The following is a 57671-nucleotide window of genomic DNA, read 5'->3' as shown; positions in this document are numbered from 1 at the left end:
AGAAGAAGTGATTTATGTGGAGAGTCACTTGAGTAACACTTCAACTAATCACTATGGCGAGATGACAGAGCTATTGCTCAACCACCGTGATTATCCTGGCTCTAACAACGGTAGTGGGTTGTTTCAGGTACTAGTTGGTCTCAAGATGCGAGCTACGTATGAGAAGCTAACTGCGGCTAAGAAAGTGCCCGCAGGTTCAGTTGCTTAGAGAGGCCACCAGAAAGTTGCGTGTCGAAAGAGCTGTATTAAAAGTGCTGTATTGAAGGAATAGTCTTGAGGTGATCAGATGGTCACCTCTTTTTTGGTTGACATCTGTGTCAGCAAATAGCAGGTATTTGCGTCTTCACATGCCTAGCCCCAAAAGCGTTGTAAGGTATTGAATAAATAGACACCTTTGGTGCGTTATTTAAGTGGTTTTTTTGGCAAGCTATGGATATGGCTTGAATATATAATAGTGGTTGTCAAATGCATTTAGCGATGGCTACCCACTCAGTTCTATGTGCATCAACGGCTATATCTATCGCGACGAATGTGTAGAGCTAAGTGGCAATAGATTGATTTATTAAGTTGGCTCAGGCGATCGCTTTTTAGTTTACTCTGGTATCGATTATGTCTTCAAGTTCTCCGCTCACTAGCATCCTAATCATAGAAGATAGCCAAGGAAGGCGAGAGATCTGTTTAGACAGCTCAGTGTACTCGATTGGACGAGATCCTAAGTGCGATATTCGACTGGCTTCCCAGTTCGTGTCGCGACACCATGCCACACTAGTGCAGCTGCCTAAGGATGAGAAAAAGACGCTCTATCGAATCGTGGACGGCAACCTCAAAGGTAAGCCAAGTGCGAATGGCATGTTGATCAACGGCCGGAAAGTACAGTCTCATGACTTAGTTAATGAAGATGAAATTGTATTTGGTCCACAAGCTAGGGCAATCTTCTATCAGCTAGCCAGAGATACTTTTTCAGGAGTCGCACCGGATGAGTTTGATATCACCTTGATCAGCCCTAACATGGTGGACGAAGAAGAGGGATAGAGGATAGAACCGGCAGAAGATCTAGAAAGATAAAGGCAGAGCTCAAGGCTTAGAGCTAGCTTTGGGACTTGCTGGAAATAAGTAGAGTAGTCCTGATATCCAAGTAAGGACAACGGCTATCCAGAAAAGCAGAAGGGCGATGTTCTGCCAGAGATCGCCTAAAGGAGCTAAGAGAAGAGCGATCGCAGTAATCTGCACAACGGTTTTTACCTTTCCCCATATCCCAGCTCCCGGTACTTTGCCATCTTGAAAGACTGGGTTGACGCGCCAGCCAGAGATAGTCAGCTCTCTAGCCAAGATAAGAAATACGCCCCAAGCAGGAATCTCTCCCAAGCCAACTAAGGCGATCAAAGGCGCCATAACCAGTAGCTTGTCGACTAGCGGGTCTAGGAACTTGCCTAACTCGGTGACTTGGTTGAGCTTGCGAGCAAGGTAGCCATCTAACCAATCTGTCCCTGCAAAAACGACAAAAACGACGACGCTAATCCAACGGCGGAAGTCAGTAGGCTCTAAAAGTGCAAACAGGACAATCGGGACGCCGAGCAGTCTAGAGATAGTAATCCAAGTAGGTAGATTCATTCTGCGTTCTCATTCGGCTTTTTTAGAGCGTTTCGGTCGGGGCTCATGTTTGTGGTGCTTGTTTTTGCGATGCCCGGTGCCGTATGAAATTTCTGGCTCGACATAGCTATGGGGCTCAACATGGATAGTTACGCGGCTAGGTCCAAAGGCCTCAGCAATCAACTGCTCGATTTGTTCTGTGATGTTATGAGCGCTCAAGATATCTGTAGGCTCGACAACTAAGTGCATGTCGATAAAGATTTGGCGACCTAAAACACCCCTAGAAGCAATGCTATGGCAGTTAAGCACACCGGGGACTTGCATCACGATGTTGTGGATCGCTTCGGGTGCGATCGCCATCTCATCAACAAGCCAAGGTAGGTTTGCTGACAGGACAACCCAGCCGCTGCGAATAACCAAAACTGCCACTGGAAAAGCTAATGCGACATCCAGCCACTGAACTCCAAGCCAAACACCAATGAGCCCACCGAGAACAGTAATCGTAATCCAAATGTCGCTCATGGTGTGCTGAGCATCAGCAATCAGAATATTGCTGTTTAGCTTTCTGCCCACTCCTCGTTCATAGAAGGCAACGAAGATATTGACACCTAAAACTAAGATCATGATCCAAAGCGATATGGCATTCATAACGGTCGGATCGCTCGCGGTGAAAATCCGCGATATAGCTCCTTCTAGTATCTCGTAGCAGGCGATGCCTAGAAAAGCAGCAATACCGAGCGCGCCTACGGCCTCGAATTTTTGGTGCCCATAAGGATGCTCACGATCTGGCTCTGCTGAGGCGAGCTGATTAGTGACGAGCCCTAAGACGTTGTTAGCACTATCGGTGACGCTATGAAGTGCATCTGCCATTAGGCTAAGAGAACCAGTCCACCAGGCTACAATTGCCTTTAAAATAACGACAACAACGTTGAGGCCGAGTGTTAGCAGCAACACTCTTCTAACTTCGGCACGGTATGTGTAGAGGCCTTTGTGGGCACGAGCGCCATGATCGTGACCGCCATAACCGTGACCACGGCTATCAAACGGGCCATGGTCGTGAAGATTCTTAGCGCGATGGTTACGATCTGAAGGCTGCGAATCAATCTTATCCACGTCCTAGAGCCTCCTAATAAAATGCCGTTAGCATTGTTAGCCTATCGTGCCCCTAAAGGTTTGGGAATCAAAATTCGGTTCACTACTTCAGATTCACTCTTTAGACTTGCTTTAGGCCTAGGTCTCTTCTTTAGGTTTGGGTCTCTATAGCTAGACAAGGAGTTAGGCCAGTTAGACACTAACACCCCTGGCACTCACTTCCGAGATGGCTTGATTCACTTGATTGAAGATAGTGTGGCAGTGATTCTCTTGGCGAAGCGGCAGCTCTTCGTTTCTAACGATTAAATCGATTTTCGCTCCTTGAGATTGAACAGCAGGCGGGTTAAGCAATATCTCAACAGTTGCTAACTGCGCAAGAGAAACTTGTCCTGGTTTTTCTTTGGCGACAATGTAGACAGGATCTTGATAAACCAAATCAAGATCACAGTCCATCAAAGCTGTGACGAGCCCTTGATGGACTTCTTCCTTGGGGGCGCCAGTCATGAATAGATTAGTGTAACGGGCCATAGTAGTGGATTTAAAAAGTGGGTGGCAGCGCGGCTGTGACTGCCGTGCCTGGTATCCTATCGAAGACCAGTGACAGAATACCGCTAGTTTGTAGGGTTAGGAAATATGCGAGCTGAAAACGTGCCATAAGGCGGCGCTTGTGAGACTTGTGCAGATTGCTGAGATAGCGGTTAGGAGACTAGGTAAATGCGTGGAAAACTGATTGTATTCGAAGGAGGAGAAGGGTGTGGCAAAACGACTCAGCTTCAAAGATTATACGATTGGATAGTTCAAAACAAAAGCTGGCAACTTTTGTTGTCAAAAGGCCACGTCGCAGGCGTGAAGATGACCCGAGAGCCAGGAGGCACGGTGCTAGGTAAGCAACTGCGTCAGCTGCTGTTGAATGAATCGAAACTGAATGAACCGAGATCGGCAAACGACGCTTTGACGCCCGTTACCAACAAAGCTGAACTGTTGCTATATGCGGCAGACCGAGCTCAGCACGTGGAGGAAGTTTTATTGCCGTGGTTAGAAGCAGGCTACTGGGTGCTGTGCGATCGCTACATAGATTCGACTGTGGCATATCAGGGCTATGGTCGCCAACTAGATTTATCGCTAATCACGACGCTAAATCAGATCGCGACGGCAGGGCTTAGGGGCGATTTGACTCTGTGGTTGAACGTTCCTCCCGAAGTAGGGCTAGATAGAATGCGGGCGCGGGGCCAAGCAGATCGAATCGAGCAGGCAAGTATGGCCTTTCATCAGCGAGTACATGATGGGTTTGCCATGTTAGCAAAGGAGAATGCTACAACGGTGAGCGTAGCTGGCGATCGCACTGCTGATGAGGTAGCTATGAGCATTCAGCAAGTCTTGCAAAGGCGGTTGAAGCAGTGGTATCCAGAATGGGCAACTTCGCAATAGATATGATTGTAGATAAGAGTGTCGATCCTTTTGCGAGCCTAATCGGTCAAGAACAAGCAATAACGTTGCTGCGCCGAGTAGTGCAATTACAGCGGGTAGCCCCAGGCTATCTATTTGTTGGTCCAACGGGAACTGGGAAGTCCTTGGCGGCAACAGGATTTGCCCAACTATTGTTGTCTTCTAGGCTAGGTCAGAGTGCATCAGCTACAGCGATTTTAGCCAGAAGAATTCGTGATCGTAATCACCCGGATTTGCTGTGGATTGAGCCGACCTATCTACATCAGGGCAAGCTCTTAACGGCGGCTGAGGCGGCTGAGGCTGGGCTAAAGCGCAAAAGTCCACCGCGCATTCGCCTTCCTCAGATTAGAAGAATCGCTCGTTTTTTGAGTCGGCCACCCTTGGAATCAGATCGAGCTGTGGTCATAATTGAGCAAGCAGAGAAAATGGCTGAAGGGGCAGCTAATGCCCTTTTGAAAACGCTGGAAGAGCCTGGTCAAGCCACCTTAGTCTTACTCGCACCGGATCAGCAGGCTCTGCTATCGACACTTGTTTCTCGCTGTCAGTCAATTCCTTTTCGCCGGTTGAACAACGAGCAGATGGTGCAGGTACTGACCCAAACAGGGTCTGAAGAAATTGTGCAGTCAATGGAGATAATGGCGATCGCCCAGGGCTCTCCAGGACAGGCGATCGATAGTTGGCAGCAGATGCAAGCTTTACCCTCTGAACTTTTGGCAAGCTTAGAGAAGCCCCCTGTTCGTATACAAACTGCATTAGAGATTGCTAAAGAGATTAATCAAACCCTAGATACAGAAGCTCAGCTATGGCTATTGGACTATCTACAGCACCGCTATTGGCAGCAAGGGCAAAGCGAAATAGAAGAGCTTGAAGCGTTAGAAAAGGCAAGAGAGTATCTGCTGGCGTATGTGCAGCCAAGGCTGGTATGGGAAGTAACGCTCTCGACGCTAACAAAAAATAGGATGTTCAGTCTGTAACTTCGATGAACAGCGTCAACCTATACCAAGGCAATCTATACCAAGGCATCGACTATGATAAGCCACCGACTACAGCAAAGCACTAACCATTGCTATCGTTGGGCTATTGCTGGGCCATCACCGGGCATAAGATTGACATTTAATAGGCTAGTGGACTAGTGAGCAAGAAATCCCCATGTAGCTACCCCTGTAGCTAGCCCTAGCCCTAAAATGACTGGAGCCAGCCAAGCGGCCAGCTTGGTCGAGAACGGATGGATTTGACAAAGCCCGTTCTGGATCGTCATCACAGAATGGGAGAAAGACCAAAGCGTCGCTGCTAGCAGACCGATATGCGCTAGCCAAGGTCCGCGATCGCCCATCATCGTCATTGCTAGATCAGGAAGAACCGCATTGACAACACTTAGCAGTCCCAAAGGAACTATTGCCGTTCCAAGCACGAAGATATCAGCAGCCCACAATCCCCTTAACCTTAGCCAAACTTTAGCTAGTGAAACAGCTAGCACCATAGTCACAAAAGTTAATCCGCCAACAACCCATAGCCGAGAAGCAATCAGCCAGCTACTGACGGCAAGCCGTTCGCTAGTGCCAAAAACAAAGCAAAGGTTAGCGAGAATAGCTAAGCCGTAGCCCACTAAGCTAGTTTGGCGCGGACCGAGCTTCTCATAAAGCGAGACCAGCTCTCCGGCTGGGTTGCTGATCAGCCGAAGAATCGAAATAAACCCTAACGCATTGAGATCACGTCGGTTAATCCTTACTTCTGTTCTACGGACTTTTGTTCCACGGACTTCTGTTTTGCGGCGGCCCCGATGTTCGTTTTGACGATTGGAATTACTCAGAAAACGAACTGGTCTGATCAATTTAGCGAGAAGTGATCGCTTTGCCCGATCAGACGATGGTGGGAACTGCTCTTTTGAGACCTGCTGTAGATGGTGATAGCTCGCAAGGTCTCCCTGCTTGCGATAAAGCTGCGCTGAGTGTCTAATATCTCGTTGCGCTTCGGTATAGTCGTGAAGCTCTTGGTAGGCAATGCCGCGCTGATAGTAATAGCGAGCATCACCGCCATCTAGCTTAATGGCTTCAGAGAAGGCAGCGATCGCGCTTTCTACATACCCTAGACGAAAGCGGGCCATCCCCTGGTAGTAGTAGATTTGGCTGTCTACCCCATGACTTGTGCCATGTAGTGACACTGCCCGCTGACAGTCAACTAGCACACCAGAATCATCACCTAGTACGTAGCGAACTTCAGCGCGGCGGAGGTAGGCTTCTACAAACTGGTTGTTCAGCTCAATTGCCTGAGTATAGTCAGCGATCGCATCCTCATAGCGGTGAGCGATGGCAGAGCGAATGCCTCTAAGGTAAAACTCGTCTGCCGAGTGCTGGCCTAAAGGCGCATTGCTGCTATAGGCCCCTGATCTATAGGCTTGGGTTTTACCCTCTCTCTTATCAGGTCGCTGCTGACTCTGATCGTAGTGCTGCCTTTGAACACGGTCTCGAAGCACTTCATAGGCTTCTCGAATAGCATGAAACTTTGCGATAATTCCCGGCTGATTGGGATGAAGATCGGGGTGATACTGCCGTGCTAAACGCCTGAAAGCTGTTTTGACCTCTTGCTGGTTAGCATCTCTTGATATACGCAGACGACGGTAATAGTCATCAGGAGGAGTCATAATCAAAACAACAGAGTCAAAAGAACAGGTAAAGCAGGGGCAGATAGAAAGTCGGCAATAAAAGTTGTAAGAGCCGCTTTATTCTAACGACTTCTATAATGGCCATCCGTACAAATACATACTCTCTTGTACCAAAATATTCTAGACCGCTTCCTAGCATTCCTGCTGGCTTAATACACTTTGTACATAGATAAATATTCCGCGTATAAAGTTCTACCTCAGGATGATTACGACCCGCTTCCAGAAGGGGAAGCATTATGAGGAAGTTGGTTTTCCTGCTGTCTGAATAGGTGCTGCTAGGAGGACATCTAAAAAGACGAAGACAGCCCGAGGCAGCACGGCGTTTTCTAGAATAGCGACACCGATAACTCTTTCTAACGGCTCTGGCAAAGATTTGACTCGCACGCCGGGTGGAATCGGTTCTGCTTCTAGCCGAGCGAGGACAGCTGCGCCTAACCCTTTAGTCACTAAGCTCATGAGCGTGGAGTCTTCGCGGACAGCATAATCAATCGGCAGACGATAGCCGAACTGGGCTAGGTGTTCTTCGACCAGCCTATTGTTCTGTGTAGAGCGTTTATTCGCAGCGCGTGGATAGCTCACAAGCTCTTCCCAAGTCAAGGAGGCGTCAGCTTTAGCCGTTGCGTTTTGAGTTGGGGGGAGCAGGGCAACAAAGTCGTCACGCAGGATCTCCCAGTACTGAAAGTCTGTAGCGGTAGGCAGCAGAACAAAACCTATATCAGCCCTACCTTCTCTGAGCGCTTGCTCAACTTCTGCGTATCGATCATATTCATCAATCTCAACGGTAAGGGCGGGATGCGATCGCCGAAAGCGAGAAATCACATCCGGCAAAATGTGGGTGGCCACCGTCCGAAAAGCCGCTACTCTCACTCGCCCTGTCTGCAAACCTTTAGCCTGCTGCGCCGTGTGGCGAATGCTGTCTAGTTGAGTTAAGACAGCTCTGGCCTGCTGGCAAATCTGTAGGCCTAGTGGCGTCAACACCGCGCCATTGCGACCCCGAATCAAAAGGACAATGCCCAACTCTGTTTCTAGCGTGGCGATCGCATGGCTAATCGTAGACTGCGCTAGGTTCAAATGCAGTGCTGCTGTGCTAAAGCTACCGTGGTCTGCAACGGCAACCAGCGCTGCAAGCTGTGAGATCTTGAGTTGCCCTGGGTTCGCCATACATCTAGTGGTCAGAGATAGTGGTTAGAGAAGCCAAATAGTCTCCCTACTAGTAGACCTGAGTTTTGTTTGCTGGCGCCATCGTTTCTATCGATACAACCCATCACTTTTGCACTTGCTACAAAAGGCCAAAACTACCTACCCTTAAGCGAGGTCTAAACCAAAGTGGCCTTGTGAAGACAACTCCAATCAGCGGCGCCGCTAACAGCAACTATGATTCGGTCTAAAAATCTTGATTTAGCTGTTGTACTCTTTCTTTCTTTCTGTTTGCTAGTCGGTAGCGCTCTAGCTGGCATATTCATTGCTTATGCCCTATTTACTTCGCTATTGCTCTTTATTTACGTATTAAATCGCAGAGGGTTTGCGGTTTCTATTTTATTACGGATGGCCATAGGGGGCGCGCGCCAGTCTCTACCGGTAATTCAGGTGCTGTTGCTAATTGGAATGGTAACAGCAGTGTGGATGGCTGCCGGAACAGTACCAGCACTGGTCTATTACGGCACGCAGCTAATTTCGGCTCAGTTTTTTATCCTATGGGCTTTTCTACTCACAGGAGCAGTGTCTGTTCTAATCGGCACTTCGTTTGGCACAGTCGGCACGATTGGGATTGCGCTGATGGTGATCGCTAGAGGTAGCAGTGTAGATGTCAATCCGGTTGCAGGTGCGATTATCGCTGGTGCATTTGTCGGAGATCGATGTTCACCGATGTCTTCTAGTGCGCATCTAGTAGCCAGTGTGACCCATACAGATCTCTATAGGAACCTGCGGAATATGATAGCGAGCGGTATGTGGCCGCTAATACTGTCGATCGCATTTTATGCAGGACTTTCCTTATTGCATCCTGTGCAGCTTGTCGAAGCTTCGATTACAGCCGCGCTCCCAGAAGCATTTGATCTATCTGCTGTGGCACTGCTACCGGCGATTTCGGTTCTTTTATTAGCAGTGCTAAGAGTAGATGTGCGGTGGGCAATGGGGGTAAGTATTGGATTAGGATGTGCGATCGCTCACACTATTCAACACTATTCCTTCCTAACGCTAATCCAGTTCCTTTTGCTCGGCTTCCAGCTAGAACAAGACTCGCCGCTGCAGTCTATTCTACTAGGTGGCGGGTTGCTACCGATGGCCAAAGCGATGCTGGTTGTGCTACTTTCTACAGCGTTTGCGGGAATCTTTTCAGGCAGCAAAGTTCTCAGCTTTTTAGATCGGTGGCTCAACCGCATCCGCAGCAAACAGCATCTAGGCCAGGCAACTGTTTTAGTCAGCATCATCGCTAATCTGTTTGGCTGTACGCAAACCATTGCAATCTTGCTAACTGAGCAGATTATGCGGCCATACTATCAACCGCACTTCGTCGGAAAACGGAGTTCAGAACAGCTAGCACTATCTTTAGAAGATACAGCAGTCGTCATCGCGCCACTCATTCCTTGGAATATTGCTGGACTCGTTCCAGCGACTGCACTAGCTGTCGGACCAGGCTTTATTCCATACGCTCTGTATCTATTTCTATTTCCGTTACTTGTGATTAGCCGTAAACCCAAGCATCAGACAGTCGAACCTGTCTGTGAGCATCTCTCTCTTTAGATACTTTTTTTATACGGACGGGTCCCTTAGCGTTGAGTCGGCTATCAACGACTAGATAAAACATAGCAATATGACTACCCCCCAGAGCGTATCAGATTCCTTTGCTCAAGCCTTCTTCACAGCAGAGCAGCTGGGTGGTTTGGTCTCAGCTGTTGGGACCCAAATATTTAATAAGGTCTCTAAATCTGCACTCGAGACGACTTCTATTGTCAGTGAGGTTGCTACAGAATCGGCTCATTCTGCCTTAGAGCAAACAACCGAGAGCGTGGGTAAAACGCTAGAACCGATTGCCGAAAACTCGGCTGTGGACTACGTAGCAAAGGTACCTGGGTTTAAATGGCTAACCAGTGCCCTGGGCAGAGTAGATAAGGAGAAAGCCGTAGCAGATGTCGTGAAGCTAAAAGCGGAGCATCCATATGAGTCGGATGAAGAGATTGCGCACCGGATTGTTATAGACACGACCATTAAAGCGGGTGGGGTAGGCTTCGCGACAAACATTGTTCCGCCAGTGGCGCTAGGATTGTTCGCGATTGACGTAGCAGCAATCTCGGCCCTACAGTCAGAGATGCTTTATCGAGTGGCTGCCGCCTACGAGTTTGATGTGAACGCTCCGGCTAGAAAAGGTGAGGCGCTGACTATCTTCACGCTGTCGTTGGGTACCTCTAGCGCGGTGAAAACTGGATTGAGCGTAGTAGAGCTAATTCCCGTTGTGGGAGCGGCTGTCGGCGCAAGCAGCAACGCAGGTATTTTGTACAGCTTTGGGATAGCGGCCTCTCAGTTTTATAAGCGAAAGCAAGAGAGAATGCAGGGAAGAATAAAACAGGAACAACCGCATTAGAACGATGAACGGGTTTAAACCGGTAGAAGGCTAGCGATCGCTAACACAGTTTGCTGACACTCTTTAATTGCTCACACGCTTTTTCGGGTGCTACTTTTCGGAGATAGTAAGGATAAGGCTACACACTCTCTCTTTGTGACTAAACTCGCTATTAAATTAGTTACTAGAGTATCTATCTTTGCTAACTTAGTTTCTGGCCCTGAATAGAAAGATCCAGCAGCTCCATTGGATGCTTTAGCATTACTTTTTGTCCTTGTTTTTCTAAGGCTTGTTTGATCTGCAGAGAACAACCAGGATTGGAGGATGCAATCAGCGTCGCACCTGTTTTAACTAGGTTTGTTGCTTTCATCTGCCCTAACTCTTCAGCAATTTCTGGCTGTAGCATGTTATAAACGCCCGCGCTGCCGCAGCAAAGCGCTGCATCTAAGGGTTCTTTCAAGACGAGCCCAGGAATCTGTTGTAATAGCGTTCTAGGCTGGCGGCTAATCTTCTGACCGTGTAGTAGGTGGCAAGCGTCTTGGTAGACCGTGACCAGCGGATCTTTTTGTAAGGGGTGTAGCTCTGCGTTTAATCCAACCTCTGCTAAAAACTCTTGAACATCGCGGACTTTAGCGCTGAAGGCTTTGGCTCGATCTGCGTAGGCCGGATCGTCTGCCAGAATATGTCCGTATTCTTTAAGGGTATGACCACATCCAGCAGCATTGATAATGATGTATTCAACACCTGTTCCTTCGAAGCTATCAATCATTTGACGAGCTAGCGCTTGTGCCTGGGCTGTCTCACCTTGATGCTCAGGTAGCGCCGAGCAGCAACCTTGACTTCTAGGGACGACAATTTCGCAGCCGTTAGCACTCAACACTCTAGCAGTCGCTTGATTGACACCAGAAAAGAAGACTCTTTGAACACAGCCAAGGATCATACCCACTCGATATCGTTTGTCGGTAGTCGCTGGAATCTCTTCTGGGAGATTGTCTGAAAAGCAGCTAGCAGTGACGGGCGGTAGCAGGCTCTCCATAGCCGCTAGGTTGGGAGAAAGCTGCTTTAATAGCCCAGTTTTTTGTAGCAGTTTGGAGATGCCTAGCTTCTGATAGAGAATCAGGGGCGTTAGTAGTAGGCGAATGCGATCTGGATAGGGAAAAAGAGAGAAAATTAGCTGACGGACAGCCTTTTGTTTAATTGAACGAGGATGATTACGTTGGATTTGAGGACGAACGCTGGAGATGAGCTTGTCGTACTGTACGCCCGAAGGGCAAGCAGTAGTGCAGGCAAGACAGCCCAAACAGGTATCAAAGTGCTGAACAGAAGCAGGGGAAAGGGGGGCTTCTCCTTTGTTGATAGCGTCCATTAGATAGATGCGGCCCCGGGGAGAGTCGTTTTCTTTGCCAATGACGCGGTAGCTCGGGCAAGTGGGTAGACAAAATCCACAGTGGACACAAGCGTCGATCAGACTCTGCTCTGGAGGAGCGCTATTGTCGAAGCTAGGTAAATCAATGGGTGATTCATCGGGGATTGCTTTGTTTGTAGAGAGGCTGGTGTCTAGCTTTAGCGGACTGTCTGTAGTTTGCATGGCTCGCTTTCGCAATTCGTTTAGGTTCCCTGTTGTTTAGCTTAGCGCGTTTGCGGAATGCGATCGCCTATACCTGTAGCACCCTAAACCAGGGTCGCGAATAGCCGAGGACGCTTAAGGAAACACATCGAGGAACCCTTGAGCTTATCCGTTGCTAGATAGTGTTTTCAAGCCAAGTTTTATGACAGTGACTGCCAGTGCAGTAAAGCCAAAGCCAGGAGCGTTTAGCCGTAATGAACCAAGATTCTTTGAAGATCAGACCCAAAAGTCGTAGCTCGAATCATTTTGCTGTATTAATTCGTTTGCTGCGTGATCGCCGTACGTTTTTAGAAGAAGTCCGCAATGAAACCAAACTAGAAAGTAAGATCGGCTCTTTGCTGATCGCTAGTACCTTTTTCTTCGCGGTCTACGGTGGCATTTTGGGCTCGTACGGAGGTGGTTTACAGATTATTTCCTCTGCAATCAAGCTGCCAGCGCTGTACTTGCTCACGCTGCTGATCTGCGTGCCGACGCTATATTTTTTTGATATTCTGTTTGGCTCTCAGCTCAGCTTCAAGCAGTACGTCACTATGGCGCTTACAGCGGTCGCGGTAATTAGCGTTTTGCTCTTTAGCTTTGCGCCAGTCATTTTGTTTTTTCTCATTTCTGTTAGAGAGTATGATTTTTTCTTGCTACTCAACGTGTTGGTAATGGCAATTACTGGCTGTGTAGGTGTGCGCCTGTTTTACAAAGGAATGGTGGACATGGCCGGACCTGATGGCTTTGATCAAAAGCTGCGCTTGAAACTATTGCAGGGTTGGGTGGTGCTGTATGGGCTAGTAGGTTCTCAGCTAGGCTGGACGCTACGGCCTTTTGTCGGTTCTGACGGCCAGATTTTCCAAATCTTTCGACCTGAGGTTGAGGGTAACTTCTACTCCCAAGTCTTGCGGACGCTGGGCTCCATGCTCGGGCTCTATTAGTGGGAAAGAAAATAGTGGGAGAGAAAGCAGAAATTAGCGCGGAGAATATAGCGTGACCTGATGAAGTAGGTACACATGAGTCCTTAGCCTGCTTTCTATAAAGGTTACAGCCGTTACAAATGTCGCAAGCTAAGTGACCAAAGCTATATGTACTTCAGCTATATATACTTCAGCAAAGTAAGAAACGTTACAGAGAAAATCTAGCAATGAAGACTCTAGATAATCTGAGAATTACGCAGCGAGAGCTAGATGAGATGACAGGGCTAGATGTTGGCGATGTCACTATTGGATGGGCCTATCGTCAGACGGCTTTCTTGCCCACGCATCGACTGGCTCTATTAAGTGAGCTGGGCTTGCTGCTGGCAGTGGGTCTAATCTTTTGTCTGCCTTTGACGCTGTTGACCGTGCGCTCAGCAAGTGGTGACAATATGCAGGCAGTTTGGGGAGCTTTGCCGCTTGGCGTGCTAGGCGCGATCACTCTGACTATCGCTTGGACCTATTACCGCTGGCATGAGGGCAGGCGTCTGCTCACCCTTAGCCATTTACTCGATGAAATTGACCGCTTCAACGAAGTGGTCTCAGCCGTTGAAATATTAGAAGAGCTAGGTGCGGCAAAAAATACGCTCTCATACCCAGGAAAACCAAGCCTAGAGAACAGAGAAGGTGTTATAGAAGCACTTCACTTGACTAGAGAAAGCTTGGTGTGTGGCCTCATGACTGAAAGAATCATGCGAAAACATCAACAGTTCATGGCTAGGCGTCAAGAAATGTTCCATAGCATTGAGCGAAACCTGGCGACGTTACAGCTATTGTGGGTTAGTGATGAAGCTAGTGACTATGGCCGTCTACTTAATGAGGCTATCCAAATTGGAACTAGCGTTCATCAGGAGCTGAGCCAAAGTAGAACAGGGCCTCAGCCAGTGGCTTAAGGTCGGCGCTTTCTAATATCAACGTTCTTCCAAACTGCGAGGGTCGAGAGCATCTCTGAGGCCATCACCGAGCAGATTGAAGCAAAGAACAACAATCACAATCAATGCGGCCGGAGGCCAAACCAACCAGGGATTGAGCACCAAGATCGAAGCGTCGGTGCCAGCAGAAAGCATATTGCCCCAGGACGGATCGGGCTCGGTGATACCGAGCCCAATTAGGCTTAAGACAGCTTCAGAGACGATGTAGCTAGGAATAGACAGTGTGGCCGCAATAATTACGTAGGTGGCGGTTTGCGGCAAGATGTGGCGGGTAATAATATGTAGGCTGCGTCCGCCCATCGAGCGTGATGCCTGTACGAACGTTCTTTCTTTGAGCGAGAGCACTTCACCTCGAATTACCCTAGCTAACCCTGCCCAGCCGATAAACGAGATAATTAGCACGATCAGCAGAAACCGCTGAGCGCTATCGAGCTGAGGTGGCAGAATCACACCTAACGCAACCAGCAGATAGATAGAGGGAATCGTCATGATTACCTCGACCAAACGCATGATCACAGAATCGACAATACCTCCGAAGTAGCCAGAGATTCCGCCTACCAGTAAGCCCAGCGGAAAAGAAATTGAGATACCGACAATGCCAATACCGAGACTAATGCGCCCTCCGTAGACCAAGCGGCTAAACACATCCCTTGCCGCTCTGTCCGTACCAAAAATGTTGAAATAGGCAGGGGTAGTGGCCACCGGACTAACCTCTACCTCTGCTGGGGGTAGCTCTATAGGTTCTAAGAAGTCACTATCCGGCTGTGCTATCGGTTCTACTGGGTCTACTATGGGCTCGGCTGTTTGAAATGGTAACGTAGCGGGTCCGACTGGACCGAATAGATGCAGATTGCTAGAGATGCCTGGAAAGATAGGAACTTCTCTCATCGTAATGTTGTCTTCGAACGAGAAGCCCGTAATCAGTGGCAACGTGAACTTAAAAAGTTGATACTGATCGCCCCGCACAAACAAGCGCAGCGGTGCAGGACGGCTAAAGTCCACTTCCTTTTCTCTTAGTCCGGTATCGATATCAATAGGCCCTTGAATGGTGGGATAGATGTGTGGGCCAATAAATTGGTTGGTTTCCTGGTTCACCCAGTAGATGCTTGTAGGAGGGAGTAAGGAACCATTGGGCTGCTGATTGAGTGGATCGTAGGGGGCGACGAAATCAGCAAAGATGACTGCGATGTAAAAGACGATTAGGACAACCGCACCAAATCGAGCAAGCGGATTGCGCTTTAGTTTCTGCCACCAGGATTTGGTTTTCATGATCGCGCTTGTCTAGGATTACGAGCTATTACAGATCAGCTGATGGGGTATAGGGTAACAGGTTTGGTCCTATTTTTTTGCTGTCTTAGGGATCTACGCAAAATGGGGAAGTGTAAGCAATAATAGGAATATTAAACTTTTGTAAACACTTTTTTGTAAACACTCCGCTGGCAAACTGGCAAATACGTACCCCTGTGGCTTACCAAGATCTTCAGCACGATTTCCGAGACGACGAAGATAGCTCTATAGAACCGGAGGTGGTGCCTACCTCAAGCTCAAAAGGCCTCACAGACGGGATTTTGAAACCTAAGAAACGAAAGCGACCGGTTCGAAACGTTCCCGGCTGGTTAAGTGGACCCAGAGGCCTATTGCTAGGGTTGGGTCTAGGACTAGGGCTAGCAATAGGGGGCCAAAAGCTGCTGTCTATGGTCGCTTCTAGAGGAGAGGCGCCGCTAGTCGAACCAACGGCGGTAGCGAGTGCGACGGTAACCACGGTGCGATCGCAATCTACTTCCATTCGCCAAACCATTGAGACCAATGGCACCGTCGAAGCGTTTGACTTGCTTTCAGTATCGCCTAGAGCAAGTGGTTTACAGATTCGGGCAGTGAACGTGCGCGAGGGCGATCGCGTTGCGGCAGGCCAAATTCTGGCTGTTCTTGACGATTCGGTTTTGCGTAGTGAGATCGAGCAATCCCAGGCCCAGGTAAGTGCGGCGATCGCCACCGTCGAGCAGAGACGAGCAGAGGCGGCCCAAGCCCAAGCTTCTCTAGCCGAAGCCAGAGAAAACTTTGACCGATATAGTTCGCTATTCGAGCAGGGAGCTATCAGCGCTGAGTCTCTAACCGAGCGGAGAACTGAAGTTGCTACCGCAGAGCAAACCGTCGGCGCGCAGCAGGCGGCGATTTCAAGCGCCCAGGCATCTGTTCGTAGCGCCGAAGCTGAGGTCAATCAGTTAAAAACCCAGCTAGATCAAACCTTGGTGATCGCACCTAGCGATGGCGTAATTGCGGAAAGAGCAGCAACAGTAGGAGATACAGCTAGTACAGGCACACCTCTATTCAAGCTAATTAGTAATGACGAATTAGAGCTAGCGGTCGAGATTCCGCAGACGCAGATGGCCAAAGTAACACCGGGTACGCCAGTTCAGATCTCGTCTAACTCTGATGCTGCTTTGCAGCTTCAGGGCTTTGTGCGATCAATTGATCCAACCGTTGACGCGCAGACGAGAAAGGCGACCGTAAAAGTAGGGTTGCCAGGGAGCGATCGCCTACGTCCTGGTATGTTTTTGCAAGCAGCGATTGTGGTCGGAACGCGTGAAGGGGTAACGGTACCAGCAGAAGCCGTTCTACCGCAAAGCAGCGGTGGCTTTGTAGTCTACCAGTTAGCTGCGGATGGCACTGTTAAAGCCCAGCCTGTAACCACAGGTGAGCAGATTCCAGCAAGCGGAAATCAGCCTGCGCAAATCGAAATCGTTTCTGGATTGCAGGCTGATGTCCCAGTTGTTTTAGAAGGGGCGAGCTATGTACAAGATGGCGATCTAGTAGATGTAGTTTCCAACGATGGCCCTGGCATTGTCTCAGAGAGTAGCTTTGAGGGCAGCAACTAGATATGTTCAACATTTCTGAATGGTCAATTCGGCGTCCGGTGCCGACGATTGTTTTATTTTTGGTACTCACGATCACAGGTTTAGTTGCCTTTGGCAATCTGGGCATTGATGCCAATCCGAATATCGATGTGCCAGCGGTACAGGTGCAGGTGACCCAGACAGGCGCTGGCCCTGCCGAGATGGAAAACCAGATCACTAAAAAGATAGAAGATGCAGTGGCCGGTCTTGGCAACATTGACTCGCTGACCTCGACTGTGAGTGACGGATCGTCAGAAACAGTCATTGAATTTAATTTGGGGGTTGATACTGACCAGGCTACTAATGATGTTCGTGATGCGATTACCCGGATTCGCCAAGATTTTCCGGAAGATGCGAGCGACCCAATTGTGCAGCGGCTAGAGTTTTCTGGTGGGCCTGTTGTCATCTATACCGTTGGCTCAGATCAGCGCTCAGTCGAAGAAATTAGCGATCTTGTTGATAGAGAGATTGGCCGCAAACTTCTAGCAGCAGAAGGCGTGGCTAGAGTTGACCGAGTCGGTGGTGTCGATAGAGAGATCCGTGTAAATCTCGATCCAGCTCAGCTCAACGCCTTAGGTATCACAGCGACTGAGGTGAATGACCAAATTCGCCAGTTTAATATCAACTTGCCGGGGGGCCGCAGCGATATCTCGGGGATAGAGCAAGGCATTCGGACGCTAGGCAGTGCAGCAACGGTAGATGAGCTGCGATCGCTACAAATTGTCTTACCGGCTGGGGGAACTACGCCGCTTAGTAGTTTGGGCTCAGTCGAAGACGACTTTGGCGAAATCCGCCAGTCTGCCTATCTAAATGGTCAGCCAGTGGTAGGCTTTCGGGTCTATCGCAGTAAGGGTAGCGTGGTAGTCACGGTAGAAGACTCGGTCACAGAGGCGATCGCTGAGCTTGAGCAGACGCTGCCAGAAGATATCACTTTTGAGCTGACGTTCACCCAAGGCACCGACATTAGAGACTCGTATCAAGCGTCTATTGATGCGCTGATACTAGGCTGCATTTTGGCGGTGATTGTGGTGGGTCTTTTCCTCCGCAACTGGCGGACAACGCTGATTACCGCGACGGCGCTGCCGCTTTCAATCATCCCCACTTTTCTGGTTTTGCAAGCGTTAGGCTACACGCTCAACAGTATGTCTCTGCTGGCATTGACATTGGCGGTTGGCAACCTAGTAGACGATGCGATCGTAGAAATTGAGAATACCGAGCGTCACATTCAAATGGGTAAGCCACCTTTTAAAGCTGCAATCGATTCGACAGCAGAAGTTGGCTTAGCCGTCGTCACCACCACGGCGACAATTGTTGCCGTATTCCTTCCAGTTGCTTTCATGGGAGGAATTCCAGGCCAGTTCTTCAAGCCGTTTGGCGTGACGGTAGCGGTAGCAACGATGTTCTCTACGCTGGTGGCCCGACTAGTAAGTCCCATGATGGCGGCCTATTTGCTCAAACCAGCCGATGGAGGTAATGAGGGAAACACAGTCGTTGCTGCTGATGGGCTACGGGTGCCGCGCTATCTGTTGCCGTACCATAAACTGTTGAACACAGCGCTAAATCATCGCCTGATTACGATTGTGCTAGCACTATTGTTCTTCATTGGCAGTATGAACTTGGCCCGGTTCTTACCGACTAGTCTGTTTGACTCAGGTAATACTAGTCGAACCTCTATTAGTATCTCTTTACCACCGGGAACGACTTTGGAAAGAACGGAGCTGGTGAGCGATCGCGTTACCAATCTTCTCCTTTCTAAACCTGCGACAGAAGATGTGTTCATGACCAACACCCCAGGCGATGCCTCCGCTTCTGTACAGCTAAAGCCCAAAGAAGAACGAATAGAGCGCAGCCTCTATGAGGAGCAGCTCCGCAAAGAATTTCAAACTATTCCGGGCGTTAGAATTAATTTTGTCAGTCAGGGTGCGGGCGGTGGTGGCAAAGATTATGAACTGGTTCTCACGGGTGAAAATCCTGAGCTGCTGACGCGAACCGCTCAAGATCTGACTCAGCAGGTGCGACAGATTCCAGGCATGGTGGAAGTGAACTCTACCGCCTCGCTGGTGCAGCCAGAGGTCTTGATTCGACCCGATCCGGCTAGAGCCGCAGATTTAGGCGTGTCGGTAAGTAGCATTGCTCGGACGGCTTCTTTGGCAACGCTGGGCGATAGTGAATCAAACCTAGCTGATTTCGATGTGGGCGATCGCCAGATTCCTATTCGTGTGCGATTAGCCCCCGAGGCTGTTGATGATCTAAGCACACTAGAGAACCTGCAAGTACCCGGTCAAAATGGTCAGATGGTGCCGCTAATTGCAGTTGCCGATATCAGTTTTGGTAGCGGCCCTGCTCAGATCGATCGCTTCAATCGCTCTCGCCAGATCACTGTCGGTGCTAACCTTCAGGGTATCACGCTAGGTCAAGCTATCGAGGCCGTTGGTGAGCTACCCATCATGCAAAACTTACCTGATGGTGTCAGAGAGCAGTCAACAGGCGATGCTGAGATCCAGCAGGAAGTCTTTAGCCGATTTGGGCTAGCGCTAGGCACGGCGATCTTGATGATCTATGCCGTGTTGGTGCTGTTGTACAACGACTTTTTGTATCCTATTGCTGTGATGATGGCACTGCCGCTGTGCGTTGGTGGTGCGTTGATGGGGCTACTAGTCGCGCAAAAGCCGATGGGATTATTCGCGTTGATCGGCATCGTACTGCTGATTGGTCTGGTGACGAAGAACTCGATTTTGCTAGTGGACTATGCGCTGATTGCGATGAGAGAAGGGAAGTCGCGGCGTCAGGCGGTGATCGAAGCGGGAATTACCAGACTGCGACCGATTTTGATGACTTCGATCTCAACGGTGGCAGGGATGGTACCGATTGCCTTGGAACTCGGGGCAGGCGGTGAAACGCGCAGTCCGATGGCGATCGCAGTCATCGGTGGCTTCTCAACCTCTACGCTACTAACGCTAGTGGTCATTCCCGTATTCTTTACCTATATCAGCGGCGCCAGGAGCAGAACCGCTAGGATATTAAGTAGAACAACAGGCATTGGTCGCTCTACTGGTCAGACTACTACCCAGAGCCAAGCTGCTCAGACCTAAATATGCAGCCAGAGCTAAACTAGAGGCAATGCTTTCTCTCTAGCACATCCAACTTTTTCTAGCCGACCTCTTCTAGTTCTGGCACGTACTTTGTTTTGTAGCTCTCGATGAGGGTTCCAATGACATCCATCATCGAAGCTAAGGGATGCAGTTCGTCCTCACCTACTTGATCGATCAAATTGTTTAGCATCTCAACCAAACGTTCGTATTCCTGCTCGCTATAGGAAATGATATGCATATAAATGGCTACCTCACTGCGCTTGAGGTGCTAGCTACTTGCCTTTGTGTTTGGGGTTCTACGCCTGCCATCTCTAGGATCTGGGGAATCAGATCTTCTCTTCTAACCGCCATCATATGGACGCCCTGACAGAGCTGACGTGCGGCTTGTACTTGCTCGGCGGCAATTTTCATGCCTTCGTGAAGGGGTTCTTTGGCGGCCGCCAATCTATCAATCAGATGCTGAGGGATGTCGACGCCGGGAACGCAGCGGTTGATGAAGGCGGCGTTCTTAGCGGATTTGAGTAGAAAGATGCCAGCTAGGATAGGGCGATCGCATCCCACCGCCACTTGATCCATAAACTTCTCTAACTTGTCAAAATCAGAGATTAGCTGACTTTGAAAAAACTGCGCGCCCGAGGTTAACTTTTTCTCGAATCGGCTTTGCAGCCCTGACCAGCTTGTGGACTGTGGGTCGACGGCTGCGCCTGGAAAGATATCTAGTGCGCCGTCGTTCATAGGTTTCTCGTTATAGTCAGTGCCTTCGTTGAGCTTTCTAATCAAGCGCAGAAGGCGAATAGAGTCTAGCTCATGGACAGGTTTGGCTTTGGGATGGTCACCTGCCTTGAGCGGATCGCCGGTCAGGGCTAGAACGTTGCGAACTCCCAGAGCGTGGGCTCCCATGAGGTCGGCTTGGAGGGCAATAGCATTGCGATCACGCCCAGTCATCTGGCAAATAGGTTCAATTCCAGCCTGGCGCAATAGTGCAGAGCAGGCTAAAGAAGACATTCGCAGCACTGCTCTACTACCGTCGGTCACATTGACAGCATGTACCCAGTCCTTCAAACCGTCAGCCATCTCTAGCATGTGCTGTGGATTAGCGCCTTTGGGCGGCATCACTTCAGCCGTGACGATAAACTTTTTGGACTTGATGGCCGCGCGAAATCGATTTGATACTGCATCCATAGGCTCGGCGGCTCAGCTTCTTAGAACTGACTTCTTAAATGTTCTTTCTTAGTTGCTATTCTATCGAGCCTAGGCATCAAAGCCGATCATGTTCTGCGATTGAAATGAGTCATGTTCGAGCTTGTCTGTTTGTGATGCGGTGTTTAGGTTGATAGCGTGAAGCCCATAGCCGTTTTGACCTTGTCTAGCGTGGGGATTGCGATCGCCTGCGCTTTGCTTTTCCCATCGGCTAATACTGAGAGCAAATAGGTGCGATCATCCATTAGCTCAGCGTACTTCTCCTGGATCGGTCGTAGTGCCTCCACTGTAGTCTCAGCTAGCAATGGCTTGAACTGTCCCCATCCCATATCTCGGCATTCATCAGCAACGGCTGCTTTTGTTTGACCTGAGAGTAGTTGATAAAGACCTAGCAGATTGTTACATTCTGGCCGTTCAGGATTATCGAATTCCAAGCCCCGTTCGAGATCGGTTTTTGCTCGTTTAATCTTTTTGGTGATCGCTTGCGGGGTATCAGTTAGATCAATTCGACTTTGATCTGAAGGGTCTGATTTGGACATCTTTTTCGTCCCATCAGTGAGGCTCATTACCCGCGCTCCAGTCTCGCGTATCAATGGTTCTGGCACCTTGAGAACTGGTTTCTTCTTTTTGCCAAACTGATGGTTGAGTCTGCCAGCGATGTCGCGAGTTAACTCTAAATGCTGCTTTTGATCTTCGCCAACAGGCACCAAATCAGGTTCGTATAGCAAGATATCGGCTGCCTGTAGCACCGGATAATCCATCAAGCCAACACTGACATTTTCTCCCTGCTTGAGCGCTTTCTCCTTGAATTGGATCATTCGTTCTAGCCAATTAAGCGGTGTGATGCAGTTGAACAGCCACGCTAGTTCACTATGTTCTGGTAGTTGAGATTGGACAAAGATAGTGGATTGTTCAGGATCGATTCCGCAAGCAATATAAGTAGCAGCTAGCTTAAGCGTATTTTCAGCCAGGGTTTTAGGATCTTGAGGAACGGTAATGGCATGCAGATCTGCCATGAACAAAAAGCAATCGTACTGAGCCTGTAGTTCGACCCAGTTTCGAATAGCACCAAGATAGTTACCTAGATGCATGTTGCCGGTGGTTTGGATGCCTGAAAGGATGCGAGGCTGAGGCATGGGCACAGGTAGGAGAGAGCTGTCTAATTTTAGGGGAGGCGGCGTGGGCGAGCAAGGCGTCGACTTTGCTCAGCTACCAGAAGGCCAAATGGAGATTACTGGATCTCTGCTTGGATGACGGAGTTGTCTTGGGGCCCTAGGGTGAGCTGGAGAGGACGACCCCTTTCAAAGGCTTTGACTGCTTCGCGGTAGACTTCGTAGTCGGTGGGAAGAGTTTTTTCTTCACCTGCCTGGTTGAAGCTTAGTGTGTAGTCAGCGGACTTGATAATTTCTGGAGAGCGAGCGGTTTCGCCTGGGCGAAGGCGAGACTCGATATCGTCTACAGTGGGTTCGGGCGGTAAGGTAGGCCACCAGAGTCCTTTACTATCAGGACCAGAACCGGCGGCGTCAGGGCGGATGCCATTAGTCGTTGTGAGCGTAGTGGATTCGAATTGTTCTAGGCGGCGATCATTGGGTCTATCTTGACCAGGACTGGTGGGAATGTATTCGACTTGCCAGGTGTAGGTGGTGATAGCGGTACCTTGAAACTCAGCAGTCGCTTCTGAGGCGTTAGTTTGAACCTGATTGCAGCCAAAGGCGCTTACAGATAGAACAAGGGCGGCTGCGACAGGGGCAGCGGGCATGATTGCCGGGCGAGTAAAGAAGCGATTCATTCTTTTGGATGCTCATAAGAGCGGCTATTTAGCGGTCTATAGTTTAACGTTGACGGTTACCTGTACTCCCTTGTTTGTGGCAGACCTTGAAGCGGCATGAAGCTAGATAGCCGAGTGCAGCTAGATAGCGCAAGTTGTCTTGTTCATGATCGATTTTATGAGAGGTCGTTCTGTGTTAGCAGAATACAAAAGTAAAATGGTCACCAACGTTCTAGTGTTTCCTGTCAGCTTGATGGCAAAAGCGCTAGGTGTTCGTTAATGCCGAAAGTAAAGTACTAGGTGTCAATCGGTGGTGAAATCGGTGGCGAAAGTGCTCCGTGTAAATCAGCAACTGTCAAAGATATCTAGTGGACGAAAGTATATAGCGATCGCTAGGTTTGCAGTCAACTCACCACGAGTCCTAACCGATTGACTTAGATTAAAGCAGCAGATTAAAGCAGCAATGAACAATACCGAACAGGCGGGCATGGGTAAATCCGATAGGCAATGGCAGTTTTGGATCGATCGAGGCGGCACCTTTACGGATGTGGTAGCCAAGCGACCCAACGGCGAGATTGTTGTTCATAAGCTACTTTCTGAGAACCCTGAGCAGTATTCAGATGCGCCGGTGCAGGGAATTCGTGATTGCTTGGGCCTGGGCGCAGACGACCCGATTCCGGCTGAACAAATTGCTGGAATAAAAATGGGGACGACGGTGGCGACTAATGCACTGCTAGAACATCAGGGCGATCGCACTCTGCTTGTCATCACTCAAGGCTTTGGCGATGCCCTTAGAATCGGCTATCAAAATCGGCCCAATATCTTCGCGAGAGAGATTGTGCTGCCGCAGATGCTTTATGAGCGCGTGGTGGAAGTTGAAGAAAGGATAGGCGCTCAGGGCGAAGTTTTGATACCGCTACAAATAGATGAAGCTCAACGGCAGTTAAGGGAAGCTTACGCTCAAGGGATCCGAAGTTGTGCGATCGCCCTGATGCACGGCTACCGATACCCAAAGCACGAGCAAGCCCTAGGTAAACTCGCTCGGCAAATTGGCTTCACCCAAGTTTCACTATCCCATCAGGTAAGCCCGCTGATGAAGTTGGTCAGTCGAGGCGATACAACGGTGGTCGATGCTTATCTTTCGCCGATTTTGCGACGATATGTAGACCGGGTGACCAGTCAAATATCGAGCTCAGCGTCTACAGATGATGTGCCCTCGCTGATGTTCATGCAGTCGAATGGTGGCTTGAGCGATGCTCAGTTCTTTCAAGGAAAAGACAGCATCCTCTCTGGCCCTGCAGGCGGAATTGTCGGAGCCGTTAAGACTAGCGAACTAGCTGGATTCGAGAAAATTATCAGCTTTGACATGGGCGGCACCTCTACAGATGTGGCTCACTATGCGGGGGAATATGAGCGTACCTTTGACTCAGAAGTCGCTGGCGTGCGGCTGCGAACGCCAATGATGGCAATTAACACAGTAGCAGCCGGTGGTGGTTCAATCATTCAATACGATGGCAGTCGCTACCGGGTAGGGCCATCATCTGCCGGGGCTAATCCAGGTCCAGCTAGCTATGGCCGAGGTGGACCGCTAACTGTGACGGACTGCAATGTGCAAGTAGGTAAGCTTCAGCCTGGTTTCTTTCCACAGGTGTTTGGCCCCAAAGCAAATGCACCCCTAAATCGACAAGTTGTCGCTGAAAAGCTTGAGCAACTGACCGCTGAGATTGGTGATGGTCGTAGTGCCGCTGCGGTTGCCGATGGATTCTTGAGTATCGCGGTCGAGAAAATGGCCAACGCGATTAAACAAATCTCGCTGCAAAAAGGCTACGACGTGTCTAAGTATACGCTCTGTTGCTTTGGTGGGGCGGGCGGACAACATGCTTGTTTGATCGCAGCGGCGCTGGGCATGAAGCGGGTTTTAATTCATCCTTATGCGGGAGTACTTTCTGCCTATGGAATTGGGCTAGCGGAAATCAGAGTGCTGAGAGAAAGCTCGATAGAAGCGCCACTGACAGCGGAATTAGACCTATTGCCTCGCTTTGATGAACTGATTGCCGATGCAGAAGGCGAACTCGCCCAACAGTCAGTTCAGCCAACTGGATTAGAAGTTCGGCAACAGGCGCATTTGAAATACGACGGGACCGATTCGACGCTGCTTGTCAACTTCGAGCCAGCTAGACAGATGCAGCAGCAGTTTGAAACTAAGCATCACCAGCGGTACGGGTTTGTAGCCGCAGGCAAAGACCTAATAGTTGAGGCCATTTCGATTGAGCTGGTGGCCCAAACTCAAACAGCGAATGAACCTCAGCTAGAGCGACAATCAGCAGCAAGCCCTCAGCCAGTTGAGCATGTGAAAATTTATACGGCTGGGGACTGGCATCAGACGCCGGTTTATCAGCGCAAAGAGCTACAGCCGGGAGACACGGTTTTAGGACCAGCACTAGTGGTGGAAACAACAGGCACGACTGTGATTGAACCAGATTGGCAAGTTGAAGTGAGCGATCGCAACCATCTAATCCTGACCTATCAAGCTTCAGAAAGGAGCTTAGGAAATGTCGATATCAGCACTAAAACCGCTGATCCGGTAATGCTGGAAATCTTCAACAATCTGTTTCGCTCGATCGCTGAGCAAATGGGCACTACGCTGCAAAATACTAGCTATTCAGTAAACATCAAAGAAAGGCTTGATTTTTCTTGTGCCGTCTTTGATCAAAACGGACAACTTGTTGCAAATGCGCCCCATATTCCAGTCCATTTGGGTTCGATGAGTGAAAGTGTTAAATCGCTGGTAGATAGCCGTGGTGACTCTCTTCAACCAGGGGACGTTTACATATTGAACAATCCCTACCACGGCGGTACCCACCTACCCGATATAACCGCCATTACGCCTGTCTTTGACAAAGGTAGTAGCAATGTGATCTTCTACTTAGCTTCTCGCGGACATCATGCTGATATTGGCGGAATAACGCCAGGATCAATGCCTTCTAATAGTACGTCGGTAGAGCAGGAAGGGGTGCTGTTCGACAACTTTCAACTTGTCGAGGCGGGTCGATTTCGAGAGACTGAGCTGCAGCAAATGCTAACAACGGGAGAATACCCAGTGCGTAATCCGACTCAGAATATCGCTGATTTGCAGGCACAGATTGCTGCGAACGAGAAAGGAGTGCAAGAGCTACAGCGGATGCTAGAACAGTATGGACTCGATACAGTACAGGCTTATATGGGCTATGTACAAGATAACGCTGAAGCGGCCGTTCGGCGAGCGATTGATCGGCTAAGCGATGGCAGCTTTACCTACGAGATGGACAGTGGCGATCGCATCCAGGTCACCATTCAAATTGACAAACAAGATCGGAGTGCCACCATCGACTTTTCAGGAACCTCACCCCAGCTAAATAGCAACTTCAATGCCCCATCCGCTATTTGTAAAGCAGCCGTCCTCTATGTCTTTAGAACGCTCGTAGACGATGATATTCCCTTAAATGCAGGCTGTCTGAAACCGCTAAAGATCGTCATTCCCGAAGGCTGTCTGCTTAATCCTGAATATCCAGCTGCTGTGGTTGCAGGGAATGTCGAAACCTCTCAGGCAATTGTTGATACATTGTATGGTGCTCTAGGTGTGCTAGCGGCTTCGCAAGGAACCATGAATAACTTCACCTTTGGCAATCAGCGCTATCAGTATTACGAGACAATCTGCGGTGGTGCTGGTGCTGGCCCTGACTTCGATGGTACAGACGCAGTGCAAACCCACATGACCAACTCGCACCTCACCGATCCAGAAGTGCTTGAATGGCGTTTCCCTGTTCTTTTAGAAAGCTTCTCTATCCGAGAAAATAGCGGCGGTGCAGGTCATCACCGAGGTGGGCACGGTGCCGTGCGGCGACTGCGCTTCAAAGAACCCATGACAGCAGCGATTCTCTCTAGTCATCGGCGGATTCCGCCCTTTGGACAGGCAGGTGGCGAGGCTGGTAGCGTTGGCCATAACTGGATTCAACGCCGCGATGGTAGCCGTCAAGAGCTAGCGAGTACTGCCACAGTTAACGTAGAGCCCGGTGATACCTTTGTTATCGAAACTCCAGGTGGCGGAGGATTTGGCCGGTGTAGCACATAGCGGAATGCATTTCGCCGCCTAGCTAAAGAACGCTAGAGGGTTGCATAGACGTACTAAAGTATTCGAGGACCTCTCTGATTAGGCCACTTTTGCCATGACAGCTAACCCGGATATAGCCACCGCCTAGCATATGAGCATCTTTGAGCTGTTTGACGCATCTGGCAACAGAATGATCAACGTAGCTAGTAATAGTGACAACAAGATCACAGGTGCTAATCTTATCTTTGATCTGGTTGCGGCTGTTGCTGGCAATGCTATGAGGGGGAACGTGGATACAGCGTTTCAGGCCGTATTGTTTAAGGGCTTCTGTAACTTCTCGGTAGGTAGTTTCATGACCACCGACTAAAGCAATTGATAAGTTGGAAAGATCAACAGGTAAGGTATAAAGCGAAGTACTTTCATCTGAACTGTCTTCTAGGCCCAGAAAGGGATTCGTATCAATAGCGCCGGACTTCGACTCCGTGCTGCTGTGTTCAGCACTGCCATTCTGGTAAGAGCGTATGTCGAGCTGCTGTTCTAGGAAAGCAACTCTACCTAGCAAAGAGCCATTACTTTCTTTGAGAGCTGAGTTTTCTGTTTCACTTTCTCTAAGTCTAAGCTGTAGATCTTCATTCTCGCTGATCAAAGAGTCGACTTCACTATCGGCAATGCTCAAAAGTTCGTCTGTATCAGTTTTGTTACGACTAAGACGCTGAGTCAGATCAATCTGCTTTTGCTGAAGGCGGCTATGCTTTTGTTCTAGATCGCTATGCTCTAACTGCAATTGGTCGTAGGCAAGCTGCAGTCGTAATAGATGTTCAGACAGATGATGTTTAGCCTGACGATCTTTGCCAGTCGCTCCCTTAAGGAATAACTGAACAGCATGAAGCACCGGTTTGAGCATGATGGCCCTCGGCAAGAGATGGTTATATTCCACAATAGCGGGTTGCTAGAAAACGGACGCTTTTCTAGAGCAATCTCTCAGGAATTTCTCAGCATTACTTTAAAAAAGTTCATTCGTAACCATCTAGAAAGCTTGTCTTCACTATGAGACAGGCTGCCTTGCGTTATCTAGTCTTTATTTATACTGTATTTGCTACGCTGTTGCTCTATGAATTCCTAGTTCCTGCATTCTAGTTCCTGCACTCCTTTACATCGGTTTCCGCTATGAAGCTGTGAATAATGTCTTGAAAATTGCGATCGCCTTCAAACCCTAGGGCGACTGCTTGTTTAGTATCAAACCGACTAGGCCAGCTCGCGACAATTTCTGAAATAGCCTGATCCGGCTGATAGCTGATACGACTGGAGACGGTCTGACCGGCGATCGCTTCTAGGGCATCAATCATAGACGCTACTGTTACTGTAATGCCTGGCAGGTTGAGCGTTCGACTATAGGTAAACTGCGCACTCTCTAGCGACAGGGCATGTATCAGGTTATTGACAACTGCTGTCGGACTAGATAGCCAGAGAGAAAGCGTAGGATCGACCGGGCAGACGGCCGTTTCTCCCTGTAGAGGTTCGCGGATAATGCCACTTGCAAAGGAGGACGCAGCCGCGTTGGGTTTGCCAGGTCGTACGCAGACAGTTGGTAAGCGTAGCACCCGTCCATCAATGAAGCCTTTTCGAGTGTAGTCGTTGATCCATAGCTCACAGATGGCTTTTTCAGTGCCGTATGAGGACTGGGGCTGCACGACGGTATTGTCTGCAATCACTTCCGGGAGGTCACCCCCAAAAACAGCTAGAGAGCTAGCAAAGATGAACTTTGCACCGGGTGCTTGATGACGAACGGCTTCTAGCAGATAGCGAGTACCATCGCAGTTCACCGCCATGCCCAGATCGAAGTTAGCTTCGGCTTGGCCACTGACAACGGCGGCTAGATGATAAACCGCTGTAATATCTGCGCTCACTAGGACTTTGCTAGCTGTAGGGCGAGCCAGATCAGCGGCAAGGCTACTGACTCTTGAGTCGCTATTAGGTACAGGCGGCGGTGTTAGATCGACAAGTGTGAGATGCTGGAGATTAGGGTTTGAGAGCAGCCGACGAGCGAGACGTTGGCCCAAGAAACCTGCTGCACCAGTGATGAGAATACGCATAGGAAGAGAAAAAGACTCCCCTTAGATATTACGGCGAACGGCCTGGTAGTGGTCAGCTCGGATCTTTGCCATAGTAGTGCCGAGCTGATCGTCAATCTCACCAAGCGTAGCTAGCAGGTGAGTACAAAGCGCAAGCGCCGCCTCAAATTCGGGTTGGACGACTTCTTGAGCGCCCAGCTGGCTAAGCTGGTCGAGCTCTTTGGTGGTATGGGCCCGAGCGATGATGTCGAGCTTAGGTGCGATCGCCCGCGCCCGTTTTAGCAGCAGCCGAGTACTCATTGGGTCGGGTAGAGCGATGACCAGCGCCTTCGCTGTCGTGAGATTAGCTCTAGCTAGGATCAACTCGGCATCAGCATCTCCCATAATAAAGGGAATGCTCTGACGACGCAGTGACTGGACAGCGGCTTCGCTATTTTCTAGCACCAGCACCGGGTGGTTTTGCCGATGCAACAGTTCAACAATGACGCCACCAACTCGGCCATAGCCAGCAACGACCACATGGTTGGCGATCGCGTCTTCTCCCGAACTTTGCTGTGGTGACTCTAGCCTGCTTAAAAAGCTCATGAGCCGAGGCTGCTGGTGTACCCACTTGATCAACGGCTCAGCTAGCTGAAGAGACGTAGGTGTCAGCACGAGGGTTATAGCCGTGGTTCCTAGGAGCAGCAAGTAGGTTTCTTGAGTAATCAGCTCGTTTTCTAGACCAACTACTGCCAGTACAAAGGAGAATTCACCAATCTGATTGATACCACAGCTAGTAAGCACAGCCGTCTTGAGTGAATAGCCAAACAGCAAGACGATGGGTAAGATTACCAGTGCTTTTCCGACCATAACCAGACTCACCAGGCTAAGAATTTTGCTGAGATTTTGAATTAATATCTCGGGGTCAATCAGCATACCAATCGAGACAAAAAACAGGCTGGCAAACGTATCGCGCAGCGGTAGCACCTTGCCTAATGCCTGGTCAGCATAGTCAACTTCAGCAATCATCAGCCCGGCCACAAACGCACCAATTTCAATCGAAAGCCCCAACCGCGCAGTGATAATCGCCACGCCTAAACACAGGGCAATTAGCGTCAGCAAAAAAAGTTCGTTGCTTTCCGTGAGCGCCACTTGCCGGATCACAGTCGGAATCACGAAGCGACCAACCAATACCGCTGCAACCAAAAAACTACTGACTTTTAGTAAGACGAGGCCAACAACTTGCCACAGCGGACCGGGCTGGTTGATGGCTGGAACCACTGCCAGCATCAAACCCAATGCCAAATCCTGTGCGATCAAAATAGCCAACATGATCTGACCATGGCGGGTGTTGGTTTCGCCGCGCTCGGTCAACGTTTTGAGTGCTACGGCTGTCGAAGATAGTGAGAGAAGTGCGCCCCAAAACAAACCTTGCGCTAGGCTATCTACCCAACCAAAAGAGAGCATGATGGCGGTGACCAGCGCAGTGGTGATACCGATCTGACAAAGACTGCCCTGCAGGGCGATATTGCGGACTCTATTAAGTTCTTCTAGCGAAAATTGAACGCCAAGAGCAAAGAGCAGAAAAGCAACGCCAATCTCAGCTAGCTCTTGAATATTGGCAGTATCACGAATGAGGTTAAGTCCGAGCGGACCGATAATCAAGCCGCTGCCTAAATACCCTAGCAGGACTGGCTGACTCAAACGGCTGACAAAATAGCCCCCTGTTGCTGCCGCACCCAGAACGAGCATAAGATCAATCGTGAAACTAAGCTCTGAAGCCATTTTGTACCTGAGCAAAGCGCCCAAAGCTTCATCTTACGTCAGCTTGTCTGCCCGTGGGTCAGGGCATGACTCCTTCGCTTTTCAGTCGCTTTTTAGTGTCTTTTGCTTGGGCTGAAGCGATTGTTGGAACTTTGGTGAGTCGCTTTAGCTGTTGCTTGTATTGAGCAATCAAATCAGGCTTAGGTAAATTGCGGCGAGAGCCAATAGGACGGGTACGAACGCCGCATGTTTTAGCAACACTTGCCTTCCGCAGGTCGCTGACTTTCCATTGTTTCCAGTCAACCGGTTCACAAACAATCTGTGCGAACTCCGCTGGATAAGGCAATATAGCTACTGAGCGTTCAAAGTTAGACTTTGCTTTAACGATTTCTTCTAGCTTAGATTCTACATCTGTTGTTTCTGTAGCTACGAACATCGCAGAAGCTGACGAAGAGCTAGGGGATTCGCGCGTAGCTATATAAAGCCCGAAAGCGCCGATCACCCAGGCTTCAGAACCATAGAGCAGGCCAGCAAGGACAATGTTTAAAGCATGGTCAATGAATTCAATAGTCATGAGGGATGCCTTAGATTTTATGAACAGCTATTAACAGCACTAACTTAGTAGTACATACTAACTATAGTTCATCTGTGCCTATTAGCAGCAGTTTGTGCGATCTGACTGAATTCCTTATATCCGTGATCGCAGTCACCAACGACTCTGAAGTGCCCGCGCTGTAGGGGATAAACCAAGACTAAGGGGTAGCCAGTAAAGAAATGCGAGCACAATTCCTCCTAGCATTCTTCCGGTAGCCAGGCGATGAAGTGAACTTTGCCCCCATGGCCATTCACTCATTGCTAGTGCCAGTGTCACAAATCCAAACACCGCCGCAGGCATAAGCAAATAGTGATAGGTACACCGCCTTATCAAAGCCCAAGGTAGCTAGTTGTTCAGATACTTGACCAACAGATACGATTTCATACTGGCGATCGCATCACCAATCGCACCTCTATAAAACCGACAGATTGGGTTCTATTGTCTAGCTTTATCTGCTAATGACGATCTGCCAATAGCGTATCTACCGACATCAAAACCGAACGAACAGACACCCAAGTAAAATAGAGAAACCATAGCAGAATCCCTAGAAACTTGAAGCCGTCTTCTATCAAAAAGGTATTATTTTTCGATAGGTTATTCGTTGGAATAATGTTATCGAAGCCGACAGAAGAAGCAAATAGCGTGATGCTTAGCAGGAAAAGAAGCGGCTGTATCCTGAGGAATTGTTTACGAAAGCGAAAGAGACATGGCAGGAAAGCAATAATATAGGCAAGTAACACAAACTTTTCTCCTATGCCTAGGTTCTTTGGGAAAACTAACTCATGTAGCATGAACAAATCGTCTAGGCCTAATATCGCGCTGAAGCAACCGAATACTAATAGGAAATGCTTCTGTTCCTTTGCAGTTTGAAAAGCATGAACAAGAGCAGCGCCCATAAAACAAACTGCTGCTGTTGCTGTCCATAGCTGTATGCCTATGTTTGAAACAGCTCCATAGAAAAATGGATGGTCGGCGATCGCAGCCGGATCTCGAGTCAAAAGTGCTACTGGAACAGCAGTTTGCATCCCAATAAGTGCTAGAGAAAATATGCTAAGGGTCGTTAGCAAAGTAGTTATTTTCAAGTACTTTTTAGTCGACGGGGAATGAGTCGCTATTTCAATAGCCATCTATCTGTCATTAACCTTTTCTTATCCTTTCATAATCTAAACTTAATATAATCAGGCACGCAGATTAAGAAGATTCTGTGTGGATCTATAGCTTTGCGCGCTGTGCCTACTACACCACGGGAGGCTTTAGCTCCTGTCTACAGCGCAATGCGTATGTATAGCTGGGACGATAGACGGTGCTCTGCTACCACAATTTAAACAACCGCTTAGATCGCCGCGAGGAATGTGCTCTAGTACACAACGAACCGCTGTAGATCCATCATGCTAGAGAAGTCGCGCAAGAGTCAGGGACACAGCTATGCGTCTTCTATTAATTGAAGATGATATTCAGCTAGCAGAGTCGCTTTCAGAGGCTTTGACGGCTGAGCAGTACATTGTCGATGTGGTCAAAGATGGTGAGGCCGGCTGGAGCCAGATGCAGACTTTGGACTACGACCTGACGCTGATGGATGTGACCTTGCCCTATCTAGATGGGATTGGCCTTTGCCAGCGACTACGCAGTCGAGGTCATCAGCTCCCAGTACTAATGCTAACAGCGCGTGATACCAGTCAAGACAAGGTTCGTGGACTAGATGCGGGCGCAGACGCCTATATGGTAAAGCCCTTTGATTTATCAGAGCTGCTAGCGCAGATTCGAGCGCTGTTACGTCGAGGCAGCATACCAGCGGCGATCGCCCTTGCCTACGAACATCTTCAGCTCAATCCTGAAACTTATGAAGCTAGCTATGCTCAGCAGGCTCTACGGCTTACCCCCAAAGAATTTTCTATTCTTGAATTGCTGATGCGAAATGGCCGCCGTGTTTTGAGCCGTAGCTTCATTCTAGAGTCGCTGTGGTCTTTGCAAAGTCCACCTGACGAAGAAACCGTCAAAGCGCACATCAAAAGTCTGCGCAACAAACTTAGAGCTGCTGGTGCGCCTAAATCTTTTATTGAAACGGTCCATGGGGTTGGCTATCGCCTTCAGTTAGCTTGATACGCCTTGGTTAAACCGACTACCGACAGAAGTTTTTAATAGAGACCATCACAAATATCTCTATCTTCTACTCTATCTGAGGTAGCGTTACGGTAAACGTAGTACCTTCACCTAAAGCGCTTTCGCAAAGCAGAGTGCCGTGATGCAATTGTAGACAGGCAGAGACAACCGAAAGTCCGAGTCCCGTCCCTTGAATATGGCCTACATTCTTGCCCCGATAGAAAGCTTCATTGAGCCGGGCTTGATCTGCTTTATGAATACCGATGCCGCGATCGCTCACTTGAAAAACTAGATTATGAAGCTGACACGTGACGCTCAGTGACACCTGTGGTAGCTCCTTAGAATATTTCACCGCATTAGAAAGCAAATTAGTGAGCACTGCTCGTAGTAGCTGAGGATCGAAATAGGCCGCTGTTGGCACTGTCGATGAAACAATAAAGTTGACAGTAGGCGGAACGTCAAAACTACACCTCACTTCATCAATGATCTGTTTGCAAAACAAGGATAGATTGAGCGTTTCTGGCGAGAATTCAAGCTTGCCAGACTCAGCTCGTGCCAGCGTCAACAAGTCTCCTAGAAGCTGATTCATACGCTTAGCAGCCGCTCGAATCCGGCGGTAGATCCGAGGACGCTCTGTTCTATCTAAGTCTGTTTCCAACACCTGAGCAGAAAGCAAGATGCTTGCCAAAGGCGTTCGTAATTCGTGAGAAGCCATCGAGAAAAGACGAATTTTGAGAGCGCTGAGTTCTTGAGTTTTGATCAACGCGCTTTGAGTCTGAGCAAAGTAGCGAGCAACCATAAAGGTTAGTAGCAGGCCGATAATCAAGGTAGACAAAGCTCGCCACGGGGTAGTTGTCGGATAGTTCGCGGCAGGCGTGAAAGCGATCACCCAAGAGCGTTCACCTACCGTAAGCTGATGAACGCAGGCTTCAACTGTTGGGCAAAGTGTCCGTTGCTTCCGGTTTGTCAGAAGAGCGTTTCTCTGAAAAACTGTTGTAACCGTTCGAGTGTTTGCTTGATAGACCCCAAGAAGTTCTTCAGTAGGAGAAGCTGAGCGATCGCTGAGCGCGAAATCAATATCGTAGCTGAACGTTTCAAGAGATTCTTCTACAACCTCTGCGACTCGAAAAACACCGAGTAGATAACCCTGTAGCTGCGCTCGGCGGTCTTGAACGGAGCTAGGCACCATCCGAGATGAATACAGCGGTAGGAAGACCAGAAAGCCAAACTGGTTGTTATCTTCTTGGACCAATCGAATCCGACCAGAAGCCGCAACGCGGCCTGTATCACGCGCGGTTTCTAGCGCAGCTTGGCGTATATCATCAGAGGTCAGATCATAGCCAAGTGCAGGCTCATTGCCTTTGTAAGGCTGCACATATGTAACTGGGACATAGTAGGGGCGATCGCCTGCACGGACTAGCTTCCCTTGACTATCCTGCTCAGTGATTTGAAAAGTAGGATAGCCTTCAGCTCTAATGGTCGCCTCGAAAGTCGTCCGGGTTGGCAGACCAGAATTCTCCGCTTTGATTTCAGTTAATTGACTATCAGTTCCCTGGGCGTTGAGCGTATCAGCTAGTACGAAAGGAGCCCATTCTAGCGCTTGAATGCCTGGGTAGGTGGCCAGTGCTCGTTCTACAAAACGGTTAAAATCGGTGCGGGGAATGGTTTGTTCTGCGACCGCGTAGAAATCGCTTAAGGATAACAGAATGTCGGTGTACCGGTTGATACTGCGCTGGAGTGAAGTGGCAAGACTATCCGTTTGACGTTGGAACTGAAGGCGTTGGTTGGTGCGTTCTTGACGGGCGATCGCAGCAGCACTTAGCCCAGAAAGGCCGATGCCTACAGCCAGCGTTAGCGCAATAGGTAGAGTAGGACGGCCTATACGCACAAGGACGATTATGCTCCTATGATTATTGTAAAAGCTTGAATCATTCGTAGCCCGAATAAAGTGAGTAGTGCGATCGCAACAGAGCGATTAATCTGTTGACGACGTAGCCGACCAACACTACTCAATCTAGTAAGAAGGAGATAGAAAGCATAGTTTATTAGGCAGGAAAGTGGATAAAGCAAAATAGCGTTGAGTCCCATCCTCCAACCCCTCGCATAGTCATTCTCTATCCCTGGAACACCCAGAATCCAAAGGGGAAGTATCAAAACGCATAGGCTCGCAACTACGCTGCTGAAGATAGTCACTCGCCGGAAGGTCAGCATTGTTCTTCTTGGAATAACAGGCCTTACAATTAACTGTCTTATTATTCTTTTAATAGGAAAGGCTATCTGAAATAGTAGCTCAAAAACTGTAGCGTTCTAAATACCCGTTCTTGAAGCCTATCCCCAGAGGCAAAAGAGACCTCTACACGCCGGTACTTACCCATCCAGCTTACGAATACATCCATCTCTATATCCACCTGATAGACAACTTTCATCTATCAACCCCGTTCAAACCCTTGGCAAGTTACCATCAGCGTGAACAGCATAGAAATCTTCACTCTCCTTGTAGTTCTTCTCGAATTCTTCTCGAATTCTTCCCAGAAAGATTCATCTACGTCTTCTAACCTTCAATCAATGGTACTTGCCAAACGAGTTGGGAGAGAAACATAGCTATGCGGCGACGAGATTTATTCAAGCAGGGAGCAGCGTTTACGACCGGTATCTCTCTAGCAGCCTTGATCAATGCCTGTGGAAGCACTTCTGAGCCCACTGAACCTAGTAGCGACTCAACCGACAGCAGCGAAGATAATTCTGAAGGAAGTGCGCTTACTATTGTTCAAGGCGGTGGCTTCCCTAATGGGCTAGACCTGCACCAAGTCGGCACTAACCGCCCTGCCTATGGGACCTCTTGGGCAATTTACGATCGCCTTGTCACCTTCGGCACCAAAACCCTCGAAGACGGCTCTCTTTCCTACGACTATACCGATATCCAACCCGAACTTGCTGAGTCATGGGAAGTGGCAGAAGACGGGCTATCTGCTACCTTCAACCTCCGGCAAGACGCTACTTTTCATGACGGTACGCCTATCACTGCCAAAGATGTGAAATGGTCTTACGACCGAGCGGTCTCGGTAGGTGGCTTTCCTACCTTTCAGATGAAAGCAGGCGCCCTCGAAAGCCCTGATCAGTTCGTGATTGTTGACGACCACACCTTTAGAGTTGACTTTATCCGCAAGGACAAACTGACGCTGATGGATATGGCTGTTCCAATTCCAGCCATTATGAACTCTGCGCTGATAGAACCTCACGTTACCGAAGACGATCCTTGGGGCCTCGAATGGGCGAATGCTAACCCTGCTGGCGGCGGTGCCTACAAGCTAGAAACTTTTCAGCCCGAAGAGCGGGTGGTACTCGTGCGAAACGACGACTGGAAATCTGGGCCGCTCCCCGCTATTGAAAGAATCATTGAACTCAACGTTCCTGAAGCGGGCAATCGTCGCGCTCTGCTAGAAAGAGGAGATGTCGATATGTTCTATAACGTCTCTGAGAAAGACATCAGTGAACTGAGCGCCACCGATAGATTCACTGTGGTCTCTACGCCGATTGAAAACTGTCTGTACGCTGTCGATCTCAATACCCAGGCAGAACTTTCTGGAGCCGCTAACCCCTTCAGCGATGTCAAAGTTCGTCAGGCCGTCGCCTACGCCATGCCCTATGATGCCATTGTAGAAACTGCGCTCTATGGCCAGTGTGTCCCTATGTACGGGGCGCAAAGTATGGAGCCTAGTACGATTGAATGGCCCCAGCCCTATCCTTACAATACAGATCCAGATAGAGCCCAAGCGCTGATGGCCGAATCCGGCTATCCAGACGGCTTTGATACTACGCTTGCCTTTGATTTAGGTACCCAGGAATGGGCCGAGCCGATGTGTGTACTTATCCAAGAGGCGCTAGCACCGCTTGGCATCAATGTAACTTTGGAGAAGGTGCCTAGCGCCAATTTTAGAGGCGTGCTAGTCGAAAAAAGCCGACCTATGATTGTCAACGGATTTGGCGGCTGGCTCAACTACCCTGACTATTTTTTCTTCTATTCCTATCACGGTCAAAATGCCACTTTCAACGGCAGTTCCTACCAGAATCCTAAGCTAGATACGTTTGTAGATGCGGCTCTAAAACAAGAAGCAGGGACACCTGAGTATGAGGAAAACGTCAAAGGATTCTTGAAAATTGCATTCGAAGAAATGCCGCGTATTCCAATCGCGCAGCCTTACCTGTCTGTCGCTATGCAAAACAATGTTGAAGGCTATCAGTACTGGTTTCACCGTCAGCTAGACTATCGCCCTCTAGAGAAGGTGTAGTATGGCTCGCTCCTCTACCGCCGCCTTGATCGCTCGTCGAACCTTTGCTGCTATTCCGAGTGTGCTTGGCGTTATTGTCCTTACCTTTATCCTCACTCGCGCTCTACCTGGTGATCCGGCGGCTTACTTCGCCGGGCCTGCTGCTAGCCAAGAGGCTATAGAGCAAGTTCGTGAAACGTTAGGTCTCAATCGCAGCCTTCCAGAACAATTTTTCATTTATCTTGGAGAACTGGCGCGAGGCGATCTTGGTAGTTCACTGACTACAGGCCAAACGGTTCTTTCTGACTTGCTCACTCGGCTGCCAGCTTCTTTAGAATTAACGTTGGCAGGGCTGTTCTTTTCACTCACGTTAGCGATCCCTTTGGGTATTCTCGCTGCCACTCGTCCCGGGTCTTGGATAGACCATGGCGTTCGGGTCTTGGCAACAGCAGGCGTTTCTCTGCCTACTTTCTTCACAGGTCTTTTACTGATCTATGTCTTTTACTTTCTCTTTGGAATCGCACCAGCGCCGCTTGGACGGTTGGATATTCTTTATTCTCCCCCTCGCTCTATTACAGGCCTATATCTGATAGATAGCCTTTTGTCAGGTAATCTAGAAATCTTTTGGGCAGCGCTGTCACAGCTATTTTTACCGGCTGTTACTCTCGGTCTGTTTGCCCTAGCGCCGCTAGCTAGAGTTACTCGAGCAGCGATGCTTGCTGTACTCTCTAGCGATTTTATTCGCACTGCTAGAGCGAGTGGTCTATCTACTAGAACCGTGCTGTTTGGCTACGCTTTTCGTAATGCTCTTTTACCTATTGTCACCACTTTAGGTGTTGTTTTCTCTTTCTTACTGGGTGCAAATGTGCTGGTAGAAAAAGTGTTCTCCTGGCCAGGAATCGGTTCTTACGCTGTGTCGGCCTTGGTCGCTTCAGACTATGCAGCGGTGCAAGGATTTGTGCTAACGATGGCTTTGCTGTATGTCGTGCTTAATCTGCTGATCGATTTGTTGTACGTCGTGATTGATCCTAGAGCGGGGGTAGAATCGTGACTTTGCTACAGACCTCTTCAAAGCAATCTTTCTGGTCACAGGCTCGCTATATTATTAGCGAGAATATTGTTACCTTCTTCGCGTTTCTTCTATTCTTTGTCCTAGTGCTATTTGCGCTGTTTGGCAGTGCGATCGCCCCTTATGATCCGCTCGCTAGCGACGCCACCGTTCCGCTCTCACCCCCGACAGTCTCGCACTGGTTTGGCACTGATGATCTTGGCCGCGACATCCTTAGCCGCGTGATTGTGGCGACTCGGTTAGACCTAGGTATTGCTGTGGTTGCCGTTGCGCTTTCATTTTTTCTCGGTAGTATCCTAGGCACCTGTGCAGGCTACTTTGGTGGTCTAGCAGATCGCATTATCAGTCGCTTGGTCGATACCATCATGGCTTTTCCTTTGTTCGTTCTAGCAATGGGACTAGTAGCGGCGCTCGGTAATACAGTCGAGAACATTATTTACGCGACTGCGGTCATCAACATTCCGCTTTATACCCGCGTTATTCGCTCCGAAGTGTTGATTCGTCGTGAGGCTGGCTATGTAGAAGCTGCGCGCCTAGCCGGTAACAATCACCTGCAAATCATGACATACCATTTATTTCCCAACGTTCTTCCTGTGATGATGGTGCATATTTCACTCAACATGGGATGGGCCATTCTTAACGCTGCTGGACTTTCTTTTATTGGCCTGGGTGTCCGTCCCCCTACACCCGAATGGGGCATTATGGTCGCTGAAGGAGCAACCTATATTATCTCTGGAGAATGGTGGCTAGCTATCTTCCCCGGTATTGTTCTGATGATTGCCGTGTTTTGTTTCAATCTGCTAGGTGATGGCCTAAGAGATTTGATTGACCCCAGGATGAGAACGTGAAAGATAATCCACAGGTCGCTCAGTTTTCACAGTACAAAGTAGATTCCCTCACAGGAGAAACGGTTTCAAGCGATGGTATGTCTCTTCTTTCTGTTCGAAATCTTTCTCTGGAATTTCGTACCCGTACTGGTACTGTCAACGCTCTAGAAAACATTAGTTTACAGGTTTACCCTAGTGAAACAGTGGGTATTGTCGGCGAATCTGGCTCTGGAAAGTCTGTCCTTGCTCTGGCCATTATGGGCATCCTCGATCCGGCGGCTCACATCACTAGTGGCGAGGTTCTTTGGCAGCAGTCTGACACCTACGATTTACTGAAAACTTCTGAGAAAGAACTGAGGCGGCTACGCGGCAAAGCACTGTCGATGATTTTTCAGAGTCCGCGCACTGCGCTGAATCCAATTCGCAAAGTGGGTAAGCAAATTGTCGATGTTTTGCGCGCTCACACTACGCTTTCTAGAACTCAACTTAAGCCACGTGCATTAGAACTGCTCGCCAGCGTTAGAATCCCTGACCCACGGCAGCGCTACAATGCCTACCCTTACGAGCTTTCGGGTGGTCTATGTCAGCGCGTTATGATTGCTTTGGCGATCGCCTGTTCCCCCCAGCTACTGATTGCTGACGAACCGACAACCGGTCTAGATGTCACTACTCAAGCTACGGTAATGACGCTGCTCAAAGAGCTAGCCACGGCAAAGCGAATGGCGACCATTGTGATCACTCACGATTTAGCACTAGCCTCAGAATACTGCGATCGCATCCTGGTTATGCACGCTGGCCATCTAGTTGAAAGCGCCCCGACTCATATGCTTTTTCGCTCTCCCGCTCATCCTTATACCACCAAGCTAATTGCCGCCACGCCTGAGCCGCATAAGGGGTTCAATGATTTGGTTCCTATTCTAGGGGACCTACCAGACTTGCGCCGAGCAGACCTGCCGCCCTGTCGGTTTATCAGTCGGTGCGATCGCGCTACCGACCAGTGCTTCAGCGCGCCCCTTTTAGAACAACAGATTACTCAAGATCATCAGGTCGCCTGCTGGCACCCGCTAGAAATAGACACGACATGAACAACGCTCCTCTGCTACAAGTTTCAGAGCTTGCCAAACATTTCCCAGTTAATTCAGCCTCTGCTGCCTGGCTTTCTCGCCAGCGGCCATCTCATCTTCATGCGGTAGATGGGGTCACCTTCAGCATTCAGCCAGGAGAAAGTATTGGCTTAGTCGGTGAATCTGGCTGCGGGAAATCTACCTTAATTCGTTTGATTGCTCGTTTGATTGAGCCAACATCTGGGAAAGTCCTATTTAACAACGTTTCTATCGGTCAAATTCCAGTCAGTATGTTCTCTCACAGTCCATACCGAGCCGATCTACAGATGGTTTTTCAAGACCATAGCGATAGTCTAAATCCACGGTTTACTGCTTTCGACACGATCGCAGAGCCAATTAAACGACTAGGCCCTACTTACACAAAACCACAGCTACAGCAGCGCGCTGCCGAACTTGCCCAGCTAGTCGGTCTTCCAACAGAGCTACTCAGCCGCTTTCCTCATCAGCTATCTGGCGGACAAAAAGCCCGCGTGGGCATTGCTCGGGCGATCGCTTTAAACCCTAAACTTCTCATTCTTGATGAGCCGACGTCTGCCCTTGACGTTTCTGTCCAGGCCATCATTCTGCATCTGCTCAAAGATCTCAAACAGCAGCTCAACATGAGCTACCTATTCATCTCGCACGATCTAAACGTAGTGAGATTATTATGCGATCGCATTTTAGTGATGTATCTTGGCAAGCTTGTAGAAACGGGTCCTACCGACACCATCTTCAATCATCCCCAGCATCCCTACACACAGGCGCTCGTTTCGGCGATTCCTAGTTTTGCTGCCGTTCCACAACGAATTCCGCTGACGGGAGAGCCACGTAGCCCCATCAATCCTTCTCCCCATGTTTGCCGCCTCTATGGGCGCTGTCCAAAAAGCGATGATCACTGCCAGCAAGCCCAACCAAACCTTCGGCCCCTTAGCGCTAGCCATGAGGTCGCCTGTCACTACCCTAGCGCATTATGACTGTGCCAATAGGTACCCCAGTGAATACTTTTAGATATGTACTATTGCATCTACATAGATGCGATATAGCTGCTTTATTTTTTCTGTGCCAAGCAGTTGATGTGTTACAACCTCACTTATGTGTGGGTGTTTGTGAACGACCATTCGCGTCTTCTATGCGAGCGTTATCACTGTATTTTTCCTGATCAAAGTGATAGATCGTACGAATAGGATATGGAATATTGATATCTGCTTGATCACAAGCTTTCTTCAGAACTAGCATCATCTGCGTCTTTAATCGGCGAACAGAGGCCTGATCTGATCGGGTCCAGTAGCGCACGACCATATCAATAGAGCTATCACCAAAGCCGACGATGTCCACCTCGACTGCCGGATTAGAAGTGACTTCTTCGACACTTCTAGCAGCTTCCGTCAGCGTTCTGACTGCATGGGATAGGGGTGTATTGTAGTCTACGCCAATTGCTAGATCGGTCCGCCTGCTTGGCCTACCTGTCATCACCTGTACCGGACTAGTAAAGACAATAGAATTGGGCACCACAACTAGCTCACCCTGATAGGTTCTGATCTGTGTGGAGCGCAGCGCAATTTCTTCGACAGTGCCTTCAAAGCTATCGACGATAATTTGATCTCCTATTGAGAAAGGCTCTTGGAGTAGCAGTAAAACGCCAGATAAAAAGTTTTTGAAGATGTCTTGAAAAGCAAAACCTATGGCAACTGAGCCTAGTCCTAACAGAGCAATTAAATCACCAAACCCAAGATCAGGAAAAGCGATAATACAGGCAAACAGAATACCAGCAGTCCACGTTGCCGCGAAGCTGGTCTGAACAAGCAAAGACTGTAGGGAAAGACTCTTGAGCGTTCTCGAGGCTACTCTGTGCATGCCTCGGCGAACCAGATTAGCTACCGTTCGGGTGAGCAGCAGAATAATCACTGCCAAAATAATCTGAGGAAAGACAACGATCGCCTGCGCCGCTATATCAACCAGCTTACTTCGGATTTCTTCGAGCAACATATCCATATCGGTCCCTTCACCTATATCTAGATGTATGTACCTAGACGACTACCTTTCAGATGACTAGCTGCATTTATCATCGAAAAGCTCACCACAGACAAGCCACTCAGATAGGGGCTCTCTATGATGAGCTGTCGGAAACTAGGCTACCGCCAATGTTAGCAATTGTGCAAGCGCAATTGAACCAGCTCGAACCGGCTCTGGCCTCAATCGCTATATCAAGCACTCATAACTACAGAAGCTAGGTGAAGGATGTGAAAGGCAGACTTGTTTTTTTAGCTTAGTTTTTAGCTTGGTATGCTTATTACTACCATTTGCGATCGCCCTCTTCATCTGTGCGCGCCTGGCGGATCACGTCGGAAATCTCTTCTGCATCCTTCACGTGATGTAGTGCTTCTTTCTCGCCGTCTTCGCCTTCTACAGTGAAGTAGGTTGGCACCTCAACTGGATTGCCGGTAGCATCTTCATAGGCCACGGCAGTCTTCTCGCCCTTTTCTTCCACAGAAGTACCCGGAGGCGCTTCCTTATCACCAGGGTTAATATTTTCGGTCCCCGGCTGATTGGGTTCTCTTGGATCGTGTCCGCTTGGATTGTTGTCGGTCGTTGCCATAATTTATGCTTCCTCCCATAATGTACGAACTTCACCCGGCATGAACTCTGCTATCTCAGCAACTCGCTCGTTAGAAAGTTCTTCTTTAGTGGCGCTAAAGACTGCCTTGACGACTGTTTGTGGACCAGTGGTTTTTGGCAACCCTCCTTCTTTCTCGATTCTAAAAAAGAAGGTCTTATCATCAAACTTCAGCTTAGGTCGAATCTGACTCAGGAACCGAACCAACGGATTAGAGTCTTTCCACAAATCAGCAACCTCTTCTTGAGCTGCTTTCTTGTCAGTATCGACCGCGGATGTGTGCAGTTCGCTAGCGACATTGCCTGCAGCTTCTGTGGTCATTAGGTCTCGCATGGTGCGAAAGACTATCTCTGTAAGGTCTCTGGCATCGTAGATATCAGAGATATGGCCTTTGAGCATGACCTTCTTCAAAAAGTCCATATCTTTAGTCGCAATCGGCGTACTTGGCCCTGACTGCAGGCCTTCAGGAGGATTCTCGCTCATCCTTTTAAACAGGTCCTGGCCACTGGGTGTAAGCTCAACAGACTGAAGCTCTACATTATCTGGCAGTGGGTTAGGACCTGAGTCGGCGTAAGCATCTCCGGAGAAGTCTGCCTTGATGTACCCTTTCTGGTTCATGTAGTCAAGGTGCGCCAGAATCTCAGTTCTGTCGGTATTGCGGCCGACAAAATCTGCTGCTGTCAAGCTCAAGGGAAGCGGCTCAGACGAGTCTGGGCGATCGCTCATCTTCTTCAGCAAGATGTATGCAAGATCCTCTTTTAACTCTATTGCCATAAAAATGCTCCAGTAGTTCTTTTAAACGAAAGTATCTGCGCTATGTACGCAAGATTTCACAAGTATGACTGCCTATAGATGAAACATACTCGTAGATAAAGACTAGAGAAGCAGCTCTAAGAGAATTAGAGTCATCTTTACAAAAATAAATTAGCCTGTAAACAGGAGCCGAAGGAACCCATCGACACAACTCTCTTTGCCAAGCTTGTCTAGTCACTAAAGATATTAAGATGGTGCGTACAAGGGACTAGTCAATCAATAGAAGGAATAAAGCTAAAGCAGAGGCCTACCTTCTGATATATATTCTCTTTGCACATATACCGCTATGGCTCTTACAGACCTCCAGTGTTCTATGGTAGGTCAGTAGCAGATTCTATTCGAACCGCTGTATCCGAGGCCGTAATTTCACGACCAACACTTTCAAGACCAGCATTACAGCAGAAAGCTTATCTTATCTGATTAATTCACTAAAACTCATCACGCGAAACTTATTGCGCAGAACCCAGAGTTTCTGAGGACACAAAATTTCCTAAAACAGGGATTTTGATTAGCTTCGCTAAATGCTTTACTTCTTTAGCTTAGGAATAGCTTCTGGATTACGGACTTTCGGTGCGTCTGATAGGACAACGATAATACCAATTCTGCCTGTTTCGATGGCTGCGTCGCACAGTAGGTCTAGAACGTCAACGCCTAGTATTTCTTCAACTAATGTCTTGATCTGAGGCTGCATCGCCTCGTTTAAATCCGTACGAACTTTCTCCGCTAGTTCTAACTGCCCTTCTTCGAAAAGTAGCTTCTCTGGCTGAGTCACCGAATCTTCTAGAACAACGACAAGCTTTCGACTAAATAGTTGACATGACACTTTACTGGGTTGTTGACCCAGATGCTTTTTGTAAAGCGCCTGTATCTTTTGTGAAAGCTCCCGTTCGATTTGTCCAACAGTTCGCTGCTCAGTTGACTCCATCCGCTGCTCAGTTGTTTCCATATTACCTTTTCTCTTGGTTTGACGAACTGTTATTCATAATCAGGGCTGAGCTACGATAGGTCACAAGAAGGAGAGTTAACAAAGAATGCTTGCTCAATTCATCATCAAGTAGATTAACTATCTAATGTAGACGCCGTACCCTTTTGGTGCATATCCTTCGTAGGATAGCTCTTATTTTATCTAAAATTATGACTATGCCGCACCACAAAGGATAGAGATGGATCATTCCTCTTATATCTATTAAGGAGGAAACGTTTGAAACCCTTATGTGATAGGCCAGATGGACTATAGAACCAGTCTTCAGTACAAATGCTTCTTTGCACTATGCCTATCACGGATTATCTGTTAGGGCCTGTTAAGTTCAGTAGCGCTAGGTTGTGCTAGCAGCGGGCAAGTGGGAGTTCTTCAATTGAAGAACTCACAAGGTTTCTATAGACAGTTAGAATGTCAAGCTCTCTAGATAAGTAGAGATCCTGGGCGAGCATAGACAATTGTTTCTTTCTATAGATGCACTCGAATCTTCCGGAAGATGGATGGGGCTAGGATCGATAAAGCGATTCTATTAAGGAGCTGACTAAATTATTTTAGGAATAATAAGGAGACGTTAGGATGGTTGTTCTTGACCAACGTTTGAATGCGCTAAGGCAGTGGTTTTTTCGCGCAGCCTGTCTGGTGATGGTGACTATTGCGATCTTTGGCAGTTCCGTAGCATCTGCGTATGCAGTTGGCTCACAAGCGGCAGCTGATGTCGTCAACGAGCGGGCTGCTGCTGAGCTAGATAGGGTTGCTGGTGCTGGTGCTAGTGACCAAGTTGAAGGAGCTGTTGATAGTGCAGTTGGTACAATCAAGCGTGGTGTCGGTGCAACCAAAGACTCTTTAGATATGGACAGCGCTGCTAATAAGATAGACGGAGCGACTGACCAACTAGAGGGCAAGGTAAAGCGCGACATTGGCCGGACCAAAGGTGCTGCTGCTGACGCTGCTGACGACGTCGAAGACGCTACTGGTGGCGTAGTTGAATCTATTAAGGACTTCTTTAATTAGGAATTGTTAACTGCACTCCTTGTATAGAGTAGCTATGTCCTAGCCTAAAATTGAGTCGAGTTGAAGGACTTTCTATAAAGCTAGCTGTCTAGCAAGTAGCCTACAGAGCAAACTGTGTTACTCGACTCGTTCATCTTTTAAATTCTCAGGAGAAATTTCCATGAAAAAGATACTCAACTATCTTTCAACGTTGACTGCTAGCTTCCGTCCATTTGTGATCGCGGCTGTCTGTGCGGTTTTCCTCTTCACTAGTGCTGCTCCGGCGCTTGCTATCGGCGGTAGCAACTCTAGTCCTTCGAAGGGTTTGGAGCAGTTAAACACCGTCCAAAAAAAGTCTGAGAACACAATCTCTGGCAAGCTTTCTAGCAATAACGATGGCAAGAGCGTTATGAAGAACTCCGCTGAGGGGTTAAATGGCGTGCAGGGTGCAGGGGATAAGGAGAACATGTATAGTCCTAAAGACTCGAGCGCTACTTCTGTCGAAGAAAACATTCAAGAAGCGTTAGAAGAAATCACTCCATAGTTGTCTTATAGTAGTTACTTTGTATTGGTGTTTTGACATTGGTTTTTATGACCGCATCGAAACAACCATACCTATCAAAGCGTTACAACTATAAGTATCGTTGATTATCGTTTGACTAAGTCTAGCAACGAGCTGCTGAGCAAACGCCATCAATAAGAAAAAGGGCTAACCGAGAAGATGTTCCGGTTAGCTCTTTTTGATGCTTTGTATTCCATGTTTGTAACGACGCGGTGCAGTTCAGGTGCAGTCTTACTTATGTGGTTGGGTAATCTACTGTTAGCTAAAGCTTTCGGAAATTTGTATAGTCTTTGCAGATCTTACTGAAGCAACAAAACCCTGTTGATTCTTTCTAAGCTTGGTCCATTCACAGATAGAGGAATAGGTTACATCTTGTTCTATACTGTGCTCTTGTATACAAAGTTGATAGGATTCTCTAAGAAAAACGTGGAAAATAGTATTTCACTTTCAGCAGCAACGGAAAAGCTCTCAAGTATGATTCAAGGGGCGATCGCACTGCTTCCAAATATTGTTATCGGCATTGTCATCTTTATCCTTTTTTGGATTCTAGGTAGATTTGTTCGATCTTTTATTCGACGGCAAACCAAACATCGAGACACGCGCAACGTTGGTCTAGTTTTTGGTCGTTTGATTCAAGGGGGGCTGGTTATTCTAGGTTTCCTAATTGCGGCTACTATCATTTTTCCTAGCTTTAATCCTGCTGACGCTCTAGCAGCTTTGGGTATTGGCGGTGTTGCTATTGGCTTTGCCTTTAAAGATATTCTACAGAACTTCCTAGCGGGTATATTAATTCTGCTAACAGAACCTTTCAAGCTAAACGATCAAATTATCTTTAATGGCTACGAAGGAACTGTAGAACACATTCAGACAAGAGCAACGACTATTCGCACTTATGATGGTCGCCGGGTAGTGATTCCTAATGCAGAACTTTTTACTAACGCAGTCATCGTCAATACTGCTTATGATCGTAGACGATTAGAATACGATATCGGAATTGGCTATGGCGATGATATCGCCCAAGCGAAGAAAATCATCCTTAGAACCCTCAGTAGCCGCAATGAAGTCATCAAAGATCCCGCACCAGAAGCACTAGTTGTCGCGCTAGCAGATAGCACAATTAACATCCGAGCTCGCTGGTGGATTGAACCGCCGAGACAGGCTGACATGGTAGCATCAAGAGATTGGGTTCTAGAAAATGTATGTAACGAGTTGGTTGCTGCTGGAATAGATCTACCCTTTCCCACTCAACAGGTTCTCTTCCATGATCAGACCGAGGAAACTGACGGGAATAGAGCCAAGCAACGAGAAGGGTGGCCTGTTCAGCCAGAAGGAGACTCGCCTAGAGCACTCAATCTTTCTCGCTCTGTGCTAACAATGGTCAAAAGACAGCGCGAGCAAACAGAAAACGGTCAATAGCTATACTATAGATATCCAACAAATAGATATCCAACAGATAGCTACTCAGCAAATAGTTACCCGACATAATCTGCGAGCATACCCATGTTTTACATATCCCCATATCGATGGGTCGGACGTTAGTAGGTTGTGTTTTAGTGAGCTACTGAGGTATTGGGTTGTCTCATGGTATGAATCCGCTTCTTGTCTGAATTTAGGGTTTATATCGGGATGAGCGAAGCGCTTATGGGAATGACTATAGAGCTCTGTTGATAGAGGCAGAAGGAAATAGCTGCACTACTAAATCACTATGGCCAAACAAGCCTCCAAATTCAGAGATTGGCTACTCGACAAACGTTTCTTTCGAGTAGGTTGGTTTGCTAAGGATACTCATCTTGCGCCAGAGCCAGAAGAAGCCCTCGCTAATCTACCAGATGAGGTCGCTAGTGCGCTGATAGATGCAGCAAATGATCTATCAGCTCATCCTTCTGCAACACAGGCTATATTAGATCCTTTAAATAGCGCGATCGCACAATGGATGGAAAATCCCAATAGCGCTAATAACTCTATAGTTTTTCTAGCTCAGCCTGTCTTGCCAGTTTCTTTGATCCTAGGGGAAAGTCTTTCTAGGTTGGATATTGAGAACAAGCAGATAACTTTTAAACTACTAGATTGGGTGAAGCGTCCGCCACATGGCGCAAACATTCGAAGAAGACTAGAGAAAGAAATCGGTCCGGTCGCACCGAAGTCTGATGAAATGGAGCGGCCTAGTGCGAAGCAGCTCACTGTTATTCCTAATCTTTGTTGGTGCTTTTTACGAAGTGTCCAAGGTCTAGATGGTATTGACTATATGCAAGATACGGTAATGAACGACTCAAGTCAGTTCATGGTGCTAGGCTGCGGACAAATTGGCTGGGAGTATTTAAAGTCTACCCTCAAATTTCATGCCTACTGCGACCAAGTGTTGCACCTACCCAGTCTATCTGGAGAACAGCTTCAGGAATGGCTAGATCCTATTATCAGTCAGTTTGATATTCACTTCAGTGATGCAGCCCTACACAAACGTCTAGGAAATCCAAACCAGCTGAAAGATGTTAGTTTTTCTATTGACAAGCCAGTTGAAACACTTTCAGAGATTGCTCAAGAGGCAACAGCAACAGTAAAGTCTTCCGTACGTTTTGTCAAAGAGGCGATTGATCACGACAGTGATACGCAGAGCGCTAGCCCAAAACTTGAGTATTTCAACCGTCTAGCTAATATCTCAGATGGGATAAGCATCGTAGCACTGCAGCTATTCATCAGGTCACTACGCTACGAAAAAGATACTGACTATCCCACGGGTAGCGATACCGGTAGTTGCATGGACAGCGGTTCAAATAAAGGGCTAAGTCGGGGGTTGAAAAAGGGCCATGTGAATAAGCAAGGCACTCTGGAGAAGTCTAGTCAGAAGCCCAATCAGAAGCCCAATCAAGGCAGTACCCAACCTGTCAAAATTGTTGCTCAGCTACCAAAACTACCGCCTCTCCCGGAGCTTAGTCAAAGCGATTTATATCTGCTGTATGCACTGATGCTTCATGGCGACCTTACCATTGATGCATTAGCAGAAAGTCTAGGAGACTCTCCCCAAGTTGTTAACAATCAGGTTCAAGTTCTGCGCAACGAGGGTGTTATTGAACAGAAGAACGGCGTGATTAAAACTAACCCAATTCACTACCCAAGACTAAAAAGAGAGCTAGCGAACAACAATTTCATCATTATGACATCATGAAATAGAGCAAGAAGCGATAGTAATTAGATTGATGAAGGTAGCTTAATAGGAATAAGTCATAGATGATTGATCTATTTAGAAAGCCCTTGATAAGGATGCTGATAGCACAATCAACCCCGGGGTCGGCACAAAACTCAACTCAAGACTCCGCTAGAGAGGCAGCCGATCAAACTAGAGAGTTGATTAGCAAAATTACTGGGCCAAAGATTCTTCAGGCGCTGATTATTATTGTTGTTTGCTATCTGACTATTAAAGGCGTAGACGCTTTGGTAATCTGGCTATCAGAGCAAGTAGCTAGGCACAATCGCTTACGGATAAAACAGTTTCAGCCGTTTGTACGAACGACTGTCATGACGATAACTGTCATTCTATTGATGAATCTGTTTTTAAACCTTTCGAGAGAGAACGTACTAGCAGTGACTGGTACCGTTGCGGTTGCTCTAGGGTTTGCCTTTAAAGATTATGCTAGCTCGATTATTGCAGGCATCGTTGGGTTGTTTGAAGCGCCATATCGGGTTGGAGATAGGGTGGCGATCGCAGATGAGTACGGCGAGGTTGTTAGCTACGGATTGAGGGGTATTCGCTTGCAGACTCCCTCCGATAATATCGTGACTATTCCACACAGCCACATTTGGACTAACCCTGTCTCTAATGCCAACATGGGCGAACTAGAGGCGCAGGTTGTCACGGAGTTTTATTTAGACCACGAAGTAAACCCTGAGCAAGTTGAGAACATCTTGTATCGGATTGCCTATACCAGTAAATATACGCATCTGAAGCTACCTATTACAGTTGTAATGTCTGAACATAGCTGGGGGAGTTTGTACAAACTGCGCTCCTATCCCCTAGATGCTAGAGATGAATTTGCCTATAAGACAGATCTAACAGTAAGGGCCAAGAAAGAATTTACTAGGCACGGCCTATCTTATCCAAAGCGGTTTGATCTACTAGAGGACGATCAACAGCGAAGAAAAAGTGAGAGCTGAGGCTTTTTGACACTTATGTAATGCTCTTCGTGATTGACCTTTTATTCGGAGCATTCAAATCAACAGAGGTAAAAAGGGTTTGAAGGTCATTTGACCTCTAACCCTTCTGATAAGTTATTACGATTCGCTTGTACTGAGCAAGTTGCTCTGATAGCAAAAAACTATCGATCAATTACCGTCGAACTGCCAGCATCTACATCCAACTCTTCTCGGCGGATAGTAGCTTCTTCGCTAACAACTTCTTGCTCGCGCTCTTTTCTAACTGAAACCTCTTCACGAACCACAGCTTCTTTACGAATATCTGCTTGCTCCTCAAATACTTCTACGCGGGCAACTTCACCTTCAGCAAAATCGTGTGCAGTAGTTCCAGCGGTGGTTGTAGTAGGTGTGGTTCGCTCGACCACAACTCTCTCTTTCTCAATCGGAACAGATACTTTCGCTGTCTCAGCCTCAACCCGCTTGCCTACAACGACGTCACCGGTTTTGACGACATTCTTATCAGCAATCAAACGCTCTTCATAAAGGCGGATGGGCTGATTCGTATCCGTATTATCTACTGCGTATAGGTCAGGGTCTCTATCGTATGTGTAGTTATCGCGGGTGTAAGTACCAGCAGTACTCGCTACGCCAGCAGCACCGACCGGAGCACTCTGACTAGCTGCGTTCTCTCTATAGATGCCGCGTACATTTTCCTCGTAGTCATAGTCTACGGTTGTGCTCTCATTATATTCAGGTAGATTCTCTACCTGACCCTTACTCAGTCCTGCTACATACACTCGTTTTTGAGCATTATCAAACTTAGCACGACCGATTGGGAGCAAAACTTTCTTACCGAAGAACCAAAAGCCTGTATCCACAATTAGGTAGCGAAACTGGCCGGTAGTATCATCGAACAAGCCATCTTCTACAGAGCCAACTTTGTCGTCGCCGTCTGCGTAGACGGTATAGTCGTCTAGGTGGCTAAGGCTATTGTCACTAAAAGTATTCTTATAGTCTGGATAAGTGTTCTTTAGGCTTACTAATGCCATACGTTTTACCTCTTTGAGTGGTTATGTACCTACTAAGTCTAAAAGAACAGATATTATCTTTCATCGCATATAGGAAAGAGCCTTATATTTTTTTTCTATTCATATAGTGATATTTCTTTCTAGACAGAGGACATGATTTTTGCTGTTGTATTGAAATGTCATACGTAAGAGAGGGTATGTATGCTGATGCCGAAAGACTATCTAGACGCTTGAGTTCTAAAAGCTTTGAGGTGTTCGTGTCTATGCCAAATGCACTATTCTATCTCCTTCTTTTCTAGTAACCCCCTTTAAAAAAGAAGAAAGGTGACGTAGTACGTACGTCACCTCGGCAAACAAGATTTGTCATTTCAAAAAGCGGTCACTTCAAAAAGCTGAGTAGTTATCTATCGAACAACAGCTCTAGGCCGCTTTGCGCCAACTGTAGAGCCGATTAGCGCAGCGACCAATCCCAGCAAGGAACCAATGATGAAGGAAATACTAGCTGTGGCTGCTGACGCTGCATATTGTGCCGCTTCTTGGGGGGTGACGTTGGGAGCTGCTTGAGTAACTTGGTCGGGATTAGGTAGAGAAGCACCACCGGGCTCAATAACCTGAGTAAGTGCACCGCCAGCGCTAGAAGCTATCACACCGAAGGCTCCAGAAACACCGCTAGCGAGCAGCCAACCACTGATTACTAGGGTCGTTGCCCACATAATGGTTGCGTTGAGCATTGCTGTCTTCTTGTTCATCGGACCACAGGAAGCTGCCATTGCCCATGCGCCTAAGAAAAGAGAAATTAATAAGCTGATAATTGCCCAGATCCCTATGCCTGTGCCGATCGAACCAGGCGTCGCTTCACCTGCCGCATATCCGCCAACGGCTGCTCCCAAAGCACTTAACATCAGTTGCGAAACAAGGGCTACTACGATACCTGCAAAAATAGGACCCCAGCGAACGGTATCGTGATATTCCATAACTGGATTCGCAGGTACGGCGCTCGTGGTTGCAGAAGTGACATGAACATTCGAGCTTGTTCTATCAGGTATTGTTCTATCGGGCGTTGTTCTATCAGGTGGTGTTCTATCAGGTGTATATGCCATAGTGCAAAGGCTCCAGTAGGGGTCGTTTATTACATTACGTCTCAAGAGGTAAGTAATTAGAGGCTCATCCTATAAAGAAGTAGGCAGACACAAACCATTCAAAAGAGTGAATGTATTCAGACGAAAGGTATAGAATTTTCTGTGTTTATAAATACCAAATTGAGGGAATATAATAAATTAATCCGGAAATATGAGGTAAGTGTGGAGATCTACTAGCTCTTAATGTTTCTTATTAAACTTTATCTTTCCCTTGACGGAAGAAGATCTCAGTGCCGATAGGTCACTATATAGCAGAGATTATTTATTCAGCCCTTGGAGCTATTATGCCTGGTCCTTTGAACGATGATGATCGTATTCCTGTAATGAGATCAGTAGAAGAATCAATTCCTGTTGAAGCAGCTGTCGAACCAGGAGTTGATTCTTCTAGAGACATAGCTACAGAACCACAGAGTAAAGATTCTGTTGTGTCGAACCCTTCTATGTCTATAAGCGATGGTCGCGCTGCTGGGGTAAGACCATCGTCTATCGAACTATATGAAGAGCAGCTTGTAGCTCAAACTCGCAGAGTGAAAACCGGCGAGGTGAAGATATCCAAACGCATCGTGACAACTGACGCCAGCGCGGATGTGCCTGTCACCAAAGAGAAAATCATCATCGAGATTGAATCGGTATATGGTGGAGAAACAAGAATAGATATAGGGGAAGCTGAAACTGCTGAAGACGGCTCTGTTCGCATGGGTATCTATGAAGAGCAAGCACTATCTTGCCGTCGAATTGTGCCCTATCAGAATGTATCTTTGAGAAAGGAGATTGTGACTGATACCGTTAGAGCGCAAGAGATACTACGAAGAGAAGAAATAGACATCACAACAGAAGGTAGCCCCAATATAGAAGAAAGACAGTGTTGAAGAAAGATAGAAACTCACTACAGACAACGTGAACTATGGTTTGGGGAAGTTTTAACCTCATCAAGTCAGGCTTCTAGAGCAGTGGGTCTTGAGCAACAGGTCTTGGCGCTTCCCCCTATACTAATCCACTCAGATGTAGGCAGAGACCGATTCCGCCGCCCGCTAGAACTAACCAAGCCGAGTTTATCTTGAAGCGAAGCACCAATACAGCGCTTAACAGCGCTAAACCAACTGTCAACCAATCTACGAACGCTGCTTGGGCTAAGGTATAGGTGACTCCGGCCATAAGTCCTAAAGACCCAGCATTAACACCGTCTAGGAAACCGCTAGCCCACGGTGACCGGCGGATCTTAGGGACCCAGGGATTGACTAAACCTACCAGCAAAAAGGCCGGAAGGAAGATACCAATTGTGCCAGCGATCGCCCCGGCGTTGCCTGCTAGGAGATAGCCCACAAACGTAGCTGTGGTAAACACTGGGCCGGGAGTGATTTGGCCGATAGCGATCGCGTCTAAAAGTTGTTGCGAAGTTAACCATTGTTTCTCTACTAAATCTCTTTGAAGAAAAGCTAGCAACACATAACCGCTACCATATAGCACACAGCCGACTTTTAGAAAGAATAAGAAGACACCTCCCCAGCCGATAGAGACAGCGGTTGCAGCGGTCCTTCCTACTTGAGCTAATAATCCTGAAAATGGCAACAAGATTGCGCCAACCCCAACATTTCTGTTCTGGTAATTTTTGACTAGCATCACGACTAATCCTGACAGTAAAAGCAACAGGATTTCGTTCATACCTGTAAAGTAAAGAGCAATTGCACCCAACCCTACTGCCGTCGTTGGTAGATCTTTAGCTGCTTTCTTACCTAGCTTCCATAGCGCCTGAAGTACCACCGCAATAATCACAGGTTTGATCCCATACAGCAACCAGCCTACCTGTGGCACTGTTTGATAGCGCACATACAGTGCTGCTAGTACCCACACCATCACCATCGCTGGAAAGATGAAGCTTCCTCCAGCGACAAACAGCCCTCGCCATCGGGCGCGCTCATAGCCGATATGAATCGCTAGCTCAGTAGAATTTGGCCCAGGCAAAAGGTTCGTAACGCCAATTAGATCGAGTAGCTGGTCGCGACTCATCCACCGCCGCCTTTTGACTACCTCATCATCCATCATGGCAACATGGGCAGCCGGTCCTCCAAAGGCAACTACGCCTAGTCGGAAAAACACGCTTGCTAGCTCACGAAGTCGACTTTGCTGTTGTTCAGGCGGCAGCGATGAATAGGCAATCGTCTCTGGCTGCTGTTCCATGATTCAATTTGTGACACTAGGTGCTCGACAATACCGAATCTACCTTAAGACTAAATTAACAAGCTACTTTGTAATGGCGCGGCGGTTGGCTCCATCATCTTTTTACGAGTCGCGTTATGAGTCAAGAACCTAAAAGTAGGTCAGCTAGGTACTTATTCCGGTTGACTGCCCTGTTTAGCAAAGCGATCGCTAGCTTCTACGAGCGCACTCGTAATCCCAGGTTCAGTTGCAGAATGTCCAGCCTCATTGACAATGATCAGCTCAGATTCTGGCCAAAGGCGATGGAGTTCCCAAGCAGAAGTCATTGGACAAACCACATCGTAGCGACCTTGGACAATAACGGTAGGAATATGCCGGATGGCGTCGATGTTATCAAGTAGGTAATTAGGATTATCAAAGAAACCACCGTTAATGAAGTAGTGGCATTCGATTCTGGCAAAAGCATCGGCAAAGCTGCCTTCGCCAAAGCGTTCAATTAGATCGGTATCAGGGATCAGTTTGCTAGTGCTGGCTTCCCAAATAGACCAGGCTCTGGCGGCTGTTTCTCGAGTAGTAGCGTCCTCACTGGTGAGCCGATCGTAGTAGGCTGTGACCAAATCGCTGCGTTCTTCTGGTGGGATAGGCGCAAGATAGCCTTCCCAAGCATCTGGAAAAATATTGCTAGCACCAGATTGATAGAACCACTGAATTTCCTTGGGCCGAAGCATAAAGATGCCGCGCAGAATCAGACCATCGCATCTATCTGGATGCGTTTGTGCGTAGGTAAGCGCTAAGGTGCTGCCCCAGCTACCTCCAAAAACAGTCCATGTTGAGATAGAAAGGTGCGATCGCAGCCTTTCAATATCTGCTACTAGATCCCAGGTTGTGTTTTCAGTCAGTTCTGCATGCGGCGTACTTTGGCCACAGCCACGTTGGTCGAACAAGATAATTCGCCACTTGGCCGGATCAAAAAACTGTCGATATAGCGAGACAATGCCGCCGCCCGGTCCGCCATGCAAGAAAACCACAGGCTTGCCATTGGGATTGCCTACTTCTTCGTAATAGAGCGTATGTAGAGACGAAACCGGCAGCATCCCACGAAAATAAGGCTCGATGGGCGGGTATAGCTGACGCATAACAAGTCTAGAAGAAAACTACCTTTCGACTATTCTGACAGCAGAGGCGACCAATGCGCGGACAACCACACTGGTATGTCTAGATCATGTTGGCTTTGACTTTCTGATGTCTTCTCCAAACTTTTCTTAGGCTTGTACTTAGCTTTGAGGTCGTGACCTTTTTGCAACCGATTGACGCGGTGGCGTTCTATCTCAGAGTCTTTCCCGCTAGAGAGCAATCTTTGGTACGGTTCAAGAGGTGATATGTACTTCTAACAGATACTTAAGAACATATGGTTTATAGGTGCTATTCATAGGTACAAGATCCCCAGGGTCGGGATCTCAAGAGTTAGGATTTCAAAGATTAGGATTTTAAGGGTTAGGAGTAATGACAGTAGAAGTTTGGCCAGGGAAGTCCCATCCTTTAGGCGCCACGTGGATGGAAACAGGTACAAATTTCGCGCTGTTTTCTGAGAATGCCACCAAGGTAATTCTATGTTTGTTTGATGAATCTGGGCAAGAGACGCAGGTTTCCCTGCCGAAGGTGACCAATTATATTTGGCACGGTTTCATTCCAGGAATAGGTCCCGGTCAGCGGTACGGATTTCGAGTAGAAGGTCCCTATCAGCCCAAGCTCGGCCATCGGTTTAACGTTAACAAACTGCTGATCGATCCTTATGCAAAGGCGCTGACAGGCGATATTCGCTTTGGTCCTGAGCTATTTAGCTTTCCAATGGACGATTTTGCAAATCTAGATCGCGATTTAGATTTCTCCCTGACCGATAGCAGTTCGGCCATGCCAAAATCCGTAGTAGCTGATGATAGCTTCGATTGGCAAGGTGACCAACATCCAGATATTCCTTGGGATCAAACCATTATCTATGAAGTTCACGTTCGGGGCTTTACTAAACAGCACGATAAAATTCCGCCCCACCTAAGAGGCACCTATGCTGGGATGGCCCATCCAGAGGCGATCGCCCATCTTAAAGACCTCGGAATCACCGCTGTTGAACTACTGCCTGTCCATCACTACAACGTCTATCCAGGTCATCTGGTCACAACCGGTCTGCACAACTATTGGGGTTATGACTCACTCGGATATTTTGCCCCGCACGCCGGCTACAGTGCTAAACCTGGGCAGCAGGTACGTGAGTTCAAAGCCATGGTGAAGGCGCTGCATGAAGCTAATATCGAAGTCATTCTTGATGTGGTTTATAACCACACCGGAGAAGGGAACCATCTGGGGCCTACGTTCTCTTTGCGCGGTATTGATAACGCTGCCTATTACCGTTTGGTAGAAACAGCGCCGCGGTATTACATGGACTTCACTGGCTGTGGTAATTCTTTGAACGTGCGTCATCCTCAAGTGCTAAAGCTAATTATGGACAGCTTGCGCTATTGGGTTCAGGAGATGCATGTAGACGGCTTCCGCTTTGACCTTGCCTCTGCTCTAGCACGCGA

Annotated in this window: 52 protein-coding genes (1 of these 52 running past the window's edge); 24 read left to right on the top strand and 28 right to left on the bottom strand. The window is 48.2% G+C overall.

Going from position 1 to position 57671, the window contains the following annotated elements:
* Both S7335_RS17675 and S7335_RS17670 read left to right on the top strand, forming a co-directional pair.
* On the top strand, window positions 1–208 hold the final stretch of the coding sequence (locus S7335_RS17675; RefSeq protein ID WP_006455960.1) for a phosphoribulokinase. 800 nt of this gene lie to the left of the window's left edge; only the last 208 of its 1008 coding nucleotides appear in the window; the start codon falls outside the window, past its left edge; the stop codon is at window positions 206–208.
* Window positions 209–609: 401 nt separating this feature from the next.
* Window positions 610–1032: an FHA domain-containing protein gene (locus tag S7335_RS17670; RefSeq protein ID WP_006456466.1), complete on the top strand. Its 423-nt coding sequence runs from the start codon at window positions 610–612 to the stop codon at window positions 1030–1032.
* A gap of 42 nt (window positions 1033–1074) precedes the next feature.
* Here the strand turns inward: S7335_RS17670 and pgsA are convergent, their stop codons facing one another.
* The 3 genes from pgsA to S7335_RS17655 form a co-directional block, all read right to left on the bottom strand.
* Window positions 1075–1611, bottom strand: a complete 537-nt coding sequence (gene pgsA / locus S7335_RS17665) for a CDP-diacylglycerol--glycerol-3-phosphate 3-phosphatidyltransferase (RefSeq protein ID WP_006453709.1) — start codon at window positions 1609–1611, stop codon at window positions 1075–1077.
* A gap of 9 nt (window positions 1612–1620) precedes the next feature.
* Entirely contained in the window at window positions 1621–2703 is a 1083-nt protein-coding gene (locus S7335_RS17660; RefSeq protein WP_006457145.1) for a cation diffusion facilitator family transporter, read from the bottom strand.
* Between the two features lie 171 nt (window positions 2704–2874).
* On the bottom strand, window positions 2875–3186 hold the full coding sequence (locus S7335_RS17655) for a hypothetical protein (RefSeq protein ID WP_083785147.1): 312 nt from the start codon (window positions 3184–3186) through the stop codon (window positions 2875–2877).
* Window positions 3187–3396: 210 nt separating this feature from the next.
* Between S7335_RS17655 and tmk the strand changes: the two genes are divergently transcribed.
* Window positions 3397–4110 carry a dTMP kinase gene (tmk, locus tag S7335_RS17650; protein WP_006457576.1) on the top strand — a complete coding sequence of 238 codons (714 nt, stop codon included), beginning with the start codon at window positions 3397–3399 and terminating at the stop codon, window positions 4108–4110.
* Entirely contained in the window at window positions 4092–5102 is a 1011-nt protein-coding gene (locus S7335_RS17645; protein WP_006457359.1) for a DNA polymerase III subunit delta', read from the top strand. The genes tmk and S7335_RS17645 overlap by 19 nt, the downstream gene beginning before the upstream one ends.
* A 155-nt stretch (window positions 5103–5257) precedes the next feature.
* On the opposite strand, the gene S7335_RS17640 is transcribed toward S7335_RS17645, so the two are convergent.
* Both S7335_RS17640 and S7335_RS17630 read right to left on the bottom strand, forming a co-directional pair.
* On the bottom strand, window positions 5258–6769 hold the full coding sequence (locus S7335_RS17640) for a J domain-containing protein (RefSeq protein WP_006456299.1): 1512 nt from the start codon (window positions 6767–6769) through the stop codon (window positions 5258–5260).
* Window positions 6770–7024: 255 nt separating this feature from the next.
* Entirely contained in the window at window positions 7025–7951 is a 927-nt protein-coding gene (locus S7335_RS17630; protein WP_006454496.1) for a LysR family transcriptional regulator, read from the bottom strand.
* 213 nt (window positions 7952–8164) lie between these two features.
* On the opposite strand from S7335_RS17630, the gene S7335_RS17625 reads away from it, so the two are divergent.
* Complete coding sequence (locus S7335_RS17625; protein ID WP_006455404.1) at window positions 8165–9532, top strand: Na+/H+ antiporter NhaC family protein; 1368 nt, start codon at window positions 8165–8167, stop codon at window positions 9530–9532.
* A gap of 70 nt (window positions 9533–9602) precedes the next feature.
* Window positions 9603–10370: a hypothetical protein gene (locus S7335_RS17620; protein WP_006454931.1), complete on the top strand. Its 768-nt coding sequence runs from the start codon at window positions 9603–9605 to the stop codon at window positions 10368–10370.
* A gap of 181 nt (window positions 10371–10551) precedes the next feature.
* Here the strand turns inward: S7335_RS17620 and S7335_RS17615 are convergent, their stop codons facing one another.
* Window positions 10552–11937, bottom strand: a complete 1386-nt coding sequence (locus tag S7335_RS17615; RefSeq protein ID WP_006457463.1) for a (Fe-S)-binding protein — start codon at window positions 11935–11937, stop codon at window positions 10552–10554.
* A gap of 233 nt (window positions 11938–12170) precedes the next feature.
* Between S7335_RS17615 and S7335_RS17610 the strand changes: the two genes are divergently transcribed.
* Both S7335_RS17610 and S7335_RS17605 read left to right on the top strand, forming a co-directional pair.
* Window positions 12171–12896: a hypothetical protein gene (locus S7335_RS17610; protein WP_006455928.1), complete on the top strand. Its 726-nt coding sequence runs from the start codon at window positions 12171–12173 to the stop codon at window positions 12894–12896.
* A 206-nt stretch (window positions 12897–13102) separates the two neighbouring features.
* Window positions 13103–13825: a hypothetical protein gene (locus S7335_RS17605; RefSeq protein ID WP_006455910.1), complete on the top strand. Its 723-nt coding sequence runs from the start codon at window positions 13103–13105 to the stop codon at window positions 13823–13825.
* Between the two features lie 18 nt (window positions 13826–13843).
* On the opposite strand, the gene S7335_RS27385 is transcribed toward S7335_RS17605, so the two are convergent.
* Window positions 13844–15133 carry an ABC transporter permease gene (locus tag S7335_RS27385; RefSeq protein ID WP_006455423.1) on the bottom strand — a complete coding sequence of 430 codons (1290 nt, stop codon included), beginning with the start codon at window positions 15131–15133 and terminating at the stop codon, window positions 13844–13846.
* Window positions 15134–15327: 194 nt separating this feature from the next.
* On the opposite strand from S7335_RS27385, the gene S7335_RS17595 reads away from it, so the two are divergent.
* Together S7335_RS17595 and S7335_RS17590 are read left to right on the top strand one after the other, a co-directional pair.
* Window positions 15328–16740 carry an efflux RND transporter periplasmic adaptor subunit gene (locus S7335_RS17595; RefSeq protein WP_157620303.1) on the top strand — a complete coding sequence of 471 codons (1413 nt, stop codon included), beginning with the start codon at window positions 15328–15330 and terminating at the stop codon, window positions 16738–16740.
* Window positions 16741–16742: 2 nt separating this feature from the next.
* Complete coding sequence (locus S7335_RS17590) at window positions 16743–19850, top strand: efflux RND transporter permease subunit (RefSeq protein ID WP_006456265.1); 3108 nt, start codon at window positions 16743–16745, stop codon at window positions 19848–19850.
* 58 nt (window positions 19851–19908) lie between these two features.
* Here S7335_RS17590 and S7335_RS17585 read toward each other — a convergent pair whose 3' ends face one another.
* The 4 genes from S7335_RS17585 to S7335_RS17570 all read right to left on the bottom strand — a co-directional run bounded on the left by S7335_RS17585 (window position 19909) and on the right by S7335_RS17570 (window position 22839).
* Complete coding sequence (locus S7335_RS17585; RefSeq protein ID WP_006454672.1) at window positions 19909–20088, bottom strand: hypothetical protein; 180 nt, start codon at window positions 20086–20088, stop codon at window positions 19909–19911.
* An 8-nt stretch (window positions 20089–20096) separates the two neighbouring features.
* Window positions 20097–21032: a methylenetetrahydrofolate reductase gene (locus S7335_RS17580; protein ID WP_006456471.1), complete on the bottom strand. Its 936-nt coding sequence runs from the start codon at window positions 21030–21032 to the stop codon at window positions 20097–20099.
* A 143-nt stretch (window positions 21033–21175) separates the two neighbouring features.
* Window positions 21176–22186 carry a tryptophan--tRNA ligase gene (gene trpS, locus S7335_RS17575; RefSeq protein ID WP_006454782.1) on the bottom strand — a complete coding sequence of 337 codons (1011 nt, stop codon included), beginning with the start codon at window positions 22184–22186 and terminating at the stop codon, window positions 21176–21178.
* Between the two features lie 95 nt (window positions 22187–22281).
* Window positions 22282–22839 (bottom strand): hypothetical protein, encoded by a 558-nt coding sequence (locus S7335_RS17570; protein WP_006456410.1) that lies wholly within the window; start codon window positions 22837–22839, stop codon window positions 22282–22284.
* A 442-nt stretch (window positions 22840–23281) separates the two neighbouring features.
* Here S7335_RS17570 and S7335_RS17565 point away from each other — a divergent pair, with 442 nt between their 5' ends.
* Window positions 23282–26929 (top strand): hydantoinase B/oxoprolinase family protein, encoded by a 3648-nt coding sequence (locus tag S7335_RS17565; protein WP_006454323.1) that lies wholly within the window; start codon window positions 23282–23284, stop codon window positions 26927–26929.
* Window positions 26930–26951: 22 nt separating this feature from the next.
* Here S7335_RS17565 and S7335_RS17560 read toward each other — a convergent pair whose 3' ends face one another.
* From S7335_RS17560 to S7335_RS17540, 6 genes are all read right to left on the bottom strand, one after another.
* Complete coding sequence (locus S7335_RS17560; protein WP_006456478.1) at window positions 26952–27812, bottom strand: DUF2325 domain-containing protein; 861 nt, start codon at window positions 27810–27812, stop codon at window positions 26952–26954.
* 229 nt (window positions 27813–28041) lie between these two features.
* Window positions 28042–29001, bottom strand: a complete 960-nt coding sequence (gene denD, locus S7335_RS17555; protein ID WP_006457137.1) for a D-erythronate dehydrogenase — start codon at window positions 28999–29001, stop codon at window positions 28042–28044.
* 21 nt (window positions 29002–29022) lie between these two features.
* Complete coding sequence (locus S7335_RS17550) at window positions 29023–30744, bottom strand: cation:proton antiporter (protein WP_038016469.1); 1722 nt, start codon at window positions 30742–30744, stop codon at window positions 29023–29025.
* 58 nt (window positions 30745–30802) lie between these two features.
* A complete protein-coding gene (locus S7335_RS17545; RefSeq protein WP_006456322.1) occupies window positions 30803–31297 on the bottom strand; it encodes a hypothetical protein in 495 nt (164 codons plus the stop codon).
* Between the two features lie 132 nt (window positions 31298–31429).
* A complete protein-coding gene (locus S7335_RS26950; RefSeq protein ID WP_071776936.1) occupies window positions 31430–31651 on the bottom strand; it encodes a hypothetical protein in 222 nt (73 codons plus the stop codon).
* Between the two features lie 122 nt (window positions 31652–31773).
* Window positions 31774–32445 (bottom strand): hypothetical protein, encoded by a 672-nt coding sequence (locus S7335_RS17540; protein ID WP_050765915.1) that lies wholly within the window; start codon window positions 32443–32445, stop codon window positions 31774–31776.
* Between the two features lie 298 nt (window positions 32446–32743).
* Between S7335_RS17540 and S7335_RS17535 the strand changes: the two genes are divergently transcribed.
* Window positions 32744–33418 carry a response regulator transcription factor gene (locus tag S7335_RS17535; RefSeq protein WP_006454312.1) on the top strand — a complete coding sequence of 225 codons (675 nt, stop codon included), beginning with the start codon at window positions 32744–32746 and terminating at the stop codon, window positions 33416–33418.
* A gap of 67 nt (window positions 33419–33485) precedes the next feature.
* Here the strand turns inward: S7335_RS17535 and S7335_RS17530 are convergent, their stop codons facing one another.
* From S7335_RS17530 to S7335_RS27925, 3 genes are all read right to left on the bottom strand, one after another.
* A complete protein-coding gene (locus S7335_RS17530) occupies window positions 33486–35306 on the bottom strand; it encodes a CHASE domain-containing protein (protein ID WP_006454478.1) in 1821 nt (606 codons plus the stop codon).
* Window positions 35307–35314: 8 nt separating this feature from the next.
* A complete protein-coding gene (locus S7335_RS17525; RefSeq protein ID WP_006456178.1) occupies window positions 35315–35629 on the bottom strand; it encodes a hypothetical protein in 315 nt (104 codons plus the stop codon).
* 62 nt (window positions 35630–35691) lie between these two features.
* The gene (locus S7335_RS27925; RefSeq protein ID WP_006454867.1) at window positions 35692–35844 is read right to left on the bottom strand and encodes a hypothetical protein; all 153 of its coding nucleotides are present in this window, start codon (window positions 35842–35844) and stop codon (window positions 35692–35694) included.
* A gap of 177 nt (window positions 35845–36021) precedes the next feature.
* Here S7335_RS27925 and S7335_RS17520 point away from each other — a divergent pair, with 177 nt between their 5' ends.
* Genes S7335_RS17520 through S7335_RS17500 form a run of 5 tightly spaced genes read left to right on the top strand, consistent with a single transcriptional unit; the run spans window position 36022 to window position 41659 of the window.
* The gene (locus tag S7335_RS17520; RefSeq protein ID WP_006457407.1) at window positions 36022–37707 is read left to right on the top strand and encodes an ABC transporter substrate-binding protein; all 1686 of its coding nucleotides are present in this window, start codon (window positions 36022–36024) and stop codon (window positions 37705–37707) included.
* Window position 37708: 1 nt separating this feature from the next.
* The gene (locus S7335_RS17515) at window positions 37709–38737 is read left to right on the top strand and encodes an ABC transporter permease (protein WP_006454109.1); all 1029 of its coding nucleotides are present in this window, start codon (window positions 37709–37711) and stop codon (window positions 38735–38737) included.
* Window positions 38734–39603 (top strand): ABC transporter permease, encoded by an 870-nt coding sequence (locus S7335_RS17510; RefSeq protein WP_006454846.1) that lies wholly within the window; start codon window positions 38734–38736, stop codon window positions 39601–39603. Before S7335_RS17515 ends, S7335_RS17510 begins: the two co-directional genes overlap by 4 nt.
* A complete protein-coding gene (locus S7335_RS17505; protein ID WP_006454261.1) occupies window positions 39600–40667 on the top strand; it encodes an ABC transporter ATP-binding protein in 1068 nt (355 codons plus the stop codon). The genes S7335_RS17510 and S7335_RS17505 overlap by 4 nt, the downstream gene beginning before the upstream one ends.
* Entirely contained in the window at window positions 40664–41659 is a 996-nt protein-coding gene (locus S7335_RS17500; RefSeq protein WP_006455513.1) for an ABC transporter ATP-binding protein, read from the top strand. The genes S7335_RS17505 and S7335_RS17500 overlap by 4 nt, the downstream gene beginning before the upstream one ends.
* 112 nt (window positions 41660–41771) lie before the next feature.
* On the opposite strand, the gene S7335_RS17495 is transcribed toward S7335_RS17500, so the two are convergent.
* The 4 genes from S7335_RS17495 to S7335_RS17475 all read right to left on the bottom strand — a co-directional run bounded on the left by S7335_RS17495 (window position 41772) and on the right by S7335_RS17475 (window position 45058).
* Window positions 41772–42677, bottom strand: coding sequence for a mechanosensitive ion channel family protein (locus tag S7335_RS17495; protein ID WP_006454520.1), 906 nt, complete (start codon window positions 42675–42677; stop codon window positions 41772–41774).
* A gap of 301 nt (window positions 42678–42978) precedes the next feature.
* Window positions 42979–43281 carry a hypothetical protein gene (locus tag S7335_RS17485; RefSeq protein WP_006453597.1) on the bottom strand — a complete coding sequence of 101 codons (303 nt, stop codon included), beginning with the start codon at window positions 43279–43281 and terminating at the stop codon, window positions 42979–42981.
* A gap of 3 nt (window positions 43282–43284) precedes the next feature.
* Window positions 43285–44073, bottom strand: a complete 789-nt coding sequence (locus S7335_RS17480) for a DUF2267 domain-containing protein (protein WP_006453771.1) — start codon at window positions 44071–44073, stop codon at window positions 43285–43287.
* A gap of 565 nt (window positions 44074–44638) precedes the next feature.
* The gene (locus tag S7335_RS17475) at window positions 44639–45058 is read right to left on the bottom strand and encodes a DUF2294 domain-containing protein (protein WP_006454521.1); all 420 of its coding nucleotides are present in this window, start codon (window positions 45056–45058) and stop codon (window positions 44639–44641) included.
* A gap of 609 nt (window positions 45059–45667) precedes the next feature.
* Between S7335_RS17475 and S7335_RS17470 the strand changes: the two genes are divergently transcribed.
* The 5 genes from S7335_RS17470 (at window position 45668) to S7335_RS17450 (ending at window position 50792) form a co-directional block, all read left to right on the top strand.
* The gene (locus S7335_RS17470) at window positions 45668–46102 is read left to right on the top strand and encodes a CsbD family protein (protein WP_006454313.1); all 435 of its coding nucleotides are present in this window, start codon (window positions 45668–45670) and stop codon (window positions 46100–46102) included.
* A 160-nt stretch (window positions 46103–46262) separates the two neighbouring features.
* Entirely contained in the window at window positions 46263–46625 is a 363-nt protein-coding gene (locus S7335_RS17465; protein WP_006456388.1) for a hypothetical protein, read from the top strand.
* Between the two features lie 444 nt (window positions 46626–47069).
* On the top strand, window positions 47070–48059 hold the full coding sequence (locus S7335_RS17460) for a mechanosensitive ion channel family protein (RefSeq protein ID WP_006456067.1): 990 nt from the start codon (window positions 47070–47072) through the stop codon (window positions 48057–48059).
* 289 nt (window positions 48060–48348) lie between these two features.
* The gene (locus S7335_RS26160; protein WP_006454179.1) at window positions 48349–49806 is read left to right on the top strand and encodes a helix-turn-helix domain-containing protein; all 1458 of its coding nucleotides are present in this window, start codon (window positions 48349–48351) and stop codon (window positions 49804–49806) included.
* A 62-nt stretch (window positions 49807–49868) separates the two neighbouring features.
* Window positions 49869–50792 (top strand): mechanosensitive ion channel family protein, encoded by a 924-nt coding sequence (locus S7335_RS17450; protein WP_006456351.1) that lies wholly within the window; start codon window positions 49869–49871, stop codon window positions 50790–50792.
* Window positions 50793–50953: 161 nt separating this feature from the next.
* Here the strand turns inward: S7335_RS17450 and S7335_RS17445 are convergent, their stop codons facing one another.
* Together S7335_RS17445 and S7335_RS17440 are read right to left on the bottom strand one after the other, a co-directional pair.
* On the bottom strand, window positions 50954–51820 hold the full coding sequence (locus S7335_RS17445; protein ID WP_006453801.1) for a DUF2382 domain-containing protein: 867 nt from the start codon (window positions 51818–51820) through the stop codon (window positions 50954–50956).
* Window positions 51821–52203: 383 nt separating this feature from the next.
* Window positions 52204–52899 carry a hypothetical protein gene (locus S7335_RS17440; RefSeq protein WP_006453795.1) on the bottom strand — a complete coding sequence of 232 codons (696 nt, stop codon included), beginning with the start codon at window positions 52897–52899 and terminating at the stop codon, window positions 52204–52206.
* A gap of 323 nt (window positions 52900–53222) precedes the next feature.
* Here S7335_RS17440 and S7335_RS26155 point away from each other — a divergent pair, with 323 nt between their 5' ends.
* Window positions 53223–53807, top strand: coding sequence for a YsnF/AvaK domain-containing protein (locus S7335_RS26155; RefSeq protein ID WP_006456259.1), 585 nt, complete (start codon window positions 53223–53225; stop codon window positions 53805–53807).
* Window positions 53808–53922: 115 nt separating this feature from the next.
* On the opposite strand, the gene chrA is transcribed toward S7335_RS26155, so the two are convergent.
* Both chrA and pip read right to left on the bottom strand, forming a co-directional pair.
* A complete protein-coding gene (gene chrA / locus S7335_RS17430; protein WP_006453914.1) occupies window positions 53923–55116 on the bottom strand; it encodes a chromate efflux transporter in 1194 nt (397 codons plus the stop codon).
* A gap of 152 nt (window positions 55117–55268) precedes the next feature.
* On the bottom strand, window positions 55269–56231 hold the full coding sequence (gene pip, locus S7335_RS17425) for a prolyl aminopeptidase (protein WP_006454187.1): 963 nt from the start codon (window positions 56229–56231) through the stop codon (window positions 55269–55271).
* A 367-nt stretch (window positions 56232–56598) separates the two neighbouring features.
* Here pip and S7335_RS26945 point away from each other — a divergent pair.
* Window positions 56599–57671 (top strand): glycogen-debranching protein (locus S7335_RS26945; RefSeq protein ID WP_038016468.1); only part of this gene is annotated, 1073 nt, incomplete at its 3' end.

This window comes from Synechococcus sp. PCC 7335 (genome assembly GCF_000155595.1).
Lineage (GTDB): Bacteria > Cyanobacteriota > Cyanobacteriia > Phormidesmidales > Phormidesmidaceae > Phormidesmis.
This window is presented reverse-complemented; position numbering and strand designations above follow the sequence as displayed.

Coding starts and splice junctions, on each gene's coding strand:
- S7335_RS17515 (WP_006454109.1), top strand. CDS start 37,709: ATGGCTCGCTCCTCTACCGCCGCCTTGATCGCTCGTCGAACCTTTGCT.
- S7335_RS17580 (WP_006456471.1), bottom strand. CDS start 21,032: ATGGATGCAGTATCAAATCGATTTCGCGCGGCCATCAAGTCCAAAAAG.
- S7335_RS17440 (WP_006453795.1), bottom strand. CDS start 52,899: ATGGCATATACACCTGATAGAACACCACCTGATAGAACAACGCCCGAT.
- S7335_RS17655 (WP_083785147.1), bottom strand. CDS start 3,186: ATGACTGGCGCCCCCAAGGAAGAAGTCCATCAAGGGCTCGTCACAGCT.
- S7335_RS17470 (WP_006454313.1), top strand. CDS start 45,668: ATGGTTGTTCTTGACCAACGTTTGAATGCGCTAAGGCAGTGGTTTTTT.
- S7335_RS17525 (WP_006456178.1), bottom strand. CDS start 35,629: ATGCTGACCTTCCGGCGAGTGACTATCTTCAGCAGCGTAGTTGCGAGC.
- S7335_RS17570 (WP_006456410.1), bottom strand. CDS start 22,839: ATGAATCGCTTCTTTACTCGCCCGGCAATCATGCCCGCTGCCCCTGTC.
- S7335_RS17645 (WP_006457359.1), top strand. CDS start 4,092: ATGGGCAACTTCGCAATAGATATGATTGTAGATAAGAGTGTCGATCCT.
- S7335_RS17590 (WP_006456265.1), top strand. CDS start 16,743: ATGTTCAACATTTCTGAATGGTCAATTCGGCGTCCGGTGCCGACGATT.
- S7335_RS27925 (WP_006454867.1), bottom strand. CDS start 35,844: ATGAAAGTTGTCTATCAGGTGGATATAGAGATGGATGTATTCGTAAGC.
- S7335_RS17565 (WP_006454323.1), top strand. CDS start 23,282: ATGAACAATACCGAACAGGCGGGCATGGGTAAATCCGATAGGCAATGG.
- S7335_RS17610 (WP_006455928.1), top strand. CDS start 12,171: ATGAACCAAGATTCTTTGAAGATCAGACCCAAAAGTCGTAGCTCGAAT.
- denD (WP_006457137.1), bottom strand. CDS start 29,001: ATGCGTATTCTCATCACTGGTGCAGCAGGTTTCTTGGGCCAACGTCTC.
- S7335_RS17620 (WP_006454931.1), top strand. CDS start 9,603: ATGACTACCCCCCAGAGCGTATCAGATTCCTTTGCTCAAGCCTTCTTC.
- S7335_RS17670 (WP_006456466.1), top strand. CDS start 610: ATGTCTTCAAGTTCTCCGCTCACTAGCATCCTAATCATAGAAGATAGC.
- S7335_RS17520 (WP_006457407.1), top strand. CDS start 36,022: ATGCGGCGACGAGATTTATTCAAGCAGGGAGCAGCGTTTACGACCGGT.
- pgsA (WP_006453709.1), bottom strand. CDS start 1,611: ATGAATCTACCTACTTGGATTACTATCTCTAGACTGCTCGGCGTCCCG.
- S7335_RS27385 (WP_006455423.1), bottom strand. CDS start 15,133: ATGAAAACCAAATCCTGGTGGCAGAAACTAAAGCGCAATCCGCTTGCT.
- S7335_RS17545 (WP_006456322.1), bottom strand. CDS start 31,297: ATGACTATTGAATTCATTGACCATGCTTTAAACATTGTCCTTGCTGGC.
- S7335_RS17625 (WP_006455404.1), top strand. CDS start 8,165: ATGATTCGGTCTAAAAATCTTGATTTAGCTGTTGTACTCTTTCTTTCT.
- S7335_RS26155 (WP_006456259.1), top strand. CDS start 53,223: ATGCCTGGTCCTTTGAACGATGATGATCGTATTCCTGTAATGAGATCA.
- S7335_RS17485 (WP_006453597.1), bottom strand. CDS start 43,281: ATGGCAACGACCGACAACAATCCAAGCGGACACGATCCAAGAGAACCC.
- chrA (WP_006453914.1), bottom strand. CDS start 55,116: ATGGAACAGCAGCCAGAGACGATTGCCTATTCATCGCTGCCGCCTGAA.
- S7335_RS17540 (WP_050765915.1), bottom strand. CDS start 32,445: ATGGCTATTGAAATAGCGACTCATTCCCCGTCGACTAAAAAGTACTTG.
- pip (WP_006454187.1), bottom strand. CDS start 56,231: ATGCGTCAGCTATACCCGCCCATCGAGCCTTATTTTCGTGGGATGCTG.
- S7335_RS17445 (WP_006453801.1), bottom strand. CDS start 51,820: ATGGCATTAGTAAGCCTAAAGAACACTTATCCAGACTATAAGAATACT.
- S7335_RS17480 (WP_006453771.1), bottom strand. CDS start 44,073: ATGGCAATAGAGTTAAAAGAGGATCTTGCATACATCTTGCTGAAGAAG.
- S7335_RS17465 (WP_006456388.1), top strand. CDS start 46,263: ATGAAAAAGATACTCAACTATCTTTCAACGTTGACTGCTAGCTTCCGT.
- tmk (WP_006457576.1), top strand. CDS start 3,397: ATGCGTGGAAAACTGATTGTATTCGAAGGAGGAGAAGGGTGTGGCAAA.
- S7335_RS17535 (WP_006454312.1), top strand. CDS start 32,744: ATGCGTCTTCTATTAATTGAAGATGATATTCAGCTAGCAGAGTCGCTT.
- S7335_RS17550 (WP_038016469.1), bottom strand. CDS start 30,744: ATGGCTTCAGAGCTTAGTTTCACGATTGATCTTATGCTCGTTCTGGGT.
- S7335_RS17500 (WP_006455513.1), top strand. CDS start 40,664: ATGAACAACGCTCCTCTGCTACAAGTTTCAGAGCTTGCCAAACATTTC.
- S7335_RS17495 (WP_006454520.1), bottom strand. CDS start 42,677: ATGGATATGTTGCTCGAAGAAATCCGAAGTAAGCTGGTTGATATAGCG.
- S7335_RS17560 (WP_006456478.1), bottom strand. CDS start 27,812: ATGCTCAAACCGGTGCTTCATGCTGTTCAGTTATTCCTTAAGGGAGCG.
- S7335_RS17475 (WP_006454521.1), bottom strand. CDS start 45,058: ATGGAAACAACTGAGCAGCGGATGGAGTCAACTGAGCAGCGAACTGTT.
- S7335_RS17640 (WP_006456299.1), bottom strand. CDS start 6,769: ATGACTCCTCCTGATGACTATTACCGTCGTCTGCGTATATCAAGAGAT.
- S7335_RS17615 (WP_006457463.1), bottom strand. CDS start 11,937: ATGCAAACTACAGACAGTCCGCTAAAGCTAGACACCAGCCTCTCTACA.
- S7335_RS26160 (WP_006454179.1), top strand. CDS start 48,349: ATGGCCAAACAAGCCTCCAAATTCAGAGATTGGCTACTCGACAAACGT.
- S7335_RS17605 (WP_006455910.1), top strand. CDS start 13,103: ATGAAGACTCTAGATAATCTGAGAATTACGCAGCGAGAGCTAGATGAG.
- S7335_RS17630 (WP_006454496.1), bottom strand. CDS start 7,951: ATGGCGAACCCAGGGCAACTCAAGATCTCACAGCTTGCAGCGCTGGTT.
- trpS (WP_006454782.1), bottom strand. CDS start 22,186: ATGCCTCAGCCTCGCATCCTTTCAGGCATCCAAACCACCGGCAACATG.
- S7335_RS17450 (WP_006456351.1), top strand. CDS start 49,869: ATGATTGATCTATTTAGAAAGCCCTTGATAAGGATGCTGATAGCACAA.
- S7335_RS17585 (WP_006454672.1), bottom strand. CDS start 20,088: ATGCATATCATTTCCTATAGCGAGCAGGAATACGAACGTTTGGTTGAG.